This window comes from Motilimonas thetidivivens (assembly GCF_046452435.1).
In the GTDB taxonomy this organism is placed as follows: domain Bacteria; phylum Pseudomonadota; class Gammaproteobacteria; order Enterobacterales; family CBDFNC01; genus Motilimonas.
In genome coordinates this window covers 1-52,420 of the sequence record NZ_JBKFDK010000028.1, presented here as the reverse complement: position 1 = coordinate 52,420, position 52,420 = coordinate 1, and the positions used below count along the sequence as shown (strand labels likewise).

The 52,420-nt window shown below is 45.5% G+C and carries 50 protein-coding genes and 7 tRNA genes; 31 read left to right on the top strand and 26 right to left on the bottom strand.

All coding sequences use genetic code 11. The annotated features are described in order from the left end of the window. The first annotated feature begins 268 nt into the window (after positions 1-268). Complete coding sequence (locus ACK8OT_RS17335) at positions 269-1,180, top strand: aldo/keto reductase (protein WP_410197763.1); 912 nt, start codon at positions 269-271, stop codon at positions 1,178-1,180. A gap of 15 nt (positions 1,181-1,195) precedes the next feature. Here the strand turns inward: ACK8OT_RS17335 and ACK8OT_RS17330 are convergent, their stop codons facing one another. Continuing rightward, the gene (locus tag ACK8OT_RS17330) at positions 1,196-1,540 is read right to left on the bottom strand and encodes a DUF3802 family protein (RefSeq protein WP_410197762.1); all 345 of its coding nucleotides are present in this window, start codon (positions 1,538-1,540) and stop codon (positions 1,196-1,198) included. 212 nt (positions 1,541-1,752) lie between these two features. After that, complete coding sequence (locus ACK8OT_RS17325; protein WP_410197761.1) at positions 1,753-3,495, bottom strand: DEAD/DEAH box helicase; 1,743 nt, start codon at positions 3,493-3,495, stop codon at positions 1,753-1,755. Positions 3,496-3,915: 420 nt separating this feature from the next. Between ACK8OT_RS17325 and ACK8OT_RS17320 the strand changes: the two genes are divergently transcribed. Further along, entirely contained in the window at positions 3,916-4,548 is a 633-nt protein-coding gene (locus tag ACK8OT_RS17320) for a YecA/YgfB family protein (protein WP_410197760.1), read from the top strand. Between the two features lie 69 nt (positions 4,549-4,617). Here ACK8OT_RS17320 and ACK8OT_RS17315 read toward each other — a convergent pair whose 3' ends face one another. Continuing rightward, positions 4,618-5,544: a LysR family transcriptional regulator gene (locus ACK8OT_RS17315; protein WP_410197759.1), complete on the bottom strand. Its 927-nt coding sequence runs from the start codon at positions 5,542-5,544 to the stop codon at positions 4,618-4,620. A gap of 98 nt (positions 5,545-5,642) precedes the next feature. Between ACK8OT_RS17315 and ACK8OT_RS17310 the strand changes: the two genes are divergently transcribed. Together ACK8OT_RS17310 and ACK8OT_RS17305 are read left to right on the top strand one after the other, a co-directional pair. Continuing rightward, a complete protein-coding gene (locus tag ACK8OT_RS17310; protein ID WP_410197758.1) occupies positions 5,643-6,536 on the top strand; it encodes a DMT family transporter in 894 nt (297 codons plus the stop codon). A 224-nt stretch (positions 6,537-6,760) separates the two neighbouring features. Then, entirely contained in the window at positions 6,761-7,165 is a 405-nt protein-coding gene (locus ACK8OT_RS17305; RefSeq protein ID WP_410197757.1) for an acyl-CoA thioesterase, read from the top strand. Positions 7,166-7,171: 6 nt separating this feature from the next. On the opposite strand, the gene ACK8OT_RS17300 is transcribed toward ACK8OT_RS17305, so the two are convergent. Beyond that, positions 7,172-8,263 (bottom strand): glycosyltransferase family protein, encoded by a 1,092-nt coding sequence (locus ACK8OT_RS17300; RefSeq protein WP_410197756.1) that lies wholly within the window; start codon positions 8,261-8,263, stop codon positions 7,172-7,174. Positions 8,264-8,328: 65 nt separating this feature from the next. On the opposite strand from ACK8OT_RS17300, the gene ACK8OT_RS17295 reads away from it, so the two are divergent. Next, positions 8,329-9,141, top strand: a complete 813-nt coding sequence (locus ACK8OT_RS17295; RefSeq protein WP_410197755.1) for an NAD(P)-binding domain-containing protein — start codon at positions 8,329-8,331, stop codon at positions 9,139-9,141. Beyond that, positions 9,131-9,571: a bifunctional diaminohydroxyphosphoribosylaminopyrimidine deaminase/5-amino-6-(5-phosphoribosylamino)uracil reductase RibD gene (locus ACK8OT_RS17290; RefSeq protein WP_410197754.1), complete on the top strand. Its 441-nt coding sequence runs from the start codon at positions 9,131-9,133 to the stop codon at positions 9,569-9,571. The genes ACK8OT_RS17295 and ACK8OT_RS17290 overlap by 11 nt, the downstream gene beginning before the upstream one ends. On the opposite strand, the gene ACK8OT_RS17285 is transcribed toward ACK8OT_RS17290, so the two are convergent. The 5 genes from ACK8OT_RS17285 to yegD all read right to left on the bottom strand — a co-directional run bounded on the left by ACK8OT_RS17285 (position 9,568) and on the right by yegD (position 14,920). Next, the gene (locus ACK8OT_RS17285; RefSeq protein WP_410197753.1) at positions 9,568-9,945 is read right to left on the bottom strand and encodes a DUF5329 family protein; all 378 of its coding nucleotides are present in this window, start codon (positions 9,943-9,945) and stop codon (positions 9,568-9,570) included. The genes ACK8OT_RS17290 and ACK8OT_RS17285 overlap by 4 nt on opposite strands. A gap of 199 nt (positions 9,946-10,144) precedes the next feature. Beyond that, the gene (locus ACK8OT_RS17280) at positions 10,145-10,354 is read right to left on the bottom strand and encodes a cold-shock protein (protein ID WP_233072344.1); all 210 of its coding nucleotides are present in this window, start codon (positions 10,352-10,354) and stop codon (positions 10,145-10,147) included. An 863-nt stretch (positions 10,355-11,217) separates the two neighbouring features. Then, positions 11,218-11,475 (bottom strand): hypothetical protein, encoded by a 258-nt coding sequence (locus tag ACK8OT_RS17275; RefSeq protein WP_410197752.1) that lies wholly within the window; start codon positions 11,473-11,475, stop codon positions 11,218-11,220. A gap of 21 nt (positions 11,476-11,496) precedes the next feature. Beyond that, positions 11,497-13,437: a DNA topoisomerase III gene (locus ACK8OT_RS17270; protein ID WP_410197751.1), complete on the bottom strand. Its 1,941-nt coding sequence runs from the start codon at positions 13,435-13,437 to the stop codon at positions 11,497-11,499. A gap of 118 nt (positions 13,438-13,555) precedes the next feature. Continuing rightward, a complete protein-coding gene (gene yegD, locus ACK8OT_RS17265) occupies positions 13,556-14,920 on the bottom strand; it encodes a molecular chaperone (protein ID WP_410197750.1) in 1,365 nt (454 codons plus the stop codon). Positions 14,921-15,420: 500 nt separating this feature from the next. On the opposite strand from yegD, the gene pykF reads away from it, so the two are divergent. The 6 genes from pykF (at position 15,421) to ACK8OT_RS17235 (ending at position 19,831) form a co-directional block, all read left to right on the top strand. Further along, positions 15,421-16,833, top strand: coding sequence for a pyruvate kinase PykF (gene pykF, locus ACK8OT_RS17260; protein WP_410197749.1), 1,413 nt, complete (start codon positions 15,421-15,423; stop codon positions 16,831-16,833). Between the two features lie 121 nt (positions 16,834-16,954). Further along, positions 16,955-17,692 (top strand): pyridoxine 5'-phosphate synthase, encoded by a 738-nt coding sequence (locus ACK8OT_RS17255; RefSeq protein ID WP_410197748.1) that lies wholly within the window; start codon positions 16,955-16,957, stop codon positions 17,690-17,692. 40 nt (positions 17,693-17,732) lie between these two features. Beyond that, positions 17,733-18,218 carry an ATP-dependent zinc protease family protein gene (locus ACK8OT_RS17250; RefSeq protein WP_410197747.1) on the top strand — a complete coding sequence of 162 codons (486 nt, stop codon included), beginning with the start codon at positions 17,733-17,735 and terminating at the stop codon, positions 18,216-18,218. Between the two features lie 71 nt (positions 18,219-18,289). Beyond that, entirely contained in the window at positions 18,290-18,532 is a 243-nt protein-coding gene (locus ACK8OT_RS17245; RefSeq protein WP_410197746.1) for a hypothetical protein, read from the top strand. Positions 18,533-18,702: 170 nt separating this feature from the next. Further along, on the top strand, positions 18,703-19,335 hold the full coding sequence (locus ACK8OT_RS17240; protein ID WP_410197745.1) for a PilZ domain-containing protein: 633 nt from the start codon (positions 18,703-18,705) through the stop codon (positions 19,333-19,335). 73 nt (positions 19,336-19,408) lie between these two features. Continuing rightward, positions 19,409-19,831, top strand: coding sequence for an HIT domain-containing protein (locus ACK8OT_RS17235; protein WP_410197744.1), 423 nt, complete (start codon positions 19,409-19,411; stop codon positions 19,829-19,831). Here the strand turns inward: ACK8OT_RS17235 and ACK8OT_RS17230 are convergent. Beyond that, positions 19,828-20,331 carry a hypothetical protein gene (locus ACK8OT_RS17230; protein WP_410197743.1) on the bottom strand — a complete coding sequence of 168 codons (504 nt, stop codon included), beginning with the start codon at positions 20,329-20,331 and terminating at the stop codon, positions 19,828-19,830. The two genes, ACK8OT_RS17235 and ACK8OT_RS17230, sit on opposite strands and share 4 nt — an antisense overlap. Positions 20,332-20,438: 107 nt before the next feature. On the opposite strand from ACK8OT_RS17230, the gene ACK8OT_RS17225 reads away from it, so the two are divergent. Further along, a complete protein-coding gene (locus tag ACK8OT_RS17225; RefSeq protein WP_410197742.1) occupies positions 20,439-21,047 on the top strand; it encodes a hypothetical protein in 609 nt (202 codons plus the stop codon). A 418-nt stretch (positions 21,048-21,465) separates the two neighbouring features. Next, positions 21,466-21,651 carry a hypothetical protein gene (locus tag ACK8OT_RS17220; RefSeq protein ID WP_410197741.1) on the top strand — a complete coding sequence of 62 codons (186 nt, stop codon included), beginning with the start codon at positions 21,466-21,468 and terminating at the stop codon, positions 21,649-21,651. A gap of 42 nt (positions 21,652-21,693) precedes the next feature. Here ACK8OT_RS17220 and asd read toward each other — a convergent pair whose 3' ends face one another. The 8 genes from asd to ACK8OT_RS17180 form a co-directional block, all read right to left on the bottom strand. Beyond that, positions 21,694-22,806, bottom strand: a complete 1,113-nt coding sequence (gene asd / locus ACK8OT_RS17215; protein WP_410197740.1) for an aspartate-semialdehyde dehydrogenase — start codon at positions 22,804-22,806, stop codon at positions 21,694-21,696. A gap of 201 nt (positions 22,807-23,007) precedes the next feature. After that, a tRNA-Ser gene (locus ACK8OT_RS17210) sits at positions 23,008-23,100 on the bottom strand. Between the two features lie 15 nt (positions 23,101-23,115). After that, positions 23,116-23,199, bottom strand: a tRNA-Tyr gene (locus ACK8OT_RS17205). A 39-nt stretch (positions 23,200-23,238) separates the two neighbouring features. Further along, a tRNA-Gln gene (locus ACK8OT_RS17200) sits at positions 23,239-23,313 on the bottom strand. A 109-nt stretch (positions 23,314-23,422) separates the two neighbouring features. After that, positions 23,423-23,513, bottom strand: a tRNA-Ser gene (locus ACK8OT_RS17195). Positions 23,514-23,530: 17 nt separating this feature from the next. Further along, positions 23,531-23,615 (bottom strand) — tRNA-Leu (locus tag ACK8OT_RS17190). Positions 23,616-23,658: 43 nt separating this feature from the next. Further along, a tRNA-Asn gene (locus ACK8OT_RS17185) sits at positions 23,659-23,734 on the bottom strand. Positions 23,735-23,738: 4 nt separating this feature from the next. Continuing rightward, a tRNA-Pro gene (locus ACK8OT_RS17180) sits at positions 23,739-23,815 on the bottom strand. Between the two features lie 500 nt (positions 23,816-24,315). On the opposite strand from ACK8OT_RS17180, the gene ACK8OT_RS17175 reads away from it, so the two are divergent. The 3 genes from ACK8OT_RS17175 (at position 24,316) to ACK8OT_RS17165 (ending at position 28,303) form a co-directional block, all read left to right on the top strand. Then, positions 24,316-25,518 (top strand): HDOD domain-containing protein, encoded by a 1,203-nt coding sequence (locus ACK8OT_RS17175; protein WP_410197739.1) that lies wholly within the window; start codon positions 24,316-24,318, stop codon positions 25,516-25,518. A 134-nt stretch (positions 25,519-25,652) separates the two neighbouring features. Further along, positions 25,653-26,675, top strand: coding sequence for a LacI family DNA-binding transcriptional regulator (locus tag ACK8OT_RS17170; RefSeq protein WP_410197738.1), 1,023 nt, complete (start codon positions 25,653-25,655; stop codon positions 26,673-26,675). A 671-nt stretch (positions 26,676-27,346) separates the two neighbouring features. Further along, entirely contained in the window at positions 27,347-28,303 is a 957-nt protein-coding gene (locus ACK8OT_RS17165) for a hypothetical protein (protein WP_410197737.1), read from the top strand. A 2-nt stretch (positions 28,304-28,305) separates the two neighbouring features. Here ACK8OT_RS17165 and glnG read toward each other — a convergent pair whose 3' ends face one another. From glnG to glnA, 4 genes are all read right to left on the bottom strand, one after another. Continuing rightward, on the bottom strand, positions 28,306-29,718 hold the full coding sequence (gene glnG / locus ACK8OT_RS17160) for a nitrogen regulation protein NR(I) (protein WP_410197736.1): 1,413 nt from the start codon (positions 29,716-29,718) through the stop codon (positions 28,306-28,308). A 4-nt stretch (positions 29,719-29,722) separates the two neighbouring features. Beyond that, entirely contained in the window at positions 29,723-30,778 is a 1,056-nt protein-coding gene (gene glnL, locus ACK8OT_RS17155) for a nitrogen regulation protein NR(II) (protein WP_410197735.1), read from the bottom strand. A 96-nt stretch (positions 30,779-30,874) separates the two neighbouring features. Then, a complete protein-coding gene (locus ACK8OT_RS17150) occupies positions 30,875-31,393 on the bottom strand; it encodes a DUF4124 domain-containing protein (protein ID WP_410197734.1) in 519 nt (172 codons plus the stop codon). Between the two features lie 174 nt (positions 31,394-31,567). After that, complete coding sequence (gene glnA, locus ACK8OT_RS17145; RefSeq protein WP_410197733.1) at positions 31,568-32,977, bottom strand: glutamate--ammonia ligase; 1,410 nt, start codon at positions 32,975-32,977, stop codon at positions 31,568-31,570. Between the two features lie 563 nt (positions 32,978-33,540). Here glnA and typA point away from each other — a divergent pair. Further along, positions 33,541-35,364, top strand: coding sequence for a translational GTPase TypA (gene typA / locus ACK8OT_RS17140; RefSeq protein WP_410197732.1), 1,824 nt, complete (start codon positions 33,541-33,543; stop codon positions 35,362-35,364). 67 nt (positions 35,365-35,431) lie between these two features. On the opposite strand, the gene pbpG is transcribed toward typA, so the two are convergent. Then, positions 35,432-36,322: a D-alanyl-D-alanine endopeptidase gene (gene pbpG, locus ACK8OT_RS17135; RefSeq protein ID WP_410197731.1), complete on the bottom strand. Its 891-nt coding sequence runs from the start codon at positions 36,320-36,322 to the stop codon at positions 35,432-35,434. A gap of 90 nt (positions 36,323-36,412) precedes the next feature. Beyond that, the gene (gene murA, locus ACK8OT_RS17130; protein WP_410197730.1) at positions 36,413-37,711 is read right to left on the bottom strand and encodes a UDP-N-acetylglucosamine 1-carboxyvinyltransferase; all 1,299 of its coding nucleotides are present in this window, start codon (positions 37,709-37,711) and stop codon (positions 36,413-36,415) included. 479 nt (positions 37,712-38,190) lie between these two features. Here murA and ACK8OT_RS17125 point away from each other — a divergent pair, with 479 nt between their 5' ends. From ACK8OT_RS17125 to dtd, 3 genes are read left to right on the top strand one after another with little or no spacing between them, the layout of a single operon-like run. Then, positions 38,191-39,108: a virulence factor BrkB family protein gene (locus tag ACK8OT_RS17125; RefSeq protein ID WP_410197729.1), complete on the top strand. Its 918-nt coding sequence runs from the start codon at positions 38,191-38,193 to the stop codon at positions 39,106-39,108. Continuing rightward, positions 39,108-40,085 carry a prolyl aminopeptidase gene (pip, locus tag ACK8OT_RS17120; RefSeq protein WP_410197728.1) on the top strand — a complete coding sequence of 326 codons (978 nt, stop codon included), beginning with the start codon at positions 39,108-39,110 and terminating at the stop codon, positions 40,083-40,085. The genes ACK8OT_RS17125 and pip overlap by 1 nt, the downstream gene beginning before the upstream one ends. Continuing rightward, complete coding sequence (dtd, locus tag ACK8OT_RS17115) at positions 40,060-40,497, top strand: D-aminoacyl-tRNA deacylase (protein WP_410197727.1); 438 nt, start codon at positions 40,060-40,062, stop codon at positions 40,495-40,497. The genes pip and dtd overlap by 26 nt, the downstream gene beginning before the upstream one ends. A gap of 2 nt (positions 40,498-40,499) precedes the next feature. Here dtd and ACK8OT_RS17110 read toward each other — a convergent pair whose 3' ends face one another. Both ACK8OT_RS17110 and ACK8OT_RS17105 read right to left on the bottom strand, forming a co-directional pair. Then, positions 40,500-41,540, bottom strand: a complete 1,041-nt coding sequence (locus ACK8OT_RS17110; RefSeq protein ID WP_410197726.1) for an acyltransferase — start codon at positions 41,538-41,540, stop codon at positions 40,500-40,502. A 113-nt stretch (positions 41,541-41,653) separates the two neighbouring features. After that, positions 41,654-42,628 (bottom strand): hypothetical protein, encoded by a 975-nt coding sequence (locus ACK8OT_RS17105; RefSeq protein ID WP_410197725.1) that lies wholly within the window; start codon positions 42,626-42,628, stop codon positions 41,654-41,656. 634 nt (positions 42,629-43,262) lie between these two features. On the opposite strand from ACK8OT_RS17105, the gene ACK8OT_RS17100 reads away from it, so the two are divergent. The 10 genes from ACK8OT_RS17100 to ACK8OT_RS17055 form a co-directional block, all read left to right on the top strand. Further along, on the top strand, positions 43,263-44,000 hold the full coding sequence (locus tag ACK8OT_RS17100; RefSeq protein ID WP_410197724.1) for a hypothetical protein: 738 nt from the start codon (positions 43,263-43,265) through the stop codon (positions 43,998-44,000). 18 nt (positions 44,001-44,018) lie between these two features. Then, entirely contained in the window at positions 44,019-45,005 is a 987-nt protein-coding gene (locus tag ACK8OT_RS17095) for a hypothetical protein (RefSeq protein ID WP_410197723.1), read from the top strand. A gap of 11 nt (positions 45,006-45,016) precedes the next feature. Beyond that, on the top strand, positions 45,017-45,553 hold the full coding sequence (locus tag ACK8OT_RS17090) for a hypothetical protein (protein ID WP_410197722.1): 537 nt from the start codon (positions 45,017-45,019) through the stop codon (positions 45,551-45,553). Between the two features lie 15 nt (positions 45,554-45,568). After that, positions 45,569-48,160, top strand: coding sequence for an NERD domain-containing protein (locus ACK8OT_RS17085; protein ID WP_410197721.1), 2,592 nt, complete (start codon positions 45,569-45,571; stop codon positions 48,158-48,160). A gap of 14 nt (positions 48,161-48,174) precedes the next feature. Continuing rightward, the gene (locus tag ACK8OT_RS17080) at positions 48,175-49,047 is read left to right on the top strand and encodes a hypothetical protein (protein WP_410197720.1); all 873 of its coding nucleotides are present in this window, start codon (positions 48,175-48,177) and stop codon (positions 49,045-49,047) included. Positions 49,048-49,075: 28 nt separating this feature from the next. After that, positions 49,076-49,348 (top strand): hypothetical protein, encoded by a 273-nt coding sequence (locus tag ACK8OT_RS17075; RefSeq protein ID WP_410197719.1) that lies wholly within the window; start codon positions 49,076-49,078, stop codon positions 49,346-49,348. After that, complete coding sequence (locus tag ACK8OT_RS17070) at positions 49,318-49,605, top strand: SH3 domain-containing protein (RefSeq protein WP_410197764.1); 288 nt, start codon at positions 49,318-49,320, stop codon at positions 49,603-49,605. The genes ACK8OT_RS17075 and ACK8OT_RS17070 overlap by 31 nt, the downstream gene beginning before the upstream one ends. A 338-nt stretch (positions 49,606-49,943) precedes the next feature. After that, the gene (locus ACK8OT_RS17065) at positions 49,944-51,143 is read left to right on the top strand and encodes a hypothetical protein (protein ID WP_410197718.1); all 1,200 of its coding nucleotides are present in this window, start codon (positions 49,944-49,946) and stop codon (positions 51,141-51,143) included. A gap of 195 nt (positions 51,144-51,338) precedes the next feature. Next, positions 51,339-52,025: a hypothetical protein gene (locus tag ACK8OT_RS17060; protein WP_410197717.1), complete on the top strand. Its 687-nt coding sequence runs from the start codon at positions 51,339-51,341 to the stop codon at positions 52,023-52,025. A gap of 21 nt (positions 52,026-52,046) precedes the next feature. Beyond that, positions 52,047-52,420, top strand: a 374-nt coding sequence (locus ACK8OT_RS17055) for a hypothetical protein (protein WP_410197716.1), incomplete at its 3' end; no start/stop codon positions are given.

Sequence of the window (52,420 nt, the reverse complement as noted above, 5' to 3'; positions counted from 1 at the left end):
CCATGCTTCCAATACTAAGCCCGAGTCTCACGACTTGGGCTTTTTTACATCTGCAGAAAAACCCAAACAGATCCCCAGAGTGAGCTCCGGTCTTACAAGGAGATATGAACATTGGTATATTTACGCAGTTGGTGTCCTAATGCCTTGGATCCAATACGGTGATCTTTTGAACCATTGCACATAAATTAAGGGTGATACAAAATTAAGTCATAACCGTGATTATAAGCTGCTAAGCTCTTGATACTGGTTATATATTAAGAGGTGTGTCATGACTGTATCTCGTCTTCAGCTAACTGAATCTGGACCTGAGTTTTCTCGCTTTGTTGCCGGCTTTTGGCGCGCAGCAAGTTGGAATAAAAGCGCGCAAGAGCTGCTCACGTTTATTGAGCAAAACATAGAAGTGGGCGTCACTACCATGGATCATGCAGATATTTATGGTGAATATCGTTGTGAAGCGGCTTTTGGTGCAGCGTTAAAGTTAAAACCCAGTTTACGTGACGATATAGAGTTAGTTTCTAAATGTGGTATTAAGCCAGCTTTTGAATCGACGCCAGAACGTTATGTTAATCATTATGATACCAGTCGGGAGCATATACTTGCCTCGGTTGAGCGTTCATTAACTAACCTAAACACCGACTATTTAGATCTTTTGCTCATTCATCGACCGGATCCATTGATGCAAGCGGACGAGGTTGCTGAGGCATTTAGTCAGCTAAAACAGGCTGGTAAGGTGAAACACTTTGGGGTTTCTAATTTTAGTGCGGCGCAGTTTAGTTTATTGCAGTCTCGACTTGATGCTCCTCTTGTGACCAATCAAATCGAAGTATCACCGCTGCAAATGCAAGCCTTGTTTGATGGCTCGTTAGATTACTGTCAGCAACATAAGATTGCACCGATGGCGTGGTCTTGTTTAGCTGGCGGGGATATTTTTACTTCAGACAGTGAACAAGCGCAGCGCGTGAGACAAGTGTTGGTTGAAATTGCACAGCAAATAGGCGCCGATAATATCGATCAGGTTGTCTATGCTTGGTTACTAGGGTTGCCAGCCAAGGTATTACCTATTATCGGCTCGGGTCGAATTGAGCGGACGCGAATGACAGTAAAAGCAGAGTCGTTGCAACTAGATCGCCAGCAATGGTTCAGTATTTGGCAAGCTTCGATGGGGCATTCGGTACCTTAGCTGTTGTGATTCGAGCTAATCAAATTTGGTTAGCTCTGTATCAAATAGATTTTTAATTAGACCCACAAATTCGGTTAAAAACTCTTTTTGTTGCGCTGTAGGTGCTTGATGCCATACGACCGAAAGCACCTCTTCAAGATCGTGGACAATGGCATCAGTTTCTCTCACTACTTCAAAACGATGCGTGCTATCCAAATGTTCATGCTGAATACACACCTTCATGACACTTTCAGCTATAAGATCTGATACATACTCGGCAACTGAACCCTCATTAGATGGGCAAGCCTTGTTTTCAAACAGACTTAGGTTGTCTGTTAGGAAATGAATCAGTTGTATATAACCTTCACTGTCTATGACCATAATCTGCACTCAATAGGATTAATCTAAGATGGTTAAGGGGATAGGTTAAGCTAAGTGCCAACCTTTAATCCGATTCTATCTGTTAGTATAGATACATTCTACGTCATGACAGTATGGATTTGCAGCTATCTGACAAAGCACACAGTATTTACTATGATGCACAAAAAAGCCGTCATCAGACGGCTTATTTATTGGGTAGTGATGACTAAAGCTTAGTCTTTACGTGAGTCACGCTTTTTTGGTGCGCGACGTCGTGCCGGTTTGTTGAAGGTGCCTGCTTCATCAACTTTATGCATTTTTATTTGCTGTTGGCAGATATACACTTTTTGGAAATGCTTCAATAAATCATTGGGCATGTCCTGTGGCAACTGAACGGTTGAGTAATCGTCATGTAGTACGATATCACCGATAAAGCGGCTGTTGATATTACCTTCGTTAGCAATGGCGCCGACGATATTTTTAACTTGTACACCGTGGCTTCGACCTACTTCAATACGAAATGTCTCTAGCGGTACATCAGGGCGACGACGCTCGCCACGTTCACTACGCTCGCCACGTTCAGCGCGAGGTGCTCTTTCGCGTCTTGGGCGATCATCTCGCTCATAGCGATCACTACGAAAACGTTCGTTAGCTGGCTCTTCTGGCAGTTGGAATGGCTTGTCTTTTTGTGCCATGTACAATAGCACTGCAGCCATATTCTCTTTGCTCAGCTCAAGCTCGGCTGACATTTGATCAACCAACTCGGTATAAAACTCTAGGTTTTCCGCTTCGATGACTTTTTGGATGTCAGTTTGGAACGATTCGATACGCTTTTGGGTCACTTCATCACGGGTTGGCAGTGACATCATAGTGATAGGTTGGCGTGTTGCTCGCTCAATGGCGCCTAATAGGCGACGTTCACGTGGTGCCACAAACAAGATGGCTTTACCGGTACGGCCTGCACGGCCAGTACGACCGATACGGTGAACATAAGACTCAGTGTCGGTTGGGATGTCGTAGTTAACAACTAAGCTAATACGATCTACGTCTAAACCACGCGCTGCCACATCAGTTGCCACTAGAATATCTAGGGTGCCTTCTTTAAGCCTTGATACGGTACGCTCACGCAACGCTTGGTTCATGTCACCGTTAAGAGCAGAACTACGGTAGCCACGAGCTTCAAGTTTTTCTGCTAACTCAACGGTTGCCGTTTTGGTACGAGCAAAGATAATCACGCCGTCGAAATCTTCGGTTTCTAGCATTCGTGTTAATGCGTCTAACTTATTAACACCGCTAACCATCCAAGCTTTTTGCTCGATGTTTTCAACGGTTGATGTTTTTGCCTTGATCTTGATTTCGCTTGGCGAGCGCATGTAACGCTTAGTAATGCGACGGATTTGCTCAGGCATGGTTGCCGAGAACAAGGCCGTTTGGCGCTCAGCTGGTGTTTCTGCCATGATGGTTTCAACATCATCAATGAAGCCCATGCGTAACATTTCATCAGCTTCATCAAGCACCATGGCTTTTAATTCTGCCAGGTCTAAGGTGCCACGGTTTAAGTGATCCATGATACGACCAGGTGTACCGACAACCACTTGTGCCCCGCGTTTTAGCGATTTAAATTGTAGGTTGTAGTTTTGACCGCCGTAAATTGGTAATACGTGGAAATTAGGTAAATAGCGTGAGTAAGCCTGAAATGCTTCAGCAACTTGAATCGCTAATTCACGAGTCGGCGCTAAAACTAAAACCTGTGGCTTGTTACTCTTGAGGTCGATATTAGCTAGCAATGGCAAGGCAAACGCTGCGGTTTTACCTGTACCGGTTTGGGCCATACCTAACACGTCCTGGCCGTCCATGAGCAATGGAATACACTGAGCCTGAATAGGAGAAGGAGTTTCGTAGCCCAGTTCTACCAAGGCTTTCAAGATAGTTTCAGGAAGGTGTAAATCATTAAATGACGGAGTTTCTATGGACATGTAACCTCTAATGCGAGTGGGTAATTAAAAAAAGCGGGATATTATAGGATATCTGTTCATGAAATGCTCGATATTTATGCTGTAGGTCACAAAAAAAGTGAAAAACTAGTCGGAATTTGCTCATCCTATTTGTTTTTCCTGTAAATATCTGACCGTCTGCTCGATGAGCTAACCATACTAGCTCAAACCATCCCTCTTAAATTCTTGTTCAAGTTTAACCTAATTTGCACTATTTGCTGGTTTTTTGTTCAGTTAACTATCTCAACCTAGCGTCAGGCATCAGCCATGGTCGATATTTAGTCGATTATTCATGGCTAAGTGATCAGTGGCGAGATCCGACTCGCAGAATTGGTGGCTGATGTTGGGGCGCGGGTGTCCATGCTTTATTATCGGTGACAACGGAATTTACAAGGACTAGTCATGTCGTACAGTACAGCGGAACTAATTAAAACAATTAATCACCCTGCTTTAGTTGATAAAGTGATGGGCCCAACTCAAGCCCAAGGTTTTACTTTCGCGGTTTTGAGTGCACCGGCATTGATTCCAACTAAAGATTGGTGGCCAATGCTGTTTGTCGAACAAAAAATTGCTGCCGAAATCGAGCCTGAAGCACGTGATGCCTTTTTACAGCAAATCATGGTTTACTTTAAAGCTGCGGTTGATTCATTAAAAAGCCCTGAAGGTTTTCAATTTCCTGATGTGTGTGATTGTAAAGACAACAATACGAATGTTGAGTTAATGGCATTTTGTGCTGGCTTTTTGCAAGGCTATCATTGGCTATCTGATTTGTGGCAAGACCGACTTGAAAAGCTAGATCATGAGTCGAAGACGCTGGTCTCTCAAACACTTTTGGGGGCGATGGTGTTATCTGGCCATCCGCAGCTACCTGTGATGCTAAAAGACACACCCAAAGATCAGTTACCTGTGGTTGATGATGTGTTTGCTGATATGCCAAAAACCTTAACGATTTTTGCTACCTTTGGTCGTCGTATCGCGGCAGCTGAAACCATGGCTGAGTTGAAGAAATCTGAAGCGGCAGCAAAAGGCAAGTAATCAGCAGCTTATAGCTAATCAATTTAGAATGTTCGTACTTATTTCTAAGGCAGCCTCCGGGCTGCCTTTTTACTTAGCGACTGAACAAACCCTCATAATTAATGACTTCAACCAGTTGATTGCAACATCATGGCTGGTTAATGAATGCTGGGCGATTTCATAGCTGACCATAATCGGCTGGTCTGCTATCACAAGTTGTTGCAATGGATAACGTTGGCATAGTTCACTGGCGACCATTTCAGGCATCACCACTAAGTACTTACCTTGCATCAGTAATTGTGGCACGGCGCTAAAGGTTGGCACTTGGGCGGCGACATGGCGTTGCAATTGTTGCTGACTAAAATACTGATCCATTAATTGCTGTGAATGTCCCCAACTCGAGGTGTAAATGTGGCTGCGGCTTACCAGTTCATGGGCCGTTATCTGGCCCGGCGTTTGAGGGGTAAAGCTAAGATCAGTGACACAAGTGAGCGGGTTATCCAGTAGGTGGGTTTTATCGAGTTTGTCACTGAGATGGCCACTACCAGCAAATCCTATTACTAAATCTAGGGTTTTACGTTCAAGCTCTTTTTCATAATCACTGTTAGTCAGCTCAAATACATCCAATCTAAGATGTGGGCCAAATGCTGCCAAGTGTTCAATCATGGACGCGACATAAGTTTGTTCGATGGCACCGCCGACCGCGATTTTAAAATGACGCTGGTCTTGGTTGGGATCAAAGCTAGCTTGGCTTTCAATGCCTTGTTGAATTAATAGCAAGGCCTGTTGTATTGCAGGAGCCATCAGCAGCGCTTTTTCAGTGGGCTGCATTTCTTTGCCTACCTGAATAAACAAGGGATCATCTAGTTGGCTGCGCAAGCGACTCAGGGCATGACTAATGGTCGATTGAGATAAGTGCATGATTTTGGCAACCATAGTGACATTACGTAGCTGCATTAGGTGGTTAAAAACCCGTAACAGATTTAGATCAAGTTGGTTTGCTAGCTTGTTATTCATTTTGGCCATACCTAGATGTTTATAATTCATTTTATTAATACTTTGACCATAAATACAATTACGTCTGGTTAAAACTCTATTGGTTATGAAGTATTAATATGAAAAGTTATGCTTACTTGCTCGCGATCGGCCTACTTTGGGGATCGCAATTTATTTTCATGCATCAAGCACTTGAGGCATTTCCGCCGATGGTAGTGGCTGCAAGCCGTGCATTTTGCGGTTTTATCACACTGGTTCTGGTCTGTCGTATGTTAGGCCTACGCAGCAACAAGTTTAATTGGTCTGTTTACATGAGTATCGCCTTGCTGGATGCCACCTTGCCGTTCATTTTAGTGGCTTGGGGTCAACAATACGTGGATAGCGCGGTCGCTGCGGTGACCATGGGCACGATCCCCTTTATGACCTTATTGCTTGCCCCCTTGGTGATTAAATCAGAGCGCATCTCGCTATGGGGCATGATCAGTGTTGCCTTGGGCTTTGTCGGTATCGTGGTGTTGTTTGCACCGCAATTGGCGAATGCGGCTAGTTTATTGTGGCCAATACTCGCTATATTGTTCGGCGCCGCTTGTTTTGCCTTGGGGATGTTAATGATTAAGCGTTTTGCTGATGAAGCCCCGTTACTTGTTGCGCGTAATATATTGGCTTGTGCTGCGATCCAGTTGACCTTGATATCTCTAGTTAGCCAAGATTTCACTGCCATTACCCCTTCGGTTGGCCCCGTCATGTCGCTATTAACTTTAGGCGTGTTCTGTACTGGCTTAGTGTATTTCCTGTTTATGGCTTTGATCCAATTAAGTGGTCCAACTTTTGCCTCCTTTAGTAACTACTTGGTGCCATTATTCGGCATGATTTTAGGGGCGCTGTGGTTGAATGAGCAAATCAGTCATACCACCTTAATCGCGCTGGCGATTATTCTTGGCTCTGTTGCACTGAATCAATGGGCTAATCAGCGTGAGCAAAAACGCCTTAAAGTCTTAGCGGCAAGTTGTTAATTTGGAGGTTACGCCTTGTTGCATCGGCTTGTCAGCTAGCAGCAAGGCCCCGCTTTTAGATTGGCCATGTATTTGTAACGTGATTGGGTATAATGGCACTGAAATTTTACAGTGTGACCTGAATATGAAGTACCACCAACGCAAGTACAAAGTTCACAAGCGTATCAAGCGTCGTTTGATGGTGCGTTATCTGCAATTTAATGCCGCAAAGGAGCGAGAGAAGCATGAGTCAGCCATTTCGTCTGCAATTTAAAGTCCGTGATTACGAATGTGATATGCAAGGGATTGTAAATAATGGTGTTTATTTCAATTACCTAGAGCATGCCAGACATGAATTTTTAATTGAGCGTGGCGTTAATTTTGCTGAGTTAACTGCGGCAGGGATCCATTTAGTGGTGGTCAAAGCCGAGTTGGATTATAAGGCTTCCCTGACTAGCGGTGATGAATTCTATATTGAGGTTGTACCCGAGCGACCGAGTAAGGTGCGCTTTGCGTTTCGTCAAACCGTGGTGAGGCTAAGTGATAACAAGGTTGTGTTATCCGCATTGATCACAGGCACTTCACTTAATACGGCTGGGCGACCGTATCTTCATCCAGACGTTGATCTCGTTTTCCCTTTATCTAACTAAATCATTCTATTTGAGCTTGGCCAAAATGATTTGGCAGGCCGTCATCACCCCGTCTTCGGCTTTTGCTGTTAGCGGGTTAGGTTGATGGCTAACTTGTTCAATGAGGGTTGCAAAGCTTGGGCTAGTGAGCTGCTCAGGGTCTATTTCTGCACAGCTGACATACTGGGCTAAAAAAGTGTTGAGGTAGGGCGTTTCCGGCCAATCTGGGCGCATTAAGGTAATCGCCTTGGTCCCCGCTGCGGCTAATTCGGTATAGGTACCATAGCCGGGCTTAGTGATCACTAAATCAACACTATAGACTAAATCAAGAAAGGCCATGTTTGGCTCGGTATATTGGCACATGTCATTGCGCGATGCGGGGATGGCTTGATCAACCAGCCAAAACCAGTCTTGGTGCTGCGGCCAGCGTAATAAATCCAGTGGCACGGTTAACCCACCGAGGGCGATTAATCCTATCTTAGTGGTTTGTCCAAGCCCCAGTGCTTGGCGCAAATCGGTTGTTCTTTGCTGCCCTTTTTGAGCGATAGGCCCAATGGCTTGCTCATTGGGTTGTTTATGATTGGGCACATGTGGCGTGGGCTTAAGTGCCAAACTAACGCTTTGATAAGCGCGATCCATTAAAGGCAGTAGCTCATTAACGAGTACCGGATGCTGGCTATAGCTTTGTAGTATTTGGCTCCAGTTAAAGGGACATAGACTCATACTGGGGATGCCCAGCTTGGCAGCGGCAGCTAAGGTCACGGGAGAAATATTTGCGATCACTAAATCGGGCTTGAGTTTGGCCAAAATGGCTTGCTCTTGCGCTTGTTTTTCCGTCCATGTCGCTAACAGCTGTAAATAATGTTGTTCACTGGTTGGCACATCGACACTGATGGCGCTGTGCATTGTCATACCAAAATCGGATCCGATTGGGATCAGGGTGTATTCGTGACTTAAACGAGAGCGAAAATAACTGTCCGGCAGGGTCGATAATATACTGATCTTGAGTTCAGGAGCTAGTTTTTGCAGAGCGGCAATCACCGAGGTGCTAATGGCACCATGCCCAAAACCGTGATGGGTGATAGAAAAACAGATATGCTTACCATTCGCTCGTGTCATGATCATGAGTACTATGTATTGAGATGGATCCACTATACCCAAGTTAGGTACGAATAAGGAAGCCGATGAAACAACAAAGAATTGCTATTTTTGGCTGTGGCTGGCTGGGCGAGCCCTTGGCGATGAAATTGCAGCAGCAAGGATATCAAGTTAGCGTTTGTCGCCGTGACCCACAACAGGTTGAGCGGCTCAAGCAGCAAGGGTTGCAAGCTTACTGCATTGAAGTCAATGAGCAAGGTGTGGTCGGTGATGTCGCCGGCTGGGCAAACCAGGCTGACGTTGCCATTGTGATGTTGCCCCCGCGCAGTAAAACTCAAGAAGGTGATCGTTATATCGAACAAATTCAGCATCTTGCTGAATCGCTGGAGACACATGCTATTACTAAGGTGATGTTTATTAGTACCACAGGTGTTTACGCTCAAGGGGATCATCTGTTGACTGAACTAAGCCCACTAAAAGCAAACTCCGCTTTAGTGACGGCAGAGCAATATATACAAGCTCGCTTTTCTACCCTAGTGATACGTTTTTCGGGGTTAGTGAATGAAAATAGAACGCCTGGGCGTTTTCTTGCGGGTAAGCAGCTAACTGCAGGTCGAACTCCGGCCAACTTAATTCATCAAGCTGACTGTATTGCGATGATTGCAGGTCTATTGGCTCAGCCCTGGCAACCGGATGTGTATAACGCCAGTACTGAACATGGCCCAGCGAGATCGCAGCTTTACACCCTAGCTGCGCAACAGCTTGGGCTGCCAGCGCCAATATTTAGTGATGAGGATAGTCAGGCGCAACGCAGTGTCTCTAGTCAGAAACTGATTAAGCAACTGAATTATCAATTTATTTACCCTGACATTTTAAAGTGGATTGCTAATGACATCTGAACAAATAGACTTTTTTATGGCGCAAGCCATGGCACAAGGTCGTCTGGCCTTACCCGCTTGTCGTCCTAATCCTCCGGTTGGTTGTGTCGCTGTTAAAGATGGCGTCATTATCGCAAAAGGTCACACTCAGCCGCCGGGTAATATGCATGCTGAGGCGATGGTATTAGCCCAATTAGATGATCTCTCAGGGGTTAGTTTTTTTGTCACCTTGGAGCCTTGCTCGTTTGTCGGTCGCACCCCTTCTTGTGCTAAGACGATGGTAGAGCGCGGTGTTGAGCAGGTGTATGTAGGCCTGATAGATCCTCATTTTCGCAATCAAGGTAAGGGGATTGCAATTCTTGAGCAAGCAGGGGTGAAAGTGACGGTAGGTGTGCTTAAGGCCCAATTAGAGCAAGAGTTAGGGCCTTATTTACTGGGTGATGACGATTAAAACATCTTGCCTTTATCGGCTTTAGTCAAGCGATGGCGAACAAGTTGCTCATTGAACCAAGTTTCACTGGGTACTAATTCTTGTTTGGCACAGGTTAAATAGATCGGGTTATCATCCTGATGGTAGCGAGCCACGGCTAAGCGAATAAAATCAGCTGTGTTATGAATATCTTGCTTGTAGGTCTTAAATTGTTTTTTAAACAATTTCTTACTGTCTAGTCCCGAAAGGCGCTGCTGTTGCTGAGTTATCTGGCACTGATTTTTATCAAACTCTAATAACAGTTGGGTGATTTCTTGCTTCATCGGGCTTTGTGCGGCGATTTGAAAGCTAGCCACAATTGCCAAACAGGCTAACGTGGAGAACAGTATGCTCAAAGGGTTCATTGTGTTTACTGCGAAGTTACGACCAAAGTTGGCGCCGAATTATACTCAAAGCGGGCTTGGATGCGAGCCTTTCGTGATGGCAACGCAATCTTGAATTAACGCAGACTCGTTTGGCTATGCTGAAATTGATGGGTTAGGTAGGGGAAAGACTAAGCTGAGGCTTTAGATGGTCTCAGCTTAGGCTGATTTTTTATAACAAGGTAACGTTTTCTGCTTGTGGTCCTTTTTGGCCTTGTACCACTTCCATCGTTACTTTCTGGCCTTCTGTTAGTGTCTTGCGACCACCTGCATTAATTGCACTGAAGTGGACAAAAACATCTTTACCACCTTCACGTTCAATAAAACCAAAGCCTTTTTCGTCATTGAACCACTTAACGGTACCTTCAACTAAATCTGACATATTTCTCTCTTACTTAACATTTGTTACTAGTTTATTGCTAGGTAACACAATACATAACCAGCTAGGCTGGGAGCTATCAAGGCCTGTGTTTAAGCAAACCAAGCGGGTTAAGGTAAGACGAAGTTCAATACCACAGCTAACAGCGCAAAGTTAACTTGATTAAGTTAATAACCTAATAAACAAGGCAACTTAAGCTTATACCATGGATCCAGATGCTACAAATTTTGTACTTTTTAAGTTAGCGATAAGGGAGCAATGCTAGTTTGTAAGATATTCGCCATGAGTGTTGTGATTGTTTTCCCTTTTTCGCTTTGGTTTTAACGCTTTAATGGCGAAGAAAAATGGAATAATGTCGATTAAGCTTATGAAAAATAAAAACTATATGGATTATAGAATATTTTTATTAAGGCATATTCATAGCCAAGTAGGCATTTTCCTAGATAGATGCGCGTATAGTTAATCATGTAGGGCAAGCAAGGAACATCAGGACGATGTAAGCGGACCTTATTAGGATGATAAGGCGCAATGGAATGCCGCAGTGGCTTAAGGATGTCGCCACGAGCACACTAGGATGGTGTGTTTGGGTTAATAGAGGATGATTGACCCGCTAAGGATAGTAAAAAGGAACACAACAGGGCCGTTGTTAGGGACACCTCCAGGACGGAGAGTAGGACAAATCAGGATGATTTGTTAGTCAGGACGACATAGGGAAAGCTCAAGGAAAGAGTAAAGGAAGCCTAGGAAGGCATAAGTCAGGGAGCGCAGGGAGCACTTGGTTCATTAAGGAAAGATGAAGTGACTATGGCCCGATACATATTATTTGTATCGGGCCTTCTTTTATCCATCGTTTCTGATCATTTCTACTAAGTCACGACCAGCAGAGCACTAAACTCGGCGACGGCTTCAGCGGTGAGAGCAAAACTGACCTCAGTACTGCCAATATGAACCCTGAGTAAATTGTCATCGTTTTGATGGCTGAGCGATAAGCTTGCAGGTTGAACTCGCAATATGATCTGCTTAGTATGAGTTTGCAATTGGATCCAGCCATCATCTAGCGCTGATGCACTGAGGTATTCGCCATTGATTAGCTTCCCTTCTGCGAGGAGAGGTAAATCCGCCACTGTGGTATTCCTTGAGTCAACTTAAGACGCTTTAAGCTTAGCTGGCGCACGTGATTTTGGCGTTGCTTTTCGTTTTTTGCGTCGCCATGCTGGTTTACTTGGGCTCAGGTTTTTTAACTCCGCCAGTGCCGAGCTCGGCATTTGCACGGCTTGTGCGATTAATGCTTGCAGTTGTGTCTGCAGCTGGCCCATAAACTGATGATAGCTTACTTGTTTTTGGCTCATGCTCTCTAATTGTGATTCCCAGTGTGCCGTCATATCTGGGCTGGTGGCACTGTGAGGTAAACAGCTAATGAGCGCTTTGCCAACCGCTGTTGATCTAATTTGCTTGCCGTGACGCGTGAGAAAGCCGCGTTTAAACAACAACTCAATAATACTGGCTCGGGTTGCTTCGGTGCCCAAACCATCGGTTTCTTTGAGCACTTTTTTTAATTCTTTGTCGACAACAAAGCGAGCGATCCCTGTCATGGCGGCCAATAAGGTCGCATCAGTAAAATACTCAGGGGGCTGGGTTTGCTTTTCGATAAGCTCGCCATGTTGGCAAAACAACGAGGCTCCCACGGCCACATCGGGTAGGGCTGCGGGCTCGGTTTGATTGTTCTTATGCAATAACGACTTCCAACCTAACGCTAGGGTGCTCTTTTGTTTAGTGCGAAATTGCCCGCCTTGGATCTCTAGTAAAATGGTTTGTTCTTGATAGCGATAATCAGGATAAAACTGCGCCAAATATTGCAAACTGATCAGTTCATAGAGCTGGCGCTCGGCTTTTCCTAGTTTGCTGGCATCGTAGGTTTTCATGGTCGGGATAATGGCATGGTGCGCGCTCACCTTGCTGTCATTCCAACAGCGATTACGCTGTTGCCAGTTGGCTTGGTCTAGCTGTGATTGCCAGTCAGGTAAATTTTGACTCAGAGCTTGGCCTATGGCGCTGGCTTGTTGGTGATGATCTTTAGGTAAATAGCGGCAGTCTGAACGTGGGTAGGTGATGAGTTTGTATTCTTCATAGAGTTTTTGACAGCTCGCCAAGACCTGACTGGCGCTCATGGCAAAGCGCTTCGCGGCTTCGATTTGTAAACTGGATAAACTAAAGGGCAGCGGCGCGGTTTGCTTTTTGGTTTGTTTATCGTTGGCTAATACCAGCGCGGGCTGCTGGTGGATTTTTTCGACTACTTTTTCGGCTAGCTTTTTGACCAGCACGCGGCCTTCTTCATCTTGATAGGGCTGGCATGCTTCACTGGGTAACCATTTGGCGCTGAACTGGGCATCGCAATCGGTGCGAATATGTGCGAGGACTTCATAAAAGGGGCGGCTAACAAAATGCTCTATCTCTTGGTCGCGTTTAACCACTAAACCTAATAGCGGGGTTTGCACTCTGCCCACCGAGAGCACGCCCTGATAGCCAGACTTTTGACCTTGTATGGTATAGGCGCGGGTCATGTTCATACCATATAGCCAATCGGCGCGACTACGGGCTAAAGCTGACGTTGAAAGGGCAACAAAGTCTTGGTTACTGCGTAATTTGGCTAAGGCTTGTTTGACCGCACTCGGGTTTAAATCATTGATCAGGCAGCGCTGCACTCGCTGCTTTTTTTGCTGGCTGACGCCGGCATAGTTAATCACCTCATCGACCAGCAACTGGCCTTCGCGGTCGGGATCGCCAGCATGCACTATAGTGTCGGCTTGCTTTATAAGTTTCTTTAGAATACTTAACTGTTTCTTGGTGTTTTTTTTCGGGTTAAGTAGCCATTTTTCGGGGCTTATGGGTAAGTGCTCAAGACGCCATTTTTGATATTGTGGATCATAATGGTCGGGCTCTGCTTGTTCTAATAAATGCCCTATGCACCATGAGATACAGTCACCGTTGGCCAAGGTGATCATGCCATCGGCTTTGGTTTGGGGCTTGGGTAATGCACTGGCGATGGCGCGGGCTAAGCTAGGTTTTTCGGCGATGTATAATTTCACAGCAAGTACTTAACTGGTTATATATACAGTTATCTTAACCCCTTTGATTCGATAGTGCTAGTTTGCAACTCAACAACCCGATCAACTTTCGGGTGTTGAGTCACTTGATGTGGGTCTGTTAGCCAAAGCACAGTTGTGACCAGCGGGTTAAGCCGGTTGCGACACTGGCAAAGTGATCACCGGCTCGTATTGGGCTGTTAGGGTAGTTTTGTCGTAAAAAATCGGTAATGACAGGAGATTTAGCACTTCCCCCCGTCACAAAAATGACATCGGGCTGGGTTTGTGCTTGGCGCAAGGTTTCATCAATGAGGTGCTTAATCTTAACTAATAATGGCAAACTGGCTTGGCCTAAGGTGGCTTGGGCTAATTCGCACCCTAATCCAGCTTCAACATAAGCTAAATCAGCAAAACATTGGTTTTGTTCTGAGAGCTGCTTTTTAGCTTGTTCGGCGGTATTGACCAATTGATAGCTTTGCTTGTGCTGTTGCAGATGCATTAAACGCTTAAGTTGTTCTGGTGCGCAGCTATCTTTAATCAACTCTTTTAGCATTAACTGATTGTCGCGGCTGTAAAACCGAGTTTGGCTGCCGACATCGTTGATGGCTACGGCGTCAAACAAGGCTTTAGCTGGCATCGGCTTGCCTGTGACCAGCTCGGAATCCAAGCCAAATAACGGCATTAAGCCACGCAGGGCAAAATGGATATCAAAATCGTTACCGCCAATGCGTTCACCTGTGTGGCCAAGAATATGCTGGTGGCGTTCGGTTGATGTTTGATAGCTTGGGCTCATCTGCATTAATGAGATATCAGTGGTGCCCCCACCGATATCAACGACCAATACTTTTTGCGCTTGGCTTAAGGTGGCTTCAAAGGCAAAACCGGCGGCAATGGGCTCATATTGAAATTCAATGGCTTTAAAGCCCGCTTTTTTTCCTGCTTGGGTCAAAATTTGCAGTGCTTGTTGGTTGCTTTGCTCGCCTTTTAGACCTTGAAAGTTAACCGGACGGCCAATGACCACCTGCTCAAGGGTGTCATCTAAATGCTGTTCTGCGCTTTGTTTAATGTGGCAAAACATGGCGGTGACTATGTCTTCAAATAGCGCGAGCTGAATTTGGTTGAGGCCGCTGGCCCCTAAGAAGGATTTGGGTGATTTAATGTAATACCCTTCTTCCGGCTCTTCTAAATATTTTGCCAATGCCGCGTCACCAAAGTGCAATTCGGTATCGATGCCATCTAGCTTTAACTCTTGCTGCACTCGCTTTGCTGCGAGCATGGCTGGGCCACGTTGCTTAAGCCACTGCGTTTTTAATTCTGATTGCGGCAGGGCGTTGGCTAACCAAGGTAAGATGATTTCTCTCTCGGGCGCATACAAGGTTGAGGTAAGTAAACTCGTTTGCTGCTGTAGTGGGATTAATTTAGCTTGATCTTGTTGTATTACGCCAATCGCGCAGTTAGATGTGCCGTAGTCAAAACCTGCAAACATAAGTAACCTGCCTGTGAGAAAAAGGGCAGGCATGCTACCTTATGGCCGCGATGATGAAAAGAGCTTAACGTAACTGAGCCTTTCAGTTTGGTTGTAAAATTTCATTGCTAAAATCGATTTCACTGGCCTCATCAAGCCCAAATAGTGCCAAATTCTGTCACGCTAGTGAGTTTGAAGGGGATTTCAATAAATCATCAAAAAAGCGAGGCTTTTTGGTGCTAGCGCAAGGTTTTAGGCGACATGATATGATCCGATTCAGTGGCCTAGGGTGAGAAATAAGCTAAAGCTGACTAAACTGTCATCAGCGCGAGTGGTTAGGTTTATTAATTACGTCAATTTCGCCATTTTCGCCAAATTTATTGACCTGAAGTTGTAATTTCACAACAAATATCGAGTACAATTCAACTTCTAAAATTTATCGCCGCATTCCTTGTGAGAGGTGTGCATGAATCCAAGTTTTGTATATACAATGGCGCGCTGCGTCTGTCGGAGAGAGAAAAGTGAGAAAAACTAAGATTGTTTGTACTATCGGTCCTAAATCAGAATCTAAAGAGATGCTAACTAAGCTAGTTGCTAACGGCATGAACGTGATGAGACTTAACTTCTCTCACGGTGACTTCGACGAGCACGGTGGTCGTATCAATACTATCCGCGAAGTTTCTGAATTAACTGGTAAGAAAGTCGCTATCTTATTAGATACTAAAGGCCCAGAAATCCGTACTATCAAGCTAGAAGGCGGTAACGACGTTGCACTAGTAGCTGGTCAAGAGTTCTCTCTAACAACTGACGCAAGCGTTGTAGGTAACAACAAAGTTGTAGCGGTAACTTACCCTGGTCTAACTAAAGACCTAAGCGTTGGTAACACGGTACTACTTGATGACGGTCTAATCGCACTTAAAGTGGTTGCTATCACTGACACTGAAGTGAAATGTGAAGTGCAAAACAACGGTGAACTAGGCGAAAACAAAGGTGTTAACCTTCCTGGTGTAAGCGTTAAGCTTCCTGCTCTATCTGAAAAAGATAAAGCTGACTTAGTATTCGGTTGTCAACAAGGTGTTGATTTCATCGCTGCTTCTTTCATCCGTAAGGTTGAAGACGTACAAGAAATTCGTGAGCTATTAGCTGCGAACGGTGGCGAAAACATCCAAATCATCTCTAAAATTGAGAACCAAGAAGGTGTTGATAACTTCGACGCTATCCTAGAAGCCTCTGACGGTATCATGGTTGCACGTGGTGACCTAGGTGTTGAAATCGCCGTTGACGAAGTAATCTTCGCGCAAAAAATGATGATTGAGAAATGTAACGCAGCACGTAAGCCTGTTATCACAGCTACGCAAATGCTTGACTCTATGATCAAAAACCCACGTCCAACACGCGCAGAAGCGGGTGACGTAGCGAACGCTATCCTAGACGGTACTGATGCAGTAATGCTTTCTGGTGAAAGTGCTAAGGGTAAATACCCAGCTGAAGCGGTACAAATCATGGCTACTATCTGTAACAGCACTGATGAGCGTATGCCTTCTAAAGCTGAATCAGACAATGCTGATGCTAAGAGCATTACTCAAGCGGTTTGTCGTGGTGCGGTTAAGACAGCTGAGCAATTAGATTCTCGTCTAATCATCGTTGCTACTGAAGGCGGTAAGTCTGCACGTTCTGTACGTAAATTCTTCCCTAAAGCGCCAATCCTAGCTATCACTACTAACGCTAAGACAGCTCAACAGCTATGTCTAAGCAAAGGTGTTACTCCAGTTGTAGTTGAAAAAATCAACAACACTGAAGATTTCTACGAGCAAGGTATGAAGATCGCTAAAGATCTAGACCTAGCGAAAGCGGGTGACAACGTAGTAATGGTTTCTGGTGCACTAGTTGATTCTGGTACCACCAACACTTCTTCTGTTCATGTGATTAAATAATCCGAACGGAAAAATGAAAAAACCCGGCTTGCCGGGTTTTTTTATGCCTGCAATACCTGCCTTTAAGCATCAGCTATGTTATCGTTTAGGCTTATATTATTGGCTTGGTAAGATGAATTGCATGAGCACCTTTTTTAGCATTAACTTCAACAAAATCGCCCTTCTTCGTAATTCTCGTGGACGAGATTACCCTAGCGTTGCCGAGTTTGCTCGCCAAGGTTTAGCCTTAGGTATTAATGGCCTTACCTTGCATCCTAGGCCGGATCAGCGTCATGCTCGATACAGTGATGTTTACGAGCTAAAACAAGTGGCAGCGCAATACCCAGGTGCCGAGCTCAATATTGAAGGTTACCCGTGTGAAGAGTTCTTACAAGTGGTGTTGGATGCGAAGCCTCATCAATGTACCTTAGTGCCGGATGATCCAAACCAAATCACCTCAGACCATGGTTGGAATTTGCACCAAGATTTTGAGTTGGTAAAAGGCGTGGTTGAGCGCTTAAAGGCGGCAGGGATCCGCACCAGCATCTTTATGGATCCAGTGGCGCAAGATATGGCTTTGGCAAAGGCAACCGGTGCTGACAGAATCGAACTTTACACCGAGGCTTATGCTCACGCTTTTGCCACCGAGCAACAAGATACGGTGTTGGCTCAATATGCTCAAGCTGCTAAAGCAGCACAAGACTTAGGGCTAGAAGTCAATGCGGGTCATGACCTAAGCTTGGAAAACTTGGACTTATTTTTAACCATTCCAGATATTAAAGAAGTGTCGATAGGTCACGCCTTAGTTGTTGAATCACTTCAGCAAGGGTATGAACGCACCGTTCAGGCCTACGTTGATATTTGCAAATCGAGTGCCTAATTTCTATCTCGCTTCTATTACTTAATGCAGGGGAAAAATTTTGCAAAAAATTGTATTACTCTTTTGTTTATCAAGCCTTTTTTTCAGCTTTTCGAGTGTTGCAGAAAAGCGCTCGGTGGGGCCTGTTGAATACATTAAAGTCGCCGAATTAGATAACCTTAAGTTTCTGACGCGGATTGATACTGGTGCTCATACGACCTCTATTCACGCTTTTGATATCAAAGTGGATGATGATGCCGGCGAGATGAGAAAGAACATTGGTAAAACAGTGACCTTTACCACCATGAATGAAAAGAAAGAGTTTCGTACCCTGCAAGCGAAGATCGTCGACGTAGTGATCATCAGAAATGCCATCGCCAAGGAACGCCGATATCAGGTGGAGCTAGGCTTAGGTTGGCGAGGTGAGAGCAAAAAAGTATTGGTGAACTTAAGCGATCGTAAAAAAATGTCATATAAGCTGCTCATTGGCCGTAACTGGCTAGAAGGTGATTATGTGGTTGATGTGGAAATGGATCCAGAAGAGTAATTGGCTACGGGCTAAGCGGTGCTAAGTGTAGCGCCGCTCAGTGGCGAGCAGTCAATTATGATAAGGCATATATGTTAAAGAATTACCTTCCTCCTTGTTTGTTACTACTTGGTCTTGTTGTCAGTTTGTTTTTTTATCAAGTGAGTGATGATGGCTCGGGTAGCTTAGTGACGGTCGCCATCAGTGTGGTTGGCGCTGTATTAGCGCTAGCGGTCAGCTTAGTTAACAAACAAGGTATTTGGCTCAGTGTGAGTGCGATTATGATGGTGTTATTACCTGTCATAGCCGTCTCTATTGCCAGCTACTTAATGTGAATATGGACCTAGACGCATCTCAGTAGCAGTAAATGTGTAAATATCAATCAATTTTTTATAAATAATTTGGACTTGTCCCTCTCCGTTGTTGCTCATTTTTTATACTTGGTTAAAATATCAACGAAAATATAACAACAATTCCCACTTGATGGGAAAAATGGGCCAAAGCAATGAACCAGGACAAATCTCACGCTGTCCTGAACCCGGAAGAAATGGATTTTCTTGCGGAGCTAATGTCTGAAAAGTCGCCGAATCGGCAAAACCACAGTTTAGGATTTGAAGTGGTTTCTGATCAAAGCGGTTTTTTAACACAGTTAGGGACAGCAAATACATTACAAGTCGTCGCCCGATTCGGCACGCATCACTTCGTTTTTCCATTGGAAATTAGCTTAAACGATCTAGGCTTGCCTTATTTACGTTTTGCTACTCCGGAGATCTATGAAGCGGGTCAGCAGCTACGTTATTGGCGTGCTGAAGCGCAAGGTGTTTCCTTATTATCTCCCAAGGGAGAGTCATTACCCTTTCAGGTTATTGATCTTTCTGTGTCTGGTTTGTCATTAAGTATTACCCAGCCTGACCAGCATGTGCCGTTACAGCTTGAGCAACATAGTTTATTGTTGCCCGATGGAACTGAAATCGCGCTAAAGGGCAAAATCAGTCGCTTTGTCGATAGTAATACCGTGGCGTATCAGTTAGATCAAAGGGCGATGGAGTCCGCTTTGCTGCGTGACTATTTGTTCCAAATCCATCGTGACCAACACCCTGAGATTAGCCAAGAAATTATCCGTTATCAGGCAGCTTAACGTATTTAATCCGATTCAAGATGGTTCAGTTGGGGTAAACTGAACATCTTGTTTATGTGTTTAGGATGGAATCATGTCTGAGTTTAAACTCGATCAACGACTAGCCCAGGATTGTTATTACTTGGGCGAATCCGACATCAGTATCTTATTACTGTCGAAAAATGCCGATTATCCTTGGTTTATATTAGTCCCGAAAACGGCTCATACCGAGTTGTATCAACTTGAGCCTGAGTTGCAGCAGAGTTTATTGGCGCAAATTAACCTTATCAGTGCGTTTATTGATGAGCTTTATCAACCAACTAAGCTTAATGTGGCGGCCATTGGTAACGTGGTCAAGCAGATGCATATACATTTAGTGGCACGTTATCAAGATGATCCAACTTGGCCGGGTGTGGTATGGGGCGCATCAGCCAACTCATCTTACAGTGAGGACCAGATTGCGAATGTGAGGCAACAGGTACAAGATGCATTAGTGGCACATTTCGAATTGGCTTAATTGGGTGGTGTGCTTTTCTTCAGCTGCAGAATGAAATTAATCGCTTCACCCAGTTTTAAATAGCGTGCCAAGTCTTCCTTGGAATAGCGAGTAGACATGGATGACAGATTTCGACGCTGCTTCAAGAAGCGTGATACCTGCAATTTATTAAAACCACCCACTTGATAAAGTAAACTAAGTAGATGATCGGTTTGTTCATCGTTTAACTTAAGCCGTTCCGCATATGCTTCTGGCTCAAAGGGAATGGCTTGTTGTTGATAATGATGGATCACACCTTGCTCTTGCAGGTAATCTAGCCATTGTTCGACATACAAAGGCTTGGTGCCTGCTAACAAGTTAAAATAGCCTCCCGCATCACAGCGGCAATGGGTCAGTAAGCTAATTGCGAATTGGTCATCATTGGCGTTAAAGCTCACCGCTCCAACTTGAGTTGAATGGAGTGCCTGGATCTTGATTTCAGCGAATTCGTTGGCAGGGCCGTGGCACTTGAAGATAATCATCTTGCCTCCTTTGTCTGCCAGTATAGTGGCGTTTAACTGCTCCGATGTAAAGGGATCGCGCTAAAGCAATGTAGCAACTAGACTTAAACTGGGCTTTAAGGAAAGAGGTGAGTGTGAAAAAAGTGATCACTGCGCTACTCATCAGCCTGTTGAGTTGCGGGCTAAATGCTGACATTATCGAGCAAGACTATTCGTTACAGACTAGGCTTTTTGCGCCTTATCTTAACTTAGATATTCCTGCTCTAATGAATGGCACTGCAGCCCAAAGCAAATCGCCATATGGTACTGCTCAATTAGACAATTTTTCACCTTTACCCACCGCGACTAATTTAAATTTAGCATCTAGCTATGGCCAACACTTAGGGCAAGAGACAACGTCAGAGCTTGCTCTAATTAATCAATTGCTGGGAGCCAATGCTCCTTTAGTGAAATCGCAGTACTTAGACTTTAAAAATAATTTTACCGAATTTGTCAGTTTAGGTGCGCAACAAGGTTTAAACCAAAGTCTCGTGTTCGATCAGGCGCTCGTATCTAAACCAAAGGATGACTTTCGTTGGGATCGCGCTAGGCTCGAAGTGCAAGGCGAGGGAACGCTGGGCTGGTCGATTCATTGGCTCCAAGCGATCTACAAGTACATGATGGATCCCACTCATCTTGCCATCATTCTGCTGTTACTTTCAGTCGTTGTGTTAATTAAGCGTCGTTTCTTTGCCTAGATAATCATTCTTTGCACAATTATTTTTCGTATCTGTTCGCTTATTTTCAAGTGATAGAAATATTTCGTATAAATAAAAGCTATTGCTTATATATATCAAATAACAATTTAAACAATTAGTTGGTTGCTATTGCGCCAAGGTGATTAATAATTCACGGCTCGAATTAACAAATAACTATCAAAGTAAGCTATTTTTTGTGATGTTGGCAGTTGATAAATCGGCTGGATGAAGTTGGCAATGTAAGCGATTTACAGGGGCTGGAAATGGTCGCTTCATCATCAACAAGCACACTGTGATTGAGAAAGAGAGAGTTTATCTGTTCGTTAGGCAGAATTATGTAATGTGTCAGTCCTTGCTGATAAATCGACGATGAATCGATGATAAATCGAGATAGGGCATGGCAAAGCGGGAGCTAATTATGAAGCTGGTTGATGATTATGTTCGAGAAATACAGGGCGGTAACTTACAAAAAGCAACAGAGATAATGCTACACATTATTGCCGCAGATCCTTCTGGTGAAACAAGGCGACAACTAGACAGGCGATTTGGTGGAGAGATGTCGGACTCACATCGACATTTAGAAAGTCATTGTCCGACCCATTAAGGCTAAAAATAAAGGGCTATTAAAGCCCTTTATTCGTTTTCATTAAGCTGCAAGTAGAATGCGAAGCATGCGGCGAAGCGGCTCTGCTGCACCCCAAAGTAGTTGGTCGCCAACTGTAAAGGCACTGATGTATTCAGGACCCATAGTCAGTTTACGAATACGGCCAACCGGTACACTTAATGTACCTGTTACTTTAGCTGGGGTTAATTCTTGTGCACTGATAGCGCGATCATTTGGAATAACCTTAACCCAATCGTTGTGGCTCGCTAGGATTTCTTCAATCTCAGCAACTGGGATGTCTTTGGTTAGTTTTAGCGTGATCGCTTGAGAGTGACAACGCATCGCGCCGATACGCACACAAATACCATCAACTGGAATTTGGTTATCGCTGCGACCAAGGATTTTGTTTGCTTCAACTTGTGCTTTCCACTCTTCTTTACTTTGACCTGAAGGTAGCGGTACGTCGATCCAAGGGATCAAGCTGCCAGCTAGTGGTGCACCAAACTGCTCGGTTGGGAAATCATCGCTACGGATAGTTTCTGCAACTTTACGGTCGATATCTAAGATAGCTGACGCTGGATCGGCAAGTTCAGCTGCAACGCTGTCTTTAATCACGCCCATTTGGCTAATTAGTTCACGCATGTTACGCGCACCTGCACCCGATGCTGCTTGGTAAGTGTGTGGTGTTGCCCACTCAACTAGGCCTTTTTCAAATAGACCACCTAGCGCCATCAACATGAGTGAAACAGTACAGTTACCGCCGACATAGGTCTTGATACCATTTGCAAGACCTTGTTGAATCACGTCACTGTTTACTGGGTCGAGTACAATGATGCTATCTTCTTCCATGCGTAGTGCAGATGCAGCATCAATCCAGTAACCATCCCAGCCGCTAGCGCGTAGTTTAGGGTACACTTCTTTGGTGTAGTCACCGCCTTGACAGGTTAAGATCACATCCATTTCTGCTAGAGCTTCAATAGAAAAAGCATCTTGCAGAGTGGTGCTGGTCTTGCCAATATCTGGAGAAGGTAAACCAACCTGTGAGGTGGTGAAGAAAGTCGATTCAATTAAATCAAAATCTTTCTCTTCAGACATGCGTTGCATGAGGACTGAGCCAACCATACCGCGCCAACCAACTAGACCTACTTTTTTCATGGCGTTTCTACTTCCTTACATTATCGAAACGAGACTATTACCCAAGCGCAAACATGTTATGCGTGAGTAATGAATAGATAAGCAGTAAATCTATCACTTTAGACGTCCATAAGGCTAGAATTTTTTTGAATGCAACGAGATGGAAACGAAGATAAAAAGGAGTTTGATGATTTAAAACAAGATTATAAAGCTGAAAGAATATGGCGGTGAAGGAGGGATTTGAACCCTCGATGGGGCTACAAACCCCATACTCCCTTAGCAGGGGAGCGCCTTCGGCCACTCGGCCACCTCACCGGTATTCGGGAAATATGGTGGGGGGGGACGGATTCGAACCATCGAAGCTTTCGCGGCAGATTTACAATCTGCTCCCTTTGGCCACTCGGGAACCCCCCCAAGATTTGTTACCAACAAGCATGTCTTGTTAGTGGAATGTGGCAGGGATATGAGGATTTGAACCTCAGAATGCCGAGATCAAAACCCGGTGCCTTACCGCTTGGCGATATCCCTGTTGTCACGTTTTTAAGAGTTTTCTCTCTCGGTAGTTAGAGCTTGTATCGGAGCCGAACCCGAAACTTACTTTATTACCTAGCTATTTATAGAGTGCTAACTCTGAATATGGCGGAGGAGGAGAGATTTGAACTCTCGGAGAGCTATTAACCCTCGCCGGTTTTCAAGACCGGTGCATTCGGCCACTCTGCCACCCCTCCGGAAACTCTAATTGTAATGGTGCGGAAGGAGAGACTTGAACTCTCACACCTTGCGGCACTAGAACCTAAATCTAGCGTGTCTACCAATTTCACCACTTCCGCATTACAATCTGAATCCTGATCTCTATATCAGGCATTCCGAATTTGGCTCCTCCTGCTGGGATTGAACCAGCGACCTGCGGATTAACAGTCCGTCGCTCTACCAGCTGAGCTAAGGAGGAATAGTGGTCGGTGATGAGAGATTCGAACTCCCGACCCTCTGGTCCCAAACCAGATGCGCTACCAGGCTGCGCTAATCACCGACTGTTGCTTACTTTGGTTTATCTGTATCAGATTTCTCTGTTCGGAAGCTATTGCTGTGAGCTTTTAGCTAGAAGGCGTTGTAAGCGTCGCCGTGTCTCCGATGGCGCACATTATTAGGATTTCGCCCGTCTTTGTCAACACCCCGCAAAAAATAAATTATCATTTAAAAACATTGAGTTAGCTTAATTGGTTGAAAAATATACTAACTTTTTTAATTTTTTATGTCTGTTCGATGAAAAAAAGTACAAATTTGGTATGAATATTATTCACTCTCGACAAAATAATTTTCATTTTTTCCTTTTCGCCTATTTTAAAGCGACAAAAAACGGAAAACTTGGCGTGAAAAAATTAAATTCATATACTTAACTTGCCTGCACGTATTGCAGTAGGCCTAAGTTAGGCAATGATTGCAGATGGTGAGGTTAGTTAATGTCATTTTGCTCGCCTATTTTCTGTTCTATTCTTAAGTTTCATCTTTCTTGAGGTTTAATCTTCGTTTATGAGTGTTGTTCAAAAATCAAATGGTCAATCTTTAACACAGCGGATCCACGCCAGATTCGATCATTTTTTGGTAGGCAAAAATTATGTGCTGGGCGACGAAGATTTTGATGATGGACTGGAGCTTGAATTATTAGAGCAGCAAGAAGATAAAGAAGTAAAAGAGTCGGGTTGGAGTAAGCGCATTCTGCTCGATGTTGAAAAAGCGCGAGTAGAAAAAGAAGAAGCGGCAAAGCGCCAGCGAGCCAAGGCGTTGCAAGTTGCGGCCAGTTATTTTAACAAGCGGCATATTAACGACATGTTGGCGCAACTCTCTGAGCCTGATCGCGTGATGACACATCTGTTAAGGATGCCCCCCTCGACAACAGAATTATTGCTCAGCTTAACCCTGCCGTTTCCTCGCTTATCTGCCATTGGCGCCATGTTAGAGCAAAACCCAGAAGTAAAAAGGCGACTGCTGTATTTGGTTGGCAGTGATAGTTTTATGGAGCTGCTTGGCCGTAAGCCGCGGGCAGTAAAGGATGCGCAAGCGGCGGTGGGACTGCTTGGCGTTGAAATCCTCAAGCAAATAGTGCCCGCCATGGTGTTTAAATACCGTATCAAGATGCACAATGCGGTGATCCCTGGGCTGGGTAAAAAATTATGGCGACATATACTCACTACAGGTTTGGCCACATCATATCTACTTGAACAACAAGGCTATAAGCGCCCCGCCGAGGGGATGATGTTAGGTGGCTTGTTGTTTTTAGGTCACATGTCCTGTTTGCATCAATTTTTACGCTCCTTTGATGAAACCATGGTGGATTGCTTAAATGAAGCCAGACAGAAAGGGGACAAAAAATTTCATGATCTATTATTCGATGTGGAAGCAGATCCGCGAATTTTGGAAAAATTTCTCCAAGAGCGCGCGCTGGAAATCGGCCTATCGTTGGCAAAACAAGGTTTTCAAGAAGGTGCACCACAGTTGATCACTGCCTTACAAGAGGAGGTGGACGATCTGAACTATGACGTTAGAAGCACCTTAGGTAAGGCCTTGTTTTCGGGCTTACGATTTTCCATTTTTGAGCAGTTGCGCGCCGCCAAATCCTTTAGCCAAGAAGAGCTTACACCTTGGCGAGAGTACGCCAAAATATCGCCCCAGATGTTTAAAGACATGCACAATAAGGCCTTACACCGTATCGATTATTCGCAATTTGGTAGTTGATTTTCTGATGCTGCGTTCGCTTTGTTTGGGCTCTCACTGGCAGCAAATTGCTAAGTGTGAGCCGTTGCAGGCCATAGTCCTATCACGTTATCGCCTGCCGATGGTAATATCGGGTTAAAGCATAGGGAGGTGACATGAGCCAAGGCAGGAAACGGAAAAACAGTGGTCGAGTGACATTGGCTGATGTGGCTAAATTAGCGGGTGTAGGCTCGATGACAGTATCACGCGCGCTGCGCACCCCTGAGCTTGTCTCTGAAGGATTGCGTTCGCGAATTGATGCAGCGGTGGCTCAATTAGGTTATCTGCCCAATAAAGCCGCAGGGGCGCTCGCCTCTTCAAGCTCAGATATTATTGCGGTGATACTTCCCTCATTAACCGAATTTGCCACCAATGAAATGATGTTGGCGTTGAAATCGGTACTTGAGCCTGCAGGTTATCAGCTGATTTTTACCGCTTCCAATTATGATTCAATGGAAGAAGAAAAACAGGTTCGGGCCTTGTTGCAGCATTCTCCTGCTGCGCTGATCTTGCCGGGCACGCCACATACTCCACAAGCCCTTAAATATATTAAGAATATAAATCTACCTGTGGTCGAAATTTCGGCCTTAACCCACGCTCCCATTCATATAAATGTAGGCGTGGATCACCATGCTTCTGCTTATCAGCTAACCAAATTTCTGTATATGAAAGGTTATCGTCAAATTGGTTTTATTGGCGCATATACTAACTTTGGTCGTTTTGCCATGCGTTTGGCTGGTTGGCAAAAAGCCATGCTAGACCATAACTTAGCCAGCCATCGATTAGTGCTTGGCTTACCACAAGCCAGCTTTTCGGTTGGGGCTGATTGCTTGATTTCAACCTTAGAGCGTTGGCCTGATTTGGATGCGGTGATCTGCAGTCACAGTGAATTGGCGGCGGGTTTAATTTTAGAAGCAAATAAACGTGGCATTAAGCTACCAGAACAACTCGCTGTCGCCACATTTGATGATCCAAACTTGTGCAATACCTTGCAACCCAGCCTAACCACAGTCGATATACCTTATGCGGAAGTGGGCAAAGAGGCGGCGCAATGCTTACTTGATGCGCTTAATCTATCGCAGCGCGAACAAGTGATAAAAAGCATCGGGTTTAGAATTAAAACAAGAGCAAGTACATAGCACACTCATGGGGATCAGCATTCCCATATCGAGCCGGATTATGGTCAGCAAAAAAAGGCAGGCCGCTAAGCCTGCCAAACCAACTGGGATGTCGCTGGACAAATCTATCATTTGCTCTCTTGATTAAGTCGAGCCGACGATAAATAGAAACATCACTACCATATCATCAATAAATAATAAGCAACAGTTTGTATATGGCATGCAAATAAACCAAAGTGCGATTTATGCCAGTGTTTATGCAAAATCAGTCTAAGGTAGGAGTTAGGTGCAAATATTGTTGGTCAAGATCCCATTGCCTTATCTATTTAATGTGTAGACTGATACATAAGTTGTGGCATGGGCGTAACTTGCTAAGCTATTAGCTAGGGCCTGTTGATCTTTGGTGGTTAATTTTTGTTCGAGATAAAAGCGTTTTGAGCAAGGCGAGCAGTGTGTAGCTTAGTATTCTAAGTAAATACTGCTCAACGACGGGCAAAACGCTTTTAGCCGAATCCGTAGGACAGCGTTTGTTGGTCATTTCTACTGCGTTAGTGCCTTTTCGCGTAGTTCACTATGCCACAAAGGCTCTGTCTTGTATAAATGCCCAACAAATCGCTGCAAAAACCAGCACAAAAGATCAACAGGCCCTTGATATAGCAATAACTATGACAGCAATAGACAAAGGGTGTTACATGAGTCAATCATCTGCATTTTCATCACTGGCATGGCCCACCACAGCCATTAGTCTGATCTTGGCTGCTATCGGCTTTTATTTATATTCAGATGCAATTGAGATGGCTGAATCGGCTACACAGCAAGCACAGGCTGCTCGGCAGGTTGAAAAGCGCAGTTTAACCCAGCAAAGTGACCTACAACGACAACTTAACACCGCTATATATGATTTTGAGCAGCGCCAACAAGAGTTTAGCCAGCTTAAATCGAGCTTAGAGCAGCTTCAACAAAAGACCCTTCAGCAACAAAATGAGTGGCAGCAAAAGCAACAAGCATGGCAGCAGAAAGTGGCTAGCCTGAATAATCAACAGGCGGAGTTGGTTCAAGCTCAAGCCCAAATTACCACTATGAATGAGGAATTGGCTAACCTGACCGAGCAATTGGCGGCCGCTAACACGCAATTAGAGCAAGTCGTTCCCGAGCAACAATTGCTCGTGCTTAAACAGCAATTTGATACCTTAATGGCGGAAAATGAAGCGCTTAAAGCCAGTGTCGATACCGAAACTGCCGATAAAGCCCAGTTGATAATGGCGCTCGCCGATGCAAAATCTGAGATAGCACGCTTAGACCAACAAATTGCGACAGCCGATGCGCGCATTAATGAACTTAGTCTTAGTTTGGAATTAGACCCTGTCACCAGCCCCGCGCCTAAACTAGAGGTGAAAGTAGACTCTCCAGCCGTTGTGGTACTCAGTGAAGGCGATAATATCAGTGATGCTAATCAAGCTGGTCAACTGGTTACGGATGCTCCAGTTGAAGCCACGATTAGTCCTTCAATTGAGCCACTTAATCAACCGCTCAACGAGTCCCTCAATGAGTCCCTCAATGAGTCGCAGCAGATCGAGCAGCCATCAGATACCGACGCAGTTCTGGATAACGCTGCAGCCGCTGAGATTAGCGAGGCTTCAACGAATTAATCCTAAACATTGAGCTCTAACTCTTTAAGTTTGCGGGTGAGGGTATTTCGGCCCCAGCCGAGCAAGCGAGCCGCTTCTTGTTTGTGACCATGAGTGTGCGCTAACGCAGCGGTTAACATAATGCGCTCAACTTCGGGAACCGTATTGGCTAGTATATCCACTTGCCCTGCAGTCAATTGCTGCTCTGTCCAAGCCTGCAATTGCTGCTGCCAAGTCTGCTGACTTGCTGGCGCAGCCTCATGATGGCTGGGTGTTTGCAGTAGCTCAGGTGGTAGATCGCTCAGCAGCACCTCTTGGCCGCTGGCCATCACGGTTAACCAGCGACACACGTTCTCCAATTGTCTCACGTTGCCGGGCCAGTTTAGCTGGGTCAAATACTCTTGCACCTTTGGATGTAAGCTCTTCGTTTCTACCGCAAGCTCTTTTGCTGCCAACACTAAGAAGTGATTGGCCAACTTGACGATGTCTTCACGACGCTCGTTGAGTGAAGGGATATGAATGCGAATAACGTTCAAACGATGGAAAAGATCTTCACGAAAATCTCCAGCCGCTACCTTTTGCTCAAGGTTTTGATGGGTAGCAGCGATAATGCGCACATCAACCTTGACCGAGGCGTGCCCACCGACACGATAAAATTGGCCGTCGGCGAGTACCCGCAGCAAGCGAGTTTGGATATCAAGGGGCATATCGCCAATTTCATCAAGGAATAAGGTGCCGCCGTTGGCTTGTTCAAACCGGCCTTGACGCACCGCATTCGCGCCGGTAAACGCCCCTTTCTCATGGCCAAATAATTCGGATTCAATCAAATCTTTCGGGATCGCCGCCATGTTTAACGCGATAAAGGGGTTTTCTTTACGTGGGCTGTGCTTGTGCAGCGCATGAGCCACTAGCTCTTTACCCGTACCGGATTGACCATTGATTAGCACACTGATACTCGAGCGTGATAGGCGACCAATGGCGCGAAACACTTCTTGCATGGCTGGCGCTTCACCTATGATTTCCGGTGCCGGCGAGCTAGGTAAAACCGGTGCCTTGCTGGCCTTGGTTTCTTTGGCGTGGATCAGGGCTCGTTCGACTAAAGCGACCGATTCATCAATATCAAAAGGTTTTGGCAAATATTCAAAAGCACCCGCTTGGTAGGCATTGACCGCACTATCCAGATCAGAATGGGCGGTCATGATCACCACTGGGATATCGGGGAAATCTTGCTGCACTTGTTGCATTAAGGCAATGCCATCAATGCCTGGCATGCGGATATCGGAAATGATCACGTCGGGTTGCTCTAGCGCCAATTGTTGCCACATCAATTCACCATCAGCAAAGCTTTGGGTTTTAATGCCTGAAGGAGCAAGGGCTTTTTCTAGCACCCAGCGAATGGAACTATCGTCATCGACAATCCAGACTTTATTAGCCATGTAGTTACTTCCTCAGTGGTAATTGAATTACAAACTCGGTGTGAGTTGGCCAACTGTTACATTCGATTCGGCCTTTATGTTGATTAATTAGATTTTGTGCAATTGACAAGCCGAGCCCAGTGCCGCCTTCTCGCCCTGTCACCATAGGATAAAACAGCGTGTCCTTTAGCTCATTTGGAATACCCGGACCATTGTCGATAATGCGAATTTCGGCAGCTAAACGAAAGCGTTGACCATGTATGGTGACCTGAAAAACCGTGCGCGTGATGATTTTAATTTCGGCATTTTCGGTTTCAGCAAGGGCTTGAATCGCATTTTGAATGATGTTCAAAAAGGCTTGCTGCATTTGCTCTTGCTGCATTTCAAAATCAGGAATACTGGGATCGTAATCTACCTTGATCTTGATATTGTCACCCTTGGTGAGCTCAACCAGTTTACGTACTTTTTCTAACACACTATGAATATTGTGGATCTCTTGCCGACCCGGGCGCTGCGGCCCTAATAGGCGATCGACTAAGTTACGTAAACGATCGGCCTGTTCAATAATGATTTCGGTAAACTCTTTTAAATCAGGTGATGGCAGCTGCTTTTCGAGTAATTGTGCGGCACCACGTAAGCCGCCAAGGGGATTCTTAATCTCATGGGCGAGGCCGCGAACCAGCTCTTTGGCTGCTTGCTGCTGGGCATGCTGGTAAATTTCTTGGCTGATTTTTTTCTGTTGATCAATTTGGCGCATCTCAACCAAGGCATACACTAAGCCTGCTTGAAAAAAAGGCGTCGCGGTAAGCTCTACTAACACCGCTTGCCCATCAATCACTAAGGTGACTTCGTTATCGGTAAAACCATGACCCGAATGCAAGGTTTTTTGGATCAGGGCAAAATTTAACGAGGTATGTTCCAGTAACTGATCAAAGCGCAGACCCGTTAGCCGCTTTACGCTCTGTGCCAATAACTGTTCCGCTGCGGGATTGGCATAACTGATTTTTAAGGTTTCATCGAGTAAAAAAACAGCAGAAACCAGATGCTCTAGAACAGACTCGGCATGAGGATATGGTTGCAAGTGATCACCTATATTTTCATTGCATCATTTTGGTGCATTAGCCTAAATCAACTATCGCTCAGCACCAGAAAATAGCGGTGAAAAGGTGAGCGAGATCTATCTAACTGATGCTCGGCGTAAATGTACGGTTATAATTTCAGATGATGCAATTATCTTGCCGTTTTTATCAATAAGTTGAACTTGCAGGTTGTGACTACCGCGATCTATGTTGGTAACCAGTAATGTTGGGCTTTGGTGCTTTTCCCCCACCGGCGTACCGTCGACAAGCAACTGTAAAGTTTGGCCATCTTCAAGAGCTGGCTTGACCTCAACATTAACGCTAATTGTACCGTTGTTGTCGTAAAGGGTGCTGTCATGAACCGGTGATGTGATACTCGCTGTATATTTAGTGTTTGATTTCTCTGCCACTGGTTTTGACTTATTGGACGTCGCTACCGGTGCGGCTGGAACCTTATGGCTGGGTGAGACCTGGATACTGATTTTCTCCGCCCCTGCTACTTTTTTATCTGAGAAATGCACAGTGCCGTTTTTATCGACCCAGCGATAAACCGTATCTGTTTGAGTCGCGCTAAGGCTAAGCGCGTAAAATCCAAGCAACAAAAATAAGTATTTCATGACCGCATCCTTTCTACTGGCAATACAGTTTGTCTGATGCACTAAAAGATGGCAAGCGGCCAGTTGATACAAATGTGACTAATACATAAAAATAGTTGAGTAGGCATAAAAAAACCCGCTAAAAGCGGGTTTTTATGCATATTACTTGGCGTTTACCAAATACAGCTCTGACAATTAAACAGAGTAGTATTTTAGGTATTCTAGTGGGTGAACCGCCATGTTAACTTCTTCGTGCTCTGCACCTTTAAGCGCGATGTAAGCGTCGATGAAGTCATCAGAGTATACGCCGCCAGCAGTTAAGAACTCACGGTCAGCATCTAGAGCTTCTAGTGCGTCTTTTAGTGAGTAAGCAACTTGTGGGATTGCTTTTGCTTCTTCAGCTGGTAGGTCGTATAGATCTTTGTCCATTGCATCGCCAGGGTGGATCTTGTTCTTGATACCGTCAAGACCAGCCATTAGTAGCGCAGAGAACGCTAGGTATGGGTTAGCTGATGGGTCAGGGAAGCGAACTTCGATACGACGTGCTTTTGGAGATGGTACCACTGGGATACGGATAGAAGCACTACGGTTACGAGCTGAGTAAGCTAGCATTACAGGCGCTTCAAAGCCAGGTACTAGACGCTTGTACGAGTTAGTAGAAGCGTTAGTGAAAGCGTTTAGTGCGCGAGCGTGCTTGATGATACCACCGATGTAGTAAAGTGCAGTTTCAGATAGACCGCCGTACAAATCACCAGCAAACAAGTTCTTACCGTCTTTTTGTAGAGACTGGTGAACGTGCATACCGCTACCGTTGTCGCCTACTAGTGGCTTAGGCATGAAAGTGGCTGTTTTACCGTAAGCGTGCGCTACGTTATGAACAACATACTTGTAGATTTGGATTTCGTCAGCTTTTGGTACAAGCGTGTTAAAACGACAAGCAATTTCGTTTTGACCCGCAGTAGCAACTTCGTGGTGATGCGCTTCTACTACTAGGCCCATCTCTTCCATTACTAGACACATTGCAGAGCGAATGTCGTGTGAAGAGTCAACTGGAGCTACTGGGAAGTAACCACCTTTAACGCCTGGACGGTGACCTGTGTTACCGTCTTCGTATTCTTTACCTGTGTTCCAAGCTGCTTCTTTGTCGTCAACGTGGTAGAAAACGTTACCCATGTTGTTGCCGAAACGAACGTCGTCAAATAGGAAGAATTCTGGCTCTGGACCGATGAATACTTGGTCAGCAATGCCTTCGCTACGCATGAAGTCTTCAGCGCGACGAGCGATAGAGCGAGGGTCACGGTCGTAACCTTGCATTGTATCAGGTTCTAGAATGTCACAACGGATGTTTAGCGTTGTTTCATCAGTGAAAGGGTCGATTACAGCAGTTGATGTGTCAGGCATCATTACCATGTCTGATTTTTCAATGCCTTTCCAACCTGCGATTGAAGAGCCGTCGAACATCTTACCTTCAGTGAAGAAGTCTTCGTTTACTTGATGAGACGGGATAGAGATGTGTTGCTCTTTACCACGTGTATCAGTGAAACGTAAATCAACGAATTTAACATCATGCTCTTTGATTAGAGCTAAAACGCTTTCTGCGGACATGCTTTATAACCTCCGGTGTCATCAAAAATGATGGCTTGTGTAAATAGACAAAATAAACTGGTTTTGCTTAATGCTAAAAGCGTGCCAAATTTGTCATCCCTTGCAAATAGGGCTTCAACGTGTTTGTTGCAGCCGAATTTTGTCATCTTTTGCTCTAATTTGGTGCAGCCATGGATCTTTGTGGTGCAAACATCGCTGCAGCCCATTGAGGCCGGTTATTAATAGCAGATGGGGCTCTTTTGAGCAATTATTCACCGCTGATCCTAGCGATAAATTATTTAAAAATTATGAAAATAGAGCCTTAGTAGTCACTTAATTTGATGACTATTTTTAGCGTCAATAGGCCTTGTTGCTGCTATATTTTTTGTTTATGGATTACCATAAATGCAAATATTATGGCTGCGCTCTGCGGCGCGACGACGAAAAATTCAACAATTTGGCTGGAATTTCGAGGTGATTTTGCCAAGTGGTGAAATGTGATCGCATTAAAACTATTTTATTTGACAATTGATCTATACAATAACGCCGAATTTTTATCCAAACCAATTTTGAGGCACTAAGCTGTGTTAGAAAAATTAAGAAATATTGCAATCATTGCGCACGTTGACCACGGTAAGACAACACTGGTTGATAAACTGCTGCAACAGTCTGGCACACTAGTGAGCCGTGGTGACGCTGAAGAGCGTGTAATGGATTCCAACGATCTTGAAAAAGAGCGTGGTATTACCATCCTAGCTAAAAACACCGCGATTGAATGGAACGATTACCACATCAACATCGTAGACACCCCAGGACACGCCGATTTCGGTGGTGAAGTAGAACGTATCCTGTCTATGGTTGACTCGGTATTGCTATTGGTTGATGCAGCTGATGGCCCGATGCCTCAAACACGCTTTGTAACTCAAAAAGCTTTTGCTCAAGGTTTAAAGCCAATCGTTGTAATCAACAAAGTTGATAAGCCAAGCGCGCGTCCTGACTGGGTAATGGATCAAGTATTTGATTTATTCGATAACCTAGGTGCAACCGACGACCAACTAGACTTTAAAGTAGTTTATGCTTCTGCATTAAACGGTTTTGCAACCATGGATTTAGACACTCCGTCTGAAAACATGGAACCGTTATTCCAAGCTATCGTAGATAACGTAGCTGCGCCGGATGCCGATCCTGAAGGTCCATTCCAGATGCAAATTTCACAGCTAGACTACAACTCATACGTGGGTGTAATCGGTGTGGGTCGTGTCTCTCGCGGTAAAGTGAAAGTTAACCAACAAGTGACCATCGTTGGCGCCGACGGTAAGAAGCGTAACGGTAAAGTAGGCCAAGTACTGGGTTACTTGGGTCTAGAGCGTCACGATGTTGAAGAAGCGAAAGCGGGTGACATCATTGCGGTTTCTGGTTTAGGTGAGCTAAAAATCTCTGACACCATTTGTGACCAAAACAACGTTGAAGCACTCCCTGCGTTATCGGTTGACGAGCCAACCGTAACCGTGACTTTCCAAGTAAACAACTCACCGTTTGCCGGTCAAGAAGGTAAATACGTCACGTCACGTAACATTCTTGAGCGTTTAGAAAAAGAATTAGTACACAACGTGGCTCTACGTGTTGAAGAAACCGACGATCCAGATAAATTCCGCGTATCTGGCCGTGGTGAGCTTCACCTAGGTATCTTGATTGAAAACATGCGTCGTGAAGGTTATGAGCTTGCGGTATCACGCCCTGAGGTTATTACTCGCATCGTTGATGGCCAGTTAGAAGAACCTTATGAAACAGTGACCATCGACGTTGAAGAAGAGCATCAAGGCTCTATCATGGAGCAACTTGGTCTACGTAAAGGTGAAATGACCGACATGTCTCCAGATGGCAAAGGCCGTATTCGTATGGACTTTATCATCCCAAGTCGTGGCTTGATTGGTTTCCAAACCGAGTTTATGACTTTAACTTCTGGCTCAGGTTTGATTTACCACACCTTCTCTCATTACGGCCCACACAAAGGCGGTGAGATTGGTCAACGTAAAAACGGCGTGCTAATTGCTAACGCAACAGGTAAAGCCCTAACTAACGCGCTATTCAACCTACAAGAGCGTGGCCGTATGATGGTTGAGCACGGCACCGAAGTTTACGAAGGTATGGTTATCGGTATCCACAGCCGTGACAACGACCTAACGGTAAACGCGCTTAAAGGTAAGCAGTTAACTAACGTACGTGCATCGGGTACCGATGAAGCGCAAGTGTTAACGCCGCCAATTAAGATGACGCTTGAGCAAGCGATGGAATTTATCGACAACGATGAATTGGTTGAGGTAACACCACAATCTATCCGTATTCGTAAGCGTTACCTAACCGAGAATGAGCGTAAGCGCATGTCTCGTGCACCAAAAGATGCATAATTAAGCAGCTTTAGCGGTAACAAAAAAGCCAGCAAATTTGCTGGCTTTTTTTATGCTTGATTGGCGACTAAGCGGGTTTACGCTGAGCTAATTTGGTTTTCTGATATTGTTTAGCTGAGTCACTTATCTTGCCGCTGTTCCCCGTTTCTAACCACTTTTTAATGCGCCCAGCATCACCAACGGGTGTGCGTTTACCGTAAGAATCTAGCATTACCATGACTGTTTGTTTGCCTTGTAATTTGGCGACCATCACCAAACAGCGTCCCGCTTCATTTAGGAAGCCGGTTTTACTTAGCCCGACATCCCATTTATCACCTCTCACCAATATGTTGGTGTTGGTAAAGCCAAGTACATAATTTGGCTTAGTAAAATTAGCGGTATGGGTGGCTGTGGTACTGTATTTACGGATCAAAGGATAGTTATAAGCCGCGGTGACCAGACGGCTTAAATCGCGCGCGGTAGAGCGGTTCATGGGCGACAGTCCTGTTGCTTCAACAAACTGAGTATGCTCCATGCCTAACATCTTGGCCTTGGCGTTCATGGCTTTCACAAAGGCGGTGTAACCGCCGGGATATGTTGCGCCCAATGCCGCAGCAGCTAGGTTTTCAGATGACATTAATGCCAAGCGTATGGCTTCACCTCGGCTTATTTGTGAGCCGGTGCGGATCCGTGAATGGCCATATTCAATGAGGGCGCGGTGATTCTTGGTAAAGGTAATTTTTTCGCTCAGAGACTGCCCCGAGTCTAAAATGACCATCGCGGTCATCACTTTGGTAATCGATGCAATGGGCATCAAGAGATCGGCATTTTTAGCCGCAATGGTCTTACCGGTTTTATAATCGGCAACATAAGCGCTGACCGACGCGAGTTGCAGGTTTTTTTGGCTTGGTGCGCCATAGGCAGCAGTGGCAATGAAAGTGAAACAGACAAGACAGGTCAGAAATAGATTGCGAAACAAGGGATGCGCCTCGGGAAATTAAAAAAGCAGAGCTTTTCATACTTCTTTCACGCTGACAAGTGCAAGCATCCCATGCCGAGATTTATATTTCTAACCACACAGTGAAAGCTGGGCGGTCGCTGAGTGCTTATCGCTACTGCAGCACTGCACGCTTGCCCCTAACTGAGCCAGCTTTTGGGTTAGGTCTTGATAGCCGCGATCTAGATGGTAAATCTGGTTTACTTGGGTTGTGCCCTTGGCCACTATTCCTGCCAATATTAAAGCGGCACCGGCGCGCAAATCGGTGGCTTTAACGGGCGCTCCCGATAGCGAACCCGTGCCGATGATGTAGGCACTATTGCCGCGAACCCGAATGTTGGCGCCGAGGCGGTTTAGCTCATCAACATGCTGGAAACGATCGGGATAAATCGTGTCGGTGATCTGAGCGATACCTGACAAACTGGCGCACATTGCCATCCATTGTGGTGCCAGATCGGTCGCAAATTGTGGGTAAGGGCCTGTTTTGATAGACATTGGCCGCAATGGTTTGTGCCGCGCATCAAGCGTTATCCCGTTTGGGTCGCATTCAATGTGAGCCCCGCAGTCGGTTAACTTAGCCAATAAGGCGGTTAAATGCTCAGGTATAACTTGGTTTAAGCGGACATGCCCTCGGCTCATCGCTGCCGCAATCAAATAGGTGCCAGCTTCGATGCGATCAGGGATCGCGCTGATCTCAACCGGTTTTAATTCATCTACGCCTTCGATACATAAGTTAGCACTGCCTTTACCAAAAATATTTGCCCCCATCGCGTTCAGTTGATCGATCAAGTTATCTATTTCTGGCTCGATAGCCGCATTGAATAAGCGTGTGGTACCGCTGGCTAAAACCGATGCCAGTAGCATGTTGACGGTGGCACCAACAGAGGAGGTAGCAAAGGTAAAGTCGGTACCGGTTAATCTACCGGCATAGGCGTGAATGTTACCGTGTGAAAGTTCAACCTTGGCGGCCAGCGCTTGCATGCCCGCCAAATGCAAATCTATCGGTCTTGGCCCCCACGCACAGCCGCCCGGCAAGGCGACATTGGCTCGCCCCAAGCGGGCTAATAATGGCCCTAACACATAAATAGAGGCGCGCATTTTGGTGACTAAATGGTAGGGGGCTTGATGGCCATGGCAAGCGTGGGTGTTAATAATGAGGCGCGAACCTTGATGGCTAACCTTAGCACCTAAGTAACGCAACACGTCGGCCATGGTCGCCACATCATCAAGTTGTGGCACATTGTTGATGATAGAAACCCCCTTACATAGCAAGGTTGCCGCCATCAAAGGTAACACTGCATTTTTTGCTCCGCTAATGTCGATTTGTCCTTGCAAGGCTTGATTGGCTGTTACTTGATAAAAATCACTCATGTTATTGGCTCTGGGTTAGTGAACATATTACTCATTAAAACAAATGAATCTGGCGATATCGGGGAGCAAAAGTGGCAAATTATGGCAATCTAGGTCCAGTTAATGATTGGGTGCGCGAAGGGGAGCCTAGACAGGGCGAGCCATGAATGAACAACATACAATTAACCAAGCGAACAAAGTGGAATTTTCTTATACGAAACGCCGTGAAATCATCCTTGGTAGCTTAACTGCCGCATCCCTGCGGCAGATATTCGTCTAAGAAAACACCACTAATCACTCAAAATACATTCATGGTTTTGCCCTGGGAGCCTAGAGCAGCAACAAGCTGATGATTCTTTTAAATAATAGATAATGTTCTCAAGCGATTGAGAAAATGCCATTATACTTTAACAAGGTATGGATTTTATGACGTTTCTTTGCCTTTTAAAGCGACATAATTGTTAGATTCTAGATTTGTGTTTGAACTAAAGGTGGGGGTCATGTCGACAGGGAAACAGCACTACCAACAGCAGCTTATGGCCTTAGGTCGTCATGCTTTGGCGTTTGCAATCCATGTTTATCACCGCGCAAGTGAAGATCGGGTGAAAGTCACGGCGGGTTACTTAGCTTATGTTACCTTGCTGTCTTTGGTGCCTATGCTGGCCGTGGTGTTTGCGGTGATGTCTGCTTTTCCGGTTTTTCAAGAACTGCAGGTAGTTATTGAAGACTTTGTTTATGCCAACTTTGTGCCCGCTGCGGGTGAAGCTCTCAGAGAGAATTTGACGGGTTTTATTGCTAATACCAATAAAATGACCGCCATGGGAGTGGGGGCGTTAATGGTCGTGGCGTTAATGCTGATATCGGCGATAGATCAAAACCTTAATCATATTTGGCGAGTTAAGAAAAAACGTAATCTAGCCAGTGCTTTTGCCATGTACTGGATGGTGCTTACTCTTGGACCTGTGATTGCTGGTGCCAGTATCGCCATGAGCTCTTACGTGGTGTCGATGAATTTTATTTCCGATCCCGATTTAATTACCCATGGCCAAAAAATGCTCGCATTGCTGCCTTTGGCCATTTCTACGTTGATGTTTCTAGGCGTATATACCTTAGTACCCAATACGCGAGTAAAAATCCGTCATGCAATTGTGGGCGCGATAGTCGCAGCCATTTTGTTTGAGTTATCTAAGAAGGGGTTTGCTTTTTACATTACGCAATTTCCTTCATACCAAGCCATATATGGTGCACTAGCCACCATCCCCATTTTGTTTGTTTGGGTCTATTTAAGCTGGATTATTGTTTTAGTCGGCGCAGAGCTAACGGCGGCGTTAGGTGATTACCCTGGGCTTGCTATATTGCAACAAGCGGACAATCAGCAGCAAGGCTTGGTATCATCACCAGAAGATCAGGAAGAATAATGAAAAGTCTTTATCCAAATATTCAGACCTACGCTGAACACCAATTACCTGTCAGTGAGTTACATACTCTTTATGTGGAAGAGTCGGGCAACAGGCAGGGCATTCCGGTGTTATTTATTCATGGTGGACCGGGCTCTGGATGCAGTGCCGATAGTCGCCGCTTTTTTGATCCTGAAATTTATCGCATTGTGGTGTTCGATCAACGAGGCTGTGGCCGCTCGACTCCCCATGCCAGTTTAGAAGATAACAACAGCCCTGCCTTGGTGGCGGACATTGAGAAAATCCGTGCTTTTTTGAACATCGATGCGTGGTTGTTGTTTGGTGGCTCTTGGGGGAGCACGCTGGCCTTATTGTATGCGCAAGCCTATCCAGAACGGGTATTGGGATTGATTTTAAGAGGAGTTTTCTTATCTAGGCAGCAAGACTTTGATTGGTTATATCAGGGAGATGGTGGTGCGGCGCAAGTGTTTCCTGATTCTTACCAAGAATTTGTGACACCATTAGGTCATGAACTCGCGGCGCAAGATAGGTTAGGCCAATATTATGCTTTGCTGACGTCAGATAATGAATTGGAGCGATTAGCCGCGGCTAAGGCGTGGTGTATTTGGGAAGGGCGTATCAGCACCTTGCATGCCAAAGAGGACGTTAGCGAGATTTACGGAGAGCCCCATCTTGCCCTGTCGATGGCGCGTATTTCGGCGCACTATTTTGTCAATCAAAGCTTTATTACCTCGCCCATCTTAGACAACATGGCCAAGATTGCCCATTTACCCGCGATGATTATTCATGGTCGTTATGACATGGTATGTAAGTTAGAAAATGCCACTAGCTTAGTGGCCAATTGGCCCACTGCACAGTTACAAATAGTGCCTAACGCTGGCCATAGTGCAATGGAGCAAGGTATGATTGACGCCCTCTGTAAAGCAACATCCAGCATGGCAAAAATCATATATGATCGCTCTAATTCAAAGGGTTAGCAGTGCAAGTGTCACTGTAGAACAACAAGTTACCGGTGCTATTGACCAAGGTTTATTAATTTTACTCGGGGTCGAGAAAGGCGACGATGAAGCCAAGGCCAAACGCTTATGTGAAAAGGTGTTGGCTTATCGCGTGTTTGCTGATGAGCAAGGCAAGATGAACCTAAATGTATCCCAAGTGGGCGGTAGTGTGCTGGTGGTGTCGCAATTCACTTTAGCTGCCGATACCAAAAAAGGCACCCGAGCGGGCTTTTCCCGTGGCGCGGATCCAAAGGATGCCGAACATCTTTATGATTACTTTTCCGCTTGTTGTAAAGCGGCCGGCGTCGAAACCCAAAATGGCGTGTTCGCCGCCGATATGCAAGTGCAATTAACCAATGATGGCCCAGTGACTTTTTGGCTGCAGGTATAATTCTAAGGCACAATTTTTTGTAATAAGGGGAGCTTGGCCAACGCCATGGTGCTCAATAAAGATAGCAGCAGCACAACCAAGGTGAGTGTGGGGATAGCCAGCCAGTTACTGCCAAACAAAGCGTAGTAGCCGGCCTCAATATTACGTATTGGCAGTAAAAACAGCGGATGAATAAGGTAAATGCCTAAGCTGTAGCGGGCTATCAAGCTGATCCCTTGCCTGATTTTACCTGTGATTTGCTCGGCATAAGTCTGTGCTAAGACAAAAATCATGGCCGCAATAATCGCGGTATTGAAGTTTTCATAGCCCATAAAAAAGATGGCATATTGGCCGTGATCGTGACTGAGCTGCCAAGTGCCAAACACATTAAACACCAGCATAGCACCGCCTGCCCAGAGCCACAGCCCGACATCTTCGCGATGGTCTTTATGTATCAAGTACCACCCCAGCACTAAATAACCGCTATACAGCAATAAGGGTTGGCGTAAAAAGCTGGTCACATCGAACCAATTCATTAGCGTGAGTACAAACCAAGCATACAGTAACAACTTAACCTGTTGTGAGGTCATCTTATAAAGCAAAGGGGCAAGCAAAGGAATGACAAAATAGACAGGGATAAACGAGTAAAAAAACCACAGGTGATACCAAGTCGGCTGGTTATTGGCTTGAGTTAGCGTGGATAAGGTTTGCTCAGAATGCCAGCCATTGCCATCAAAGCCCGCGATAATGGCGTAAAGCACACTCCAAATGAGAAACGGCACCACCACTTTAGCCACGCGGCGTTGCAGATAACGGTGACAATCAAAAGGCGCTTGCTGGGGAGCGAGGCTCGTAAGTAACAACGCCCCGCTGATCATAAAAAAAATCGGTACCGCCCAGCGTAACAACGCGTTATAGCTGGCAGCCGCTAGCCATTGGCTTTCGCCAACTAAGCCAAACAATTCTCGCCATGGCCCAAGCACATGGATTGCCACCACGGCGATGGTGGCAACGCAGCGTAAGAAATCAATAAAAAACAGATTAGATTTGCTTGATTGCGCCATATCCATGCTTAGTTAATTTCAATAAAAAAGTTCAAAGTCGACATTTAGCAGAAAGCAAGGTATCGACAATGAACCAACATTTCATAACCATTTAGAGAGTTAATGTCACCTAGCTAAAAAGTACTTTGTGCTTCCATGGTTTTCCGAAAAGTGTCTATCACTGTTCGTTCCACTGGAGGTAAAATACTTTCATCCAATACTAGGCAATACAGATTATCCGACTGTTTAAATACTTTCTTAAAAGGAGCACCGATGTACTCTTCCATTAACGAAATATCCGATGCGTAAATCTCACCTAAAGCATCATCCGTTATATCCCTGACAAAGAGACACATCTCTGCACTATCTCCAACTTGTATAACTTTTGGACTAGAGGTGAACAAGGTCCAATTATTCTCGTCAGCTATATTACATTTCAATACGCTAGCAACTGCACGGTTAATTTTAATGTCTTCATTCGATGAATCTATGATTCTATCAATCATTCTCGAAAATGACCGAATAGAATGAGTAATCACCTTCCCGCATATACCATAAAAATTTTCAACCAAAGGATAAGTCAAGCGATTTAGATCGCCCCCCATTGCATTGATTTGTTCACGAGCTAGATCGGGTTCGGAACCATCACCAAGAACATAAGGAGGGTGGTTATTGAGTACATTAAAATACAAACAAGCGAGCGCCAGGTTGTTACGTTGGTTGACCCCTAGCTCCGCGTGTTCCAGCTCAGAAATAATCAGCATTTTTTCGAGGTAGCTGTAGTACACCCGGTGTAGCTTTGCATGAATGGCGTAGCAGAAACCGGTGAGGTAAGACATACTTTTACCATCAGTACAATCGATCCCCTCCATCAGTGGAGCCAACTCCGCCACTACGCAGGTTAGGTCTGAATCCGAATAACGCGCAGAGAAAAAGCCCCCCTTTTTCTCCCCGTTCCTGATCTTAGATTGAATACTCAGATAGCGTTCCACTACCCTTTTTCCATCCTGATAACCGGTCTTTCTTGCATCCTGGTAAACAACTGGGACCTCTATTTCAATATCTTGATCCATCGCGGGGTGCGAAACCTTCATTTTCTCATCAAACATTAAAACCATCCTTATATCAAAGTTGAGTAGGTCCACCTACAACAAGGTTCAGAACCGCTTACCATTAATTGCAGCGGGGGCAACCGTTCGTATGGATACTGCTGTCATACTTCTTCCCGCATCTCTTGCAAAGAACCATATCCGTCCAAATACCTGTCATGCGTTTGAAATTAAAATAGATCATTTCTTTCTCCTAAAAACCAAAACAAAAAATTTTCTCTAACAATACAGAGATAAGAAGCAAGCCCAAATAAAACCAGAGCTTCTTTACTAACCATATATAGACTTATTTTTTACACAAGCGGCCAAATCAATAAAATGTGAAAAAATTAAAGTGTCCTGAAAAACGTAAAAATGAAAACAATAAGCACTCTCCTTGCGTGCAATAAATAAAGTGATTAATCCAGAGACCCGACAGCCAGTAATAACGAAGAAGGTCGGGTTGGCTATCAGGCCTCTGCAACCGGGTCATTGGGCGGTATTGACGGTGCTGATGTTTTTATTTTCCAAAAAACTAGAAAATAGTGATTAGCATCACGCTTTCTATTTGCCTGCCAATAAAAAAACACAAGGTCGCCGATTTCCCCACAAGAGCCTTATCGAACACTTTTTTTAATACCAACGGGAATAACACATGAACACTTCATACTGTTTTAGTAATCAGATCCGCGCCTTTTTGTTCTATAGCTTATCGATTTTGTTTTGGGGTGGCCTTGCGCTGGTCGCACTGAACTGGATCTCGCCGCCGTGGATGAGCCGTATCACCATGTTTGTCGAAGACAATGTACGCGGCTGGGATGAAGCTGCCTGTGAAGCCGACCAGCAAGGTTGCCTAGGCCATAAGCAAAGAGAGCTTCTGGGGCTGGAAAAGACCATGAACAGCAGTCTTCGCAAGCTAGTAAGTGAAGCAGAAAAGATGCAGCTGTTTGTATTGCAGCACCAGAAATTGGCCAGTCGTAATACCGAGTTGATCCGCGAAGGAGAATCCCTGCTGAGCCAGTTAACGCCAGAACAAACTGAAATTGACTTATGGCTGGCAGGCCGCCACTTCAGCAAAGCAGACAGTTTCAGACATCAGGTGAACTTACTGAAGCAGGAAAAAGTAGGCATAGAGCAACAACTGGCCAAGGCAGAACAGCTGCAGACACAAATGATCACCAACAGAGAAAAGCTTTTGCTGAAAAAAGGCGAATTATCACTACAGATAAAAATGATCCCGTCACAGCTTGCGCTGCTTAAATCCAGCGAAGTGCTGGTAGGATTTAGCGAAAATATCGGCCAAATTGACGGGCTGATCACGTCCAGCTACGAGCAAGTAGATGATCTTTCTAATATGATACAAACAACTCAAGACTTTATGAAATCGGAATAAACTAGTAGGCCTGAAACCATGGAAGACTTAAATAAAGCCTTTACCACTGACTGGAATGCCTTTCGCAGCAGTGCAATGAAATTAATAAAAGCCACCAGGCCAGCGAGTATGCAACAGGGCATGCCTGCAAGAGCAGTAACAGAAACCAACGAAGCAAGCACACTGATTGCCGAATGGCTGCAAAATGTGAATAGCGAAACGCCCCACTTTTTTGCCACCAATGAGGGGACAAAACGAGACGCCGACCGACTCACCAGCGAAGCCTGGCTGCTGTTTAGCCAGCTGGAGGCTCCCTTTGAAGCGGGTATCAGCAACTACCTGGAAAAAGCGAGTGAAAAACAGGCGGTCATCAATGAAGGGGCCATCACCAACACCATCAAACAGGCACTAGATAAGGCCAGAAAAGCCTGTTTTGAGCTGCAGGGTATGGACCCGGCCGTGATCATCAATATTGAGCGCTGGCCCAGAGTGTACCGCCATGTAAAAGTTGTGTTACGCCACTTTAAATACCAGTTGGACGTGCTAGATGAGGCCTTTATTGCCGAGCTGTCGGCCAGAATCAGAGCCTCTGGCGAAAAAATTGTGGTAAAGGAAAGCAGCCTGAAAGATATGATTTGCCAGTTCTACTTCTCCAAAGAAACTCAATACAGCCAGTATGAAGAGGAAGATAATCAGCTGACCGACAACGAGTTATTCGGCGAAGAGGCTTCGCTAATCAGTGCTGAAAAACCGGCTGAACTGTTCGATAAAGACGATCTGAAATACCTGACAGGTGCAGAGCTACAGATTTTTCGCCTGAAAGAGTGCCTGAATAAGCTGAAAGCTTTCAGCCCACAGCAGTTTGAATATGTATCCGCACTCTATTTTAGCGACCACAACAGCGAACGCCAGGCATATACCGAGCTGGGTGTCTCCAATACCAAATTCAGAAACCACCATAAGAAGGGGCTGCAATCCCTGCGAAACTGTGTGGAAAACAAAGGCCGTATGGCAATAGGTTATTAAGAGAGCAGACCATGAACTTACAACAACATAAAGCATTGCTGGCCGCGATTTTAAATAACCAGCAAGAAAGCCATAAATATTATATCGCCTATGAACGGCTGGAGCAGGCCCTGACCTCGGGCCCAGAGCTCAGCCAACAAGAGCAAGAGATCGTCTGGCTGTCACCTGCTACCCGGCGCAAGTTTATTCATATTAAAAAGCAGCTTGCGGCCAACGTGGAGCGCCAATGGCAAGACCAGACCTGGCAGGCCCCACAAACCGCACTGGCGGCAGGCGGGCGCGATGAAAACAGCTATACCCGTAAACTGCAGGGCTTTACCTTGGAGTTGTATCGCAATGATCTGGGGTGGGACCTGGTACTGAAAATTGCTCCTCAGGTAAGCGACACTCTAATGGCGTCTACCGAAGTATGGCTTGAAGATGATCAGGGTGAAGAGTGGATCAAAGGCATTCCCGATACCCAGGGTTACGTTTACGGTGAGTGGGAAACCGGCGATAGATCGATTGCCGACATCCTGAACAGACCCATTCAGCTCAAACATAACTAAGCCAGGAGGGATCCCGTGCCAGTAAAAGTTTTTTCTCATAAGGGAAGTAGTGCGGAAAACGAGCAGTTGATGGAGCTAGTCAACGCTTTTATTGATGGTGAAGATATGATGTCCGGAGCCTGGACAGTATTTATGCAATCAGTAGAGTTTCAGGTCTACGAAAAAGACAAGGTTGAAAGAGCTGAGATTGACTGCCTCATCTTAAGGCCCGATGCCATCATAATTGTCGATTTTAAAAACTATGCAAACTTGCAAAGCGTAACGATTGACGAATCGGACACATGGGTAGGCATTGATGAGCACAAGGAAATAGAAGTTAAAGGCGGTAACCAAGCTAATCCGTACGTGCAAGCAGAACGAACCAGAAGGCTATTTGTAGAAAAGCTACGACAAGATAAAAAAACAAAAAAATTCTTTGAGAAGCAAATACAAGACAACTGGTATAAGGGCAAAAAATGGGGCAATAACCGAATAGCAAGTATTGTCGCTTTCACTGGAACGCCAGAAATAAAGGGCCGTAAGATTACTAAACCTTGGTTTAATATTTGTCGGGGGACAGAAGATCTGCTGCAAAGGATTATAGGTATAAATGACTCGATGACCAACGTGCCCCCGCTTGCTATGGGCGAGTTAGCAAACCAACTAGGTTTCGAGCAGGAGTACCCCCTAGCAAAAGTCATTTCAGGGCGCTATATCAACGAAATATTACCGGGCTTTAAAGGGAAGCAGTTTATAACCAATTTTAATCGGCAAGAAGGTCACAGTAACAATCCCGTGGAAGAGCATAAAGCTACTAGTTCTAACACAACTAAGCAGTTTAGTGCGCTGGCAGATTGCCAGAACAAACACCAGGCGCAGCCGCAGGGGCTGGTTTATTTCCCCACAGTGGGGAAAGACAGGGCGGTACTCAACAATACCCGGGTAATTGTGTTACCTGAATCGCGCCAGGATACTCCCTTCTTTTGCCAGGCTCGCAACCACAAACACTTAAACCGGGATACCCTGGAAGCCTTTATGGGGCCAGCCAGAAGTTACGAAGGTGGCTTGGTTCCTCCGGGCATTAAGGTCGTTTATGCCGACTCCAGCTTTAATGATCACAGCTATACCTTAGGGGTTGCCGTTGCCGATCAGTTGGCCCGTCATCAACGCCTAACATCGGTAAGTGAGGCCATTATGGCCACAGGCTATGTATCGGGTGAACACGGTGAAGTCAGCGCCATTGAATACATTAATGAAAAAGCAGAGCTGCTACTGGTAAAAGGGGCCGAAAAGCAGATCCGCTGGTTCATTTACCCCGAAGCCAATGACCAGGAGCTGCGCGCAGATATTAAACAACAGCTGATCCAGCAAGGCGTGAAACTGCTGGCCATCACCGAAATCGAAGATCTGGCCGACAAGCTCTGGCGTTGCGCCCCGGAAACAGAGCTGGCCGCCTCATTGCACGCTGCCGCCCGAAGCCAATCAGCCAGTCTGGCGTCAACGGTCAGGGTGAAAAAACCATCGCGGCAATGGCAGTTTATTGGTATCGGCGCTGCAGCCTTGGGGCTGGTTGCCGCAGCTGCCCTGCTGAGCCCGGATGAACAAACCACAGCTGAGTCGGAAGCCGTCGTCACGGTGCAACAGGCTCCGCCGGCATCGAAACTGGCACCCAAAATCAACCAAGCAGCCCGCCACTACCAGCGCGATACCAGTGACTGGCAACGACTAAAAAACCTGCTTGAACTGGAAAAACAGGCCACCGAAATCGACATCAAGGCCATCGATTACGACACCACCCTAGTGCTTACGGAAGCCAGGCAATCCCTGGACAATAGCGACAGTAAGCTGAACCAGGTAAACCAGGTATTAGCCGACCAGCAAGACACCCCGGTTGTGGAATGGCAGGCCTTGATGAGCTTTAAAAACACCCTGAGCAAGCTGGACCAGCAGCGTCTGCAACAGGATGTACCGGAGAAATGGCAAACCCTCACCGATAAGGCCGCTGCCTGGCAACGTTTTGAACTGGCCGAACAGATCGACCAGGGCGATGGCTTTAACACCCAGGAGCGCCACTTTAAACGCTGGCAGTCACTAAGCCTGCCCCAGCGCACCTTGTTTGAACAGGAATACCCTGAGCAGTATCAAACGTTGCAGCAACACCGCCAGCTGAGGCTCGCAAGTGATCAGCGCCTGAGCCAGCTGCAAAGCGCCCTGCAACAGTATAAAAACAACATCTATGCCAACAATCCGGACCCCGCCGCCTGGGAAAACCTGGTTAGCAGAGCTAACAGCCTGCAAACCCTCGACAAGCAGCGGGCGACAGAAAACGCTACGATGGCCATAGCTCACGCCAAGCTAGCAAAGCAGCAACTCAGTGCCAGTGACCAGCGCATAGCGGCCATGCTGCAAAGCAGTAAAGCCTACGCCAAGCATAAAAAAGCCCAAGGCAAGGGAGACAGTCGCGCCATCTGGCGCACCATGTCTGATAAGGCCAACGCGATTCAGGCGTTGGATATCGCCCGAATGAATAGTATCGAAAAACGTTATTTTCAGTTTGCCGAAGGCCAGAAAGAAAGTACCGATAAGTTTCAGCAGAAATCTGATAACGGCGTCAAAGTCATTATGTAATAAGGAGATACACCATGTTTAAAGCAACCATAGTGGCCACCGCCGTGGCCCTGACATTAAGCACAACCGCCCTGGCTCAGGCCGATAGCACAGCGTCAGCCAGTGACGTGGACCAAAGACTGGACGCCATGGAAGGCAAGGTGGAAAACCTGGATAATAAGCTGGACCAGATTTTAACCCTGCTGGCAGCGGAAAAAGCCAACGCCCAACCCGCCACGGCAGCAGAGACTAAGCCCGCAGTCGAAGCAACAACTGAACAGGCCGAGACCATCACAGCACCAGAGAGCGAGCTGGAAGCCCTGGCAGAGCTGGAAGCTATTAGTGCTAATGAACCTAAAAACCAGGGACTGCTGATGGATGTTTATGTGCTGGATAACGTAGGAGAGTCGTTACCAGAACTGCCCAAAGGGTTTCCTGTCGCGACACTTGAACACAAAAATGGAGCTAACTTTACGTTCGGTGACCATCTGGAAGATAAGGATATAAACAAGCTCGCCTTTAACCAGAACATTGGCATCAATTATTACGGTTACATCAACATAAAAGAGCCCGGTAACTACGTTCTTTCGCAATACTATGAAGCTAATAAAGCAATCGAAGGATATAGATCTAACAGTAGATGTAAAACGACGGTAAGCCTGGAAGGAAAAAATCTGCTGAGCATTGATGAATACACAGGTTATGGTGCCACTAACAGCGAGCAAACAATGCTAAGGCTGACTTCTGGGTTTAAAAAACTCAATGTATGGCTTACCTGTATCAGCGATTACCATGACTTAAGGAAGGTAGAAGATGCCTTTAGGGGCACGAAAGTAAATATCAGTATAAAGGGCCCCTCAGACCGAAAGCTTACGGTCGTGCCCCAATCCACACTATTTCATATGTAGTCAATGTGTTTCTATAAGGGCCTTTGCCATGTTTAAACTTGCAAAATTAGTCATCGCCTCGGCCCTTTGTCTGTCAGGTCAACAGGTCTATGCAAACACCACGCCTGGTCAATTCAGTCAAACAGAGGAACTATCAGCAAGCAACATCAACAGTGGTAGGGCTGACAGCATGGATGACAAGCTGGAGCAAATTATAACCTTGCTGGCCGAGCGGCAGGCCCAGGGAGAAGCCGCTCCTGCTGTCGCCCCTTTCAAAGTAAAAAGTAGTGGATCCAGGGGCAAGCCGGGCAGAAAACCCTGAGTAGCAACCAGCCTAAAAACCCGGCGCAAGCACAAGAAGCAAAACAACAGAAGTACCATTTAGAAGCTGAAATTGATGATGTTGATGGCTACACCAATGTCAGGAGCCAGCCTTCTATCAAAGGGCAAATCATTGATAGAGTGTTGGATTGGCACGTCTTCTATACCTATCACCAGGACGGAAACTGGTGGCAGGTTAAAACCCCAAACAAAAAGATAGGCTATATGCATATTTCCAGGATCAGGTTGCTGAATTGATCCCGCAGCTAGCTCACATGCCTTGCACTGTGATTTAGCCAGCTAACAAACATTTTTGGGACCACAAAACACCAAAAGGGCTGCTGAGCTCATCGCAGTGAGCTGCATTCCTTTGTATCCCCCTGTTAGTTTTTAAATGTGATGTGTATCACACTTTGGTTGTTGTGCGTTAATAAAAAGCACCACACTCACTTTTTCCTCACAAAGTCCTCATTGCAGCGGCTTGATAAGCCCGCACTATTCTGGGGCCTGACCTCCTTACCCGAGATAGTGCGCTGTCATGCTGCTGCCCGGTATTGTATGACGCAAGCTGGTGTATAACTTCATAAGGACTATAAATGAAAAACTTACTAATTACTGCAGGTTTACTGACGATGGCACTTCCGACTCACCTTCAGGCTTCTGAAGCTGATGTGAAAGAGATCTATCGTGCCCCTTGGGCACACCCTCCTTTGGTGTTACCCAATGGCAGCATGATCAGTATTGTCGAGCATCGCAGAGCCGCTTACGACTACGTGCTTAAACTTAACTTTCTTGATGCAAGTGGACAACAGCTCAATTCGGTGATCTACGATTCTGACGATGCGGAACGTTGGGTTTCTGCCGCGCCAAGTGGTGATGTCTGGTTTTTTGATAATGCCGGTAATTTGATGAGCTGGAATGCGGCTACCCAACAGCAGTTTAAATTGCCATTACTGGCCAATGATGCCAACACTCGGGCAGTGGTAACTACTGATAATCAGCTAGTCATTTTTAACAGCTCGGAACAAAAGCTTATCAAATACAGCGCCTCGTTAACCTCTGAAGACAGTCTCGCTTATGCCAGCTGTGTGGCCAACCTCGGATATTTCACCTGTCAGGACACCGACGGTAATACTGAATATGTAGATGCCAACACCTTTAGCGTGTATGCCGATAACACATCCTTTGTTGAAATCCAAAAACAACATATTGTCACCACAGATGACAGCCAGGTGATCACCATTAAAGATCAAAGTGGTAACACCTTGTTTTCACGTTTGGTAGTTAATGCGCCATTACTTAACGTAGTGACGTCAGATAGTCATATTGCCTTGCTTTACCCTGATGGCAATAAAAAGCGGCTGGTATTAGTTGATTGGGATGGCACAGTGTTGATCGACACTAGTGAAATAGTTGCCGACAATCTGATGGCATTTCATCCAAGTGGCTATCTGATGTGGGGGAACTGGAAAACACATTTTTTATTCAAAGTGGAAGGCCTTAGGATGAGCAGCTTTAGTGGTTTTGATTACTTAGCAAGCAATAACCCACAGCTGATAAATGGCTATGACATTGTTCCAACAGATTATAATGGTTCACCATCAGATAATACTTCACCGGATATTCCAAAGGATGACAACTTGATGGATATACCAACAGATGACACAAAAGATGAGCTGAGCACTGAACCTGAGGCTAATGTCAGCAATACAAAGGGCGGCGGCGGTAGCTCAACCCCTTTTGCCTTACTGTCATTACTCGGTTTAGTGTTATTACGTAAATTTAAGTTGGCGTAACGTATTAACTGAAGTCAGCAGCAGTTTGCTGGCTTCAGTAGAATTATATAACACGAGCAACAACGCCTATATAGGCCAAGTTTGGCTCACTTGCGGAATACACTCTTAAATGACTTGATCGATTTCACAAAACCACTCTCATATATAAATATGATGTTTTTTTAATGATAAATTGTTGTCAAAGGAGAGAATCCGATGAATAAGATACTGGTGCTTAGCCTATTCGTAAGCTTGCTAACAAATCAGGCCGTGGCTGCAACCATGAACGCCTATAAGAAGGTGACGATAGACAACACTCAGGTGTTTAGTCTCGATCAGTTCCCTTATAAAAACTACTTTGTCTGTATTCGAAAATGGGAAAACGGCGAGGGATTTTCTGATTACCTTCAACAAGATCGGCTGTTTCAGCAAGCGCTACGAAAAACCGCAGGGGAAGCTGCCGCTCGGCTCTATCGTTACCTGAATGAGCAGCCGGCCAAAGAAAACATAGCGGCAACGGCAGTTAAAAACGGCTCATTCTTCCAAAAAGAACAGTTCCCCTTCATCAATGACCAGCGTTATGACTACAGCTGGCACTATTTAACGCCTCGAAAATCCAATTATCAGTACGCTACCCAGACTAGAGGTATGTTTAAAGAACGGTTTGACTTTAAAACCGAGAGGGGTCGCCATTGGGTCGTTATAGAGCCAACCTTTTTCCGCCGCAGTTCAGACTATGAGGTAAAAGAGGACAAGCGCTTCTCCGGACTGTTTATTCTGCTCTCGGTAAATGAAAAATCCATCAAACAGGCCAGATCAGAGCAAGCGGTTTACCAACAGGCTTACCAGCAGGCCAAAGCTTATTACTTTGCTGCTGACCCAAACAAATGCAGTGAACGCTAATTTTTGAGCAAGGAATAAATAATGAAACTAAGAACCATGAGTGCCGTACTAGCATTTTCCTTAACTTTGGCCGCTTGTGGTAAGGAAAGTGTAGGTGGTGATAAAAGTGTTAATAGCGAGGCTGAGGCCCCTACAGCGGAGCATCCTCAGGAGGTTTTCTGGTCAAAAAAAGAGCGCTATACTCGGGAAAGAAAGTTAGTTTTTAATTATGACGAGCTGATCAAAAAAAAATACCTTTCAACCTCAAACAAATTTGTCGATATTACCTATACCGTCAACGATTCAATACTATATATCAAGTATGATGATTCATCGCTAACAGATGCATATAACATTGAGATAGTTAACAATAAGTGTTTTATGTTATCGCGCTCTGAACAATCAGATATTTATAG

Bases quoted from the DNA above. Each gene is read 5' to 3' on its own strand.
- ACK8OT_RS17335 (WP_410197763.1), top strand. From the start codon at position 269: ATGACTGTATCTCGTCTTCAGCTAACTGAATCTGGACCTGAGTTTTCT.
- ACK8OT_RS17330 (WP_410197762.1), bottom strand. From the start codon at position 1,540: ATGGTCATAGACAGTGAAGGTTATATACAACTGATTCATTTCCTAACA.
- ACK8OT_RS17325 (WP_410197761.1), bottom strand. From the start codon at position 3,495: ATGTCCATAGAAACTCCGTCATTTAATGATTTACACCTTCCTGAAACT.
- ACK8OT_RS17320 (WP_410197760.1), top strand. From the start codon at position 3,916: ATGTCGTACAGTACAGCGGAACTAATTAAAACAATTAATCACCCTGCT.
- ACK8OT_RS17315 (WP_410197759.1), bottom strand. From the start codon at position 5,544: ATGAATAACAAGCTAGCAAACCAACTTGATCTAAATCTGTTACGGGTT.
- ACK8OT_RS17310 (WP_410197758.1), top strand. From the start codon at position 5,643: ATGAAAAGTTATGCTTACTTGCTCGCGATCGGCCTACTTTGGGGATCG.
- ACK8OT_RS17305 (WP_410197757.1), top strand. From the start codon at position 6,761: ATGAGTCAGCCATTTCGTCTGCAATTTAAAGTCCGTGATTACGAATGT.
- ACK8OT_RS17300 (WP_410197756.1), bottom strand. From the start codon at position 8,263: ATGACACGAGCGAATGGTAAGCATATCTGTTTTTCTATCACCCATCAC.
- ACK8OT_RS17295 (WP_410197755.1), top strand. From the start codon at position 8,329: ATGAAACAACAAAGAATTGCTATTTTTGGCTGTGGCTGGCTGGGCGAG.
- ACK8OT_RS17290 (WP_410197754.1), top strand. From the start codon at position 9,131: ATGACATCTGAACAAATAGACTTTTTTATGGCGCAAGCCATGGCACAA.
- ACK8OT_RS17280 (WP_233072344.1), bottom strand. From the start codon at position 10,354: ATGTCAGATTTAGTTGAAGGTACCGTTAAGTGGTTCAATGACGAAAAA.
- yegD (WP_410197750.1), bottom strand. From the start codon at position 14,920: ATGTTTGCAGGTTTTGACTACGGCACATCTAACTGCGCGATTGGCGTA.
- ACK8OT_RS17255 (WP_410197748.1), top strand. From the start codon at position 16,955: ATGAGCACCTTTTTTAGCATTAACTTCAACAAAATCGCCCTTCTTCGT.
- ACK8OT_RS17245 (WP_410197746.1), top strand. From the start codon at position 18,290: ATGTTAAAGAATTACCTTCCTCCTTGTTTGTTACTACTTGGTCTTGTT.
- ACK8OT_RS17240 (WP_410197745.1), top strand. From the start codon at position 18,703: ATGAACCAGGACAAATCTCACGCTGTCCTGAACCCGGAAGAAATGGAT.
- ACK8OT_RS17235 (WP_410197744.1), top strand. From the start codon at position 19,409: ATGTCTGAGTTTAAACTCGATCAACGACTAGCCCAGGATTGTTATTAC.
- ACK8OT_RS17230 (WP_410197743.1), bottom strand. From the start codon at position 20,331: ATGATTATCTTCAAGTGCCACGGCCCTGCCAACGAATTCGCTGAAATC.
- ACK8OT_RS17220 (WP_410197741.1), top strand. From the start codon at position 21,466: ATGAAGCTGGTTGATGATTATGTTCGAGAAATACAGGGCGGTAACTTA.
- asd (WP_410197740.1), bottom strand. From the start codon at position 22,806: ATGAAAAAAGTAGGTCTAGTTGGTTGGCGCGGTATGGTTGGCTCAGTC.
- ACK8OT_RS17175 (WP_410197739.1), top strand. From the start codon at position 24,316: ATGAGTGTTGTTCAAAAATCAAATGGTCAATCTTTAACACAGCGGATC.
- ACK8OT_RS17170 (WP_410197738.1), top strand. From the start codon at position 25,653: ATGAGCCAAGGCAGGAAACGGAAAAACAGTGGTCGAGTGACATTGGCT.
- ACK8OT_RS17165 (WP_410197737.1), top strand. From the start codon at position 27,347: ATGAGTCAATCATCTGCATTTTCATCACTGGCATGGCCCACCACAGCC.
- glnG (WP_410197736.1), bottom strand. From the start codon at position 29,718: ATGGCTAATAAAGTCTGGATTGTCGATGACGATAGTTCCATTCGCTGG.
- ACK8OT_RS17150 (WP_410197734.1), bottom strand. From the start codon at position 31,393: ATGAAATACTTATTTTTGTTGCTTGGATTTTACGCGCTTAGCCTTAGC.
- glnA (WP_410197733.1), bottom strand. From the start codon at position 32,977: ATGTCCGCAGAAAGCGTTTTAGCTCTAATCAAAGAGCATGATGTTAAA.
- murA (WP_410197730.1), bottom strand. From the start codon at position 37,711: ATGAGTGATTTTTATCAAGTAACAGCCAATCAAGCCTTGCAAGGACAA.
- ACK8OT_RS17125 (WP_410197729.1), top strand. From the start codon at position 38,191: ATGTCGACAGGGAAACAGCACTACCAACAGCAGCTTATGGCCTTAGGT.
- pip (WP_410197728.1), top strand. From the start codon at position 39,108: ATGAAAAGTCTTTATCCAAATATTCAGACCTACGCTGAACACCAATTA.
- dtd (WP_410197727.1), top strand. From the start codon at position 40,060: ATGATCGCTCTAATTCAAAGGGTTAGCAGTGCAAGTGTCACTGTAGAA.
- ACK8OT_RS17110 (WP_410197726.1), bottom strand. From the start codon at position 41,540: ATGGCGCAATCAAGCAAATCTAATCTGTTTTTTATTGATTTCTTACGC.
- ACK8OT_RS17105 (WP_410197725.1), bottom strand. From the start codon at position 42,628: ATGTTTGATGAGAAAATGAAGGTTTCGCACCCCGCGATGGATCAAGAT.
- ACK8OT_RS17100 (WP_410197724.1), top strand. From the start codon at position 43,263: ATGAACACTTCATACTGTTTTAGTAATCAGATCCGCGCCTTTTTGTTC.
- ACK8OT_RS17095 (WP_410197723.1), top strand. From the start codon at position 44,019: ATGGAAGACTTAAATAAAGCCTTTACCACTGACTGGAATGCCTTTCGC.
- ACK8OT_RS17090 (WP_410197722.1), top strand. From the start codon at position 45,017: ATGAACTTACAACAACATAAAGCATTGCTGGCCGCGATTTTAAATAAC.
- ACK8OT_RS17080 (WP_410197720.1), top strand. From the start codon at position 48,175: ATGTTTAAAGCAACCATAGTGGCCACCGCCGTGGCCCTGACATTAAGC.
- ACK8OT_RS17075 (WP_410197719.1), top strand. From the start codon at position 49,076: ATGTTTAAACTTGCAAAATTAGTCATCGCCTCGGCCCTTTGTCTGTCA.
- ACK8OT_RS17065 (WP_410197718.1), top strand. From the start codon at position 49,944: ATGAAAAACTTACTAATTACTGCAGGTTTACTGACGATGGCACTTCCG.
- ACK8OT_RS17060 (WP_410197717.1), top strand. From the start codon at position 51,339: ATGAATAAGATACTGGTGCTTAGCCTATTCGTAAGCTTGCTAACAAAT.